The following is a 57671-nucleotide window of genomic DNA, read 5'->3' on the forward strand; positions in this document are numbered from 1 at the left end:
TATTGGCGCAGCACCTCAAGGGTCATAACCGCAACAGCTGCATTGGTCCGTTGATGCGCGCCGTTTAGCGTGATCGTTAACGGCTCGATGCTCCGGAATAAATTATCAAAGCGGAAGGTTTGCTCATTTTCGCGAACCGAAAGCGCCGTTTCATGGAATTGCTCCCCGAGCAGGTAAAGCGTGCTTTTCTTCTCCGCTGCGACACGCTTGATGACATCAACCGCCTCAGGCTGAGCTACCGCGCTAATGACCGGAATCCCGGCTTTGATGATGCCGGCCTTCTCGCTCGCCACAGCTTCGATGGTATCGCCGAGCCGGTCCATATGGTCATGTCCGATATTCGTAATCACCGTTACGACAGGCTGCACAATATTCGTCACGTCAAGACGTCCGCCAAGGCCAGTCTCCCATACGACATAATCGGGATAAGTAACCTTCGCGTAAAAAAGAATGGCAAGCGCGGTCGATACTTCAAACATCGTTGGTGAGCCAAGCTCCGTTTCGGCAAGCGCCTCAACATGTGGCTTCAGCTCATTCGCCAGCCTAAGCAGCGTTTCTTCTTCTATATCGATGCCGTTATATTGAAAACGGTTTGTGAACTTCGTAATATACGGCGATGTAAACGTTCCTACGTCATATCCGCCGCGCAGCAAAACGCTGGTCAGATACGCGCAAGTCGAGCCTTTGCCGTTCGTTCCTGCAATGTGAATAAATTTTAGTCTGCGATGCGGATTTTCTAACAGCTCCATCAGCTTTTCAATCCGTTCAAGCCCCGGACGAATACCGAATGGAATAAGCCCGTTGATCCAATCCACCGCTTCCCGGTAGGATTGCAGCGGCCCTTTTGGCCGCTGCTCTATCTGTTGATTCGTCATCTTAATCGTACCTTCTTCCGTTTTGCAGCGTTATCCGCGCAATTCCGCAATTCTAGCAAGTACCTTGTCGCGTTTGTCTGCATAATCGTTCATTTTGGCGCGCTCTTCGTCAATGACTTTAGCCGGTGCCTTCGCTACGAAGCCCTCATTGCCAAGCTTCTTCTCGACCCGCTCCACCTCAGCGTTTAAATGCTGGTGCTCCTTCTCAAGACGGGCGATTTCCTGCTCGATATCGATCAAGCCTGCAAGCGGCAAATAGAGCTCTGCTCCGGTTAGGATAGCCGTCATTGCTTTGTCCGGCGCGTTGACATGCAGGCCGGTCTCCAAGCTTGAAGTACCGCAGAAACGTTTAATGAACTCTTCATTGCGGGACATGATCGCCGCTTCCGCCTCGCTGGACGGCTTGATCAGCATTTCAATCTTTTTGCTCATCGGCACGTTCACTTCCGCACGGATGTTCCGTACCGCGCGGATCATTTCCATCAACAGCTCCATCTCTTTAACGGCATCCGGCGCCTCAAGCGCCTTGTCATATACCGGCCATTCAGCCAATGTGATCGTGTCGCCTTGATGAGGCAAATGCTGCCAAATCTCTTCGCTGATATACGGCATGAACGGGTGAATCAGACGCTGCGTGCGGTCAAGCACGTACGCGAGCACCGATTGCGTTGCTTTTTTGGCCGCTTCGTCCGTGCCATAAAGGCTAAGCTTAGCGAATTCAATGTACCAGTCGCAAAGATCATCCCATATGAAGTTGTACAGGATCCGTCCGGTTTCGCCAAATTCATAGCTCTCGATTAGACGGGTCACGTCACGAACGGTTTCATTCAAGCGATGCAAAATCCAACGGTCTGCCGTGCCTAGGTTAACCGTAATATCAATATCCCCGGCTTCAACGCCTTCTAGATTCATCAGCGCAAAGCGCGAGGCATTCCATATCTTGTTCGCAAAGTTGCGCGCTTGCTCAACCTTCTCCCAGCGGAAACGCAAATCCTGTCCCGGCGTGCTGCTTGTCGAAATCATATAGCGCATCGCATCCGCGCCGTATTTCTCAATAACCTCGAGCGGATCAACGCCGTTGCCCTTTGACTTCGACATCTTCTGACCTTCGGAGTCGCGAACGAGACCGTGAATCAGCACATCCTTGAACGGAGACTGCTCCGTAAACTCAAGCGCCGTAAAGATCATCCGCGCCACCCAGAAATAGATGATGTCATAGCCTGTTACAAGTACATCCGTCGGGTAAAAACGTTTCAGATCCTCTGTTTGATCCGGCCAGCCCAGCGTCGAGAACGGCCACAGCGCGGAGCTGAACCAAGTATCGAGCACGTCGTTGTCCTGGCTAAGATGATCTCCTGCCATGTCCTCTCGGGAAACATGCATCTCGCCGGTCGCTTCGTCATACCAAGCCGGAATTCGGTGGCCCCACCACAGCTGCCTGGAAATACACCAGTCGCGTACGTTTTCGATCCAATGCAAATAAATTTTCTCGAATCTCTCCGGTACGAAATTGACGCCCTTACCAGCCTTCTGGGCCGCGATTGCTGCTTCGGCAAGAGGCTTCATGGCTACGAACCATTGCGTGGAAAGGTACGGCTCTACTACTGCGCCGCTGCGCTCGCTGTGTCCAACCTGGTGCACATGATCTTCGATTTCGACGCATACTCCCTGCTCCTGCAAATCCTTGACAAGCTGCTTGCGGCATTCCGCGCGGTCAAGGCCCTGATACGGACCCGCTTCCGCATTCATCGTGCCCGTCTCGTCCATGACAATAATCTGCGGCAGTCCGTGGCGTTCGCCTACCTCAAAATCATTCGGATCATGGGCCGGCGTTATTTTCACCGCGCCTGAACCGAATTCTTTATCCACATACTCGTCGGCGATAATCGGAATCTCGCGCCCAACAACCGGAAGCACGATCATCTGGCCGATCAGATGCTTATAGCGGTCATCTTCGGGATGGACGGCAACCGCCGAGTCGCCGAGCATCGTTTCCGGACGTGTCGTTGCAACGGTAATAAAGCCTGATCCGTCTTTAAGCGGATATTTGAGATGATACAAATGCCCGTTAATCTCTTTATGCTCAACCTCGATATCGGACAGAGCCGTGCGAGCGGCAGGATCCCAGTTAATGATTTTTTTGCCGCGGTAAATCAAGCCCTTCTCGTAGAGACGGACAAACACCTCGCGGACAGCCTTCGAGAGACCTTCGTCAAGCGTAAACCGTTCTCTTGAATAGTCGAGGGAAAGGCCCATTTTCGCCCATTGGTCGCGAATCGTATTCGCATACTCATCCTTCCATTCCCACACCTTCTCGAGGAAGGCTTCACGGCCAAGATCGTAACGGGAGATCCCTTGCTCCCGCAGCTTTTGCTCCACTCTTGTTTGAGTCGCTATCCCTGCATGGTCTGTTCCCGGCAGCCAAAGCGCATCATACCCCTGCATCCGCTTTGTTCGGATCAAAATATCCTGCAGCGTAAAATCTAGCGCATGACCGATATGCAGCATTCCGGTAACGTTAGGCGGCGGTATAACAATCGTATAGGTTTCCGCATCCGGGCGTTTGCCTGCCTCGAAAAATTTTCCCTGCATCCAGTAATCGTACCATTTCTGCTCGGCTGCCTTCGGATCATAGGTTGTCGGCATTGCAGTTGTCATTTGATTTTCTGACATTCGTTCCATCCTCCATAAATCGATCTACAAAAACAAAAAAAACCTATCGCCCTTATCATAAAGGACGAAAGGTTTAGCTTCCGTGGTACCACCTTTGTTCCACGCGAACAAGATCCGCATGACACTCAAACAGATAACGGCTGCGGCCGGCCTGACTTCGGTAGAGCACAGGTTGCTCGTACTTGGCTCAGGCAACTCCGGGGCGACTCGTAGCAGTCACTTCCTGCGGAACCTCTCAGCGTAACGGTTCCACTCTCTGAAGGCTTTGCTGCATACTATTCCCCTTCAACGTCGTTATAACGCATATATATCTTTAATCATACCTTTGTTACACGGCTGAGTCAACCAAACACACGCAAGAAATGCCCCTATCGCTCAACTTTTTGAGCAATAAGGGCATTTTCGCCAATCTTAACCTTTATGGAATGTATAATAGCTGTCCTTCCGACACGCCAGAATCATCCAAACGGTTATAAATTTGAATTTCTCTCGGATTTAAGCTGTATCGCGAGGCGATGACTTCCAGTGTCTCATCCCGCTGAACGATACACATTCTGATTTTTCGGAATTCCGTATCCTCGGAGCGTTTGCCAAGAAATAAGTTTTTCCATTCAATCTCGTCACCCGATGCTTGAACCCGCGCTTGCTCATCAGCCCGCTGCTGAGCGATTACCTGCTCGGCAGCCTCGCGGACCGCCTGCTCGCGCCTGCTCGTTTGGAGCAGCGTGAGTATGCCGACATCGGCAGGCAAGCCTGTTCCGTCTTGAGGCTGCTTCCCTGAAAAAGCAATCCGCAGCTCTTGTTTTTCCGGTTCAGGCTCCGGCCTCTGAAGCGGCGATGCATCCGCAAAAGGCGATGGAGGAGGCTCGGTCGCTTCCAACTCAAGCTCCTGCCGCTCCTGCTCAAACGCTGCCTGCGATGCGGAGGCTTCGGTTTCGTCCTGCTCTTGCTCCGCATCCTGAGCGGCCTCCGCATCCTGAGCGGCCTCCGCAAACGTCGAGGACGTTGCAAGCCAGCCATCATGGCTGGTTTGCTGCGAGGCTAAAGTGATTTCCCGCTCGGCAGCTCGTTCAGCTTCCTCTTCTTCCGGCTGCTGCTCAGGGGCTGCGAACAACTGGGACGACGACCAGCCTGATTCGGATGCTATGGACGAAATCGTCACGGTGGCTTCCGGCTCATCCGACAGTTCCGGCTGCTGCTGGTATGGAATTTCCTCTTGCGCAGCAAATGGATTCTCTTCCGCTATGTACGGCTGTTCGTTAGCGGCATTCTGATTAAATATAAACTCCGATGGGCTCTCGTCAAATACTTCCCTCTGATGTACGACTGTGAACGGTTCTTCCCGCCATATTTCTTCCTGTTCTTGAACCGGCTGGGCAGAAATCCCGCGCAGGGATAAAACGCCCGTAATGTTCAAGGTGCGAGCGGACAATAGGTCGACGTCAAAATTATCGATTTCAATCGAAATATCGTCCAGTCGTGATATACGGTTCATCGGCAGCGTAATTTCGACCGGAATCCAATGCTCCAGCGTCAACGAGTTTTCGGAATCATTTTGACTCCTATATACTCCGCTCAGAAGAAGCTGCCCTCTAAGGACGGCATGATCCCCCTGGTCGATCACCTGAATACGGGGAACAAGCTCAATTTCCTCCAGCTCGTCAATTGCCGCAACATCATCGGGCAAATGGACGCGCTCATACACGTCAAAGCGTAATCCGTTCGTTTGATCCGACACGCCTCAGTCCTCCCCTCTCATACTGAATGCTTGGTCTAACGTTACATTCACTACTTATCTATATGGTAGGATGGGCAGGAGCATGACTATCATTTTGAACGATAATGTATCTTTTCTGAAAGCTCTGCCAGCCACTGCGGCCAAGGAGAAACAACTTCCTTATGCAAATCCGTCAAAGGATGCGGAAAAACCAGCTTCTCCCCATGCAGCGCCTGATGGTTCAGCAGCCGGGTATCGCCTCCGTACAAACCGTCACCGACCAGCGGATGGCCGATATGGCTGAGATGGACCCGTATTTGATGCGTGCGTCCGGTCTCCAGTTTTACTCGTATGAGCGACATCCGGGCATTTGAAGCAACTACCTCGTAATGGCTGATTGCTTGATCCCCGTTCTCGGAAACCCGCCGTCTTGCGCGATGGTGGCGATCCTTCCCAATCGGCGCATCAATCGTGCCTGCTGCCTTGGACAACTGCCCCTGCACCACGGCGATATAATGCCTATCGACAGCCTTTGCTCTCATCGCCTCGTCAAGCTTCCACTGGGCCAGGTCATTTTTGGCGTACAAAACAGGACCGGACGTATCATCGTCCAGCCGATGGATATGCCGTGCATTTTGCGGATCGCCTTGGCTGAGAAGATGCCTTGCAGCCGCCTCATCCAAGGTACCGCTTTGGCCCGGAGCCGATCCGTGCACGGCCATTCCGGCCGGCTTGTCGAGCACGATGCAGAAATCATCTTCATAAAGCACGGGCGGCATTTCCGCCTGCGCGTGCGGGCGAATATTTCGGTATGCAGCGTCTATGCGCGGATCGACCGATGGGAATGCGAGCAGCTGAAGCATGTCGCCGTTCCACTGAATGCCCCCGATCGAAAATAAACGATTAATCCACTTCTGCGGAAAAAAGGAACGGGCCAGCAGCCACTGCCGCACTAAATGCGGATGGCTGCCAGCCCGCGGCTGCGCAAGCTCCGGCAAAGCTGCCGGTTCCTTTTCCGAAATGGGATCCATGGCTGCAGAGGCGGAAATGGCCGGCAAAGCTGTCAAGTCAAGCTCCAGCCATTGTCCGTTCCTCTTCATATGACCATCAAGCATGTCATTTCCTCCCAAACGTAAATACTGCGGCGGATGCTCCGCTTCTATTACGAGCCTTATCCCTAACGGTTAACGCGGTTCGTCTTACAGACGGCCAAATGCGATATCATGCGCTTCGATCGTAGCATCAATATCTTCATCCGTGTGAACCGCGGAGACAAACATGCCTTCAAACTGGGAAGGAGCCACGCTTACACCCAAATCGAGCATCGAGGCAAAATAGGCCTTGAATCTCTCGAGGTCGGACGTTTTCGCCGATTCAAAGTTAATAACGGTCGAATCCGTGAAGAACGGGCATACCATTGAGCCGACGCGATTGATCGTGTTCGGGATGCCGTGTTTGCGCGCATTCGCTTCAAAACCAAGCTGCAGTCTCACCGCTTGACGTTCCAGCTGCTCATAAACTTTAGGCGTAAGCAGGCTCAGCGTCGCATAGCCGGCTGCCATCGCGAGCGGATTACCGGATAATGTACCCGCTTGATAAATAGGACCGCTAGGCGCGATCAGCTCCATCAGCTCACGCTTGCCGCCGTATGCGCCGACGGGCAATCCGCCGCCGATTACTTTGCCGAAGCAGGTGAGATCCGGCTTGATGTCATACAGTCCCTGCGCGCAGCTGTAGCCCACGCGGAAACCTGTCATGACTTCGTCAAAAATAAGAACGCTGCCGTACTTTGACGTTACATCCCGCAAGCCCTCCAGAAAACCAGGCAATGGCGGAACGACGCCCATATTGCCGGCAACCGGCTCAACGATAACGCAGGCAATTTCTTCGCCAAACTTCTCGAAGGCGAGCTTTACCGATTCAATATCGTTGTAAGGGACCGTAATCGTATGTGAAGCAACGTGTTCAGGGACACCCGGGCTGTCTGGCAGTCCAAGCGTCGCAACACCTGAGCCTGCTTTGATCAGCAAGCTGTCCGCATGACCGTGATAAGAGCCTTCGAATTTCAAAATTTTGCTGCGCTTCGTGTAACCGCGCGCGAGCCTTAACGCGCTCATGGTCGCTTCCGTTCCCGAGTTAACCATGCGGACAATATCCACCGAAGGTACGCGCTCGCAAACGAGCTCGGCCATTACCGTTTCCAGCTCGGTAGGGGCGCCGAAGCTTGTCCCTTTCTCGGCCGTCCGTTTAATGGCATCGACTACCTCCGGGTGGGCATGACCCATAATGAGCGGTCCCCATGAAGCCACATAGTCAATGTAGCTGTTGCCATCGATATCATAGATGCGGCTCCCTTGCCCCCGCTCCATGTAGACCGGGTTTAAACCAACCGATTTGAAAGCTCTGACGGGGCTGTTCACGCCGCCGGGAATCACCTTCTTCGCTCTTGCGAAAGCAGCAACCGACCGCTCGTCATTTCTAAGGTTCGACTTTTCACTCATTGCTTACACCTCTCCCTTTAACCAGCGTGCCGCATCCTTTGCATGATACGTGATGATGAGGTCGGCGCCGGCGCGTTTCATGCCGAGCAGGGTTTCCAAGACGATCGATTTCTCGTCAATCCAGCCATTTGCGGCCGCAGCCTTCACCATCGAATACTCAGCGCTAACGTTATAAGCGACAACCGGCAAATTGTATTTATCCTTCAGCAGTCTCAAAATATCCAAATAGGAAAGTGCGGGCTTTACCATAAGCATGTCTGCGCCCTCTGCGATATCCGTCTCCGCTTCACGGAGCGCCTCGCGTACGTTCGCCGGATCCATTTGATACGTTTTGCGGTCGCCGAATTGCGGCGCGGAATGGGCGGCGTCCCGGAAAGGACCATAGTAAGCCGATGCGAATTTTACCGAATATGACATGATCGGAACATCGCTGAAGCCTGCATCGTCAAGTCCTTGGCGAATCGCAAGCACGAAGCCGTCCATCATATTCGAAGGCGCGATAATATCCGCGCCGGCTTCCGCTTGCGACACTGCAGTCTGGACAAGCAAATCCAAGGAAGAGTCGTTATCCACCTCGGCTATCCCTGATTCCTCATGCAAATGAACGATGCCGCAGTGGCCGTGATCGGTAAATTGGCATAAGCAGGTATCCGCTACGACCACTAGCTCCGGCGCCCACGCTTTCACCGCGCGGATAGCCTGTTGTACAATGCCGTCCGAAGCATATGCCGAGGTGCCAAGAGCATCCTTGTGCTCGGGAAGGCCAAACAGCAGCACGGATTGGATGCCTGCCTCAACGACATCGCGGATCTCTTGCTCCAAAAGATCCATCGAAAGATGATAGACGCCCGGCATCGATGGAATTTCTTCTTTAATATTATGGCCATGCGTAACGAAAATCGGATAAATAAAATCATTTACGCTCAGCACCGTTTCCCTTACAAGGTTTCGAAGTGCGGCGGTTTTGCGCAGCCTGCGGTTTCTTACTGTCGGAAAACTCATCATTTATTATTCCTCCCTTACCGTCATGGCAAGTTGTTTTTGCTGATAATCCACGATCGCCTGAAGCAGGCCGTCCAGCGTCGCATCCTCAGGCTCAATGGTTACCTCTAGTCCTGCCGCGACTGCGGTCTTGGTCGTGATGGGACCCATGCTGGCAATCGGTATTCCCGCAAGAAACTCCACCGGATCCGTGATCCCTTTGCGTCTCAATACTTCAAGCAGATTGGTTACGGTGGAAGAGCTCGTGAATGTGATCATATGTATCTCTTTTTCAAGAATCCATTCGAGCGCGAGCTCATCCTGCTGCTCTGCAAGCACCGTTTCGTATACATCTATCTCGGTCGCAAGAAGGCCCATGGCGTTCAGCTCGCGCGGCAATACTTCGCGGGCAAGATCGCCTCGCGGCAGCAGTACCCGCTCTCCCGCTTTGAGCTGCGGACTAAGCTGCTCAAGCAATCCTTCCGCATGGAACTTCATCGGAAGCTCCTCGGCAATCAAGCCGCGGGCTGCCAGCGCTGCCGCTGTCTTAGGGCCTACCGCCGCAATTTTGACGCCAAAAAACCTTCTGATATCGATTTGGAATTTACGAAGCCAGCCAAAGAAATATTCTACGCCATTTACGCTGGTGAACATCAACCAGTGATATTGCTCTGCCAGCTCAAGTTTCTCGCGAAGGGCTTCAACCGCTTCCGGTGCCGAAGGCTCGATCGTCTCAATGACGGGAAACTCGCAGGGTTCTCCGCCCAGCGTTTCGATTTGGTCCGCGAGCTCGCTCGCCTGCGCTCTAGCTCTCGTCACAAGCAAGCGCAGGCCGAATAACGGCTTGTTCTCGTACCATTTCAGCTTCTCGCGTTGAAGTACAACCTCGCCCACGACAATGACGGCCGGAGGCTGAAAATTCGCCGCTTTAACGATTTCCTCGATCGTCTCTAGCGTTCCCACAATGGTACGCTGCTCAACCCGCGTACCCCAGCGCACAAGCGCAACAGGCGTTTGCGGCTGCTTGCCGTGCTTCATCAGCTGATCGGCAATATATCCTATTTTGGCAACGCCCATCAGGAAAATAAGCGTTCCCGTTGCATTCGTAACTTTATCCCAATGTATGGAACGATCAAGCTTGTCCGGGCTCTCATGCCCCGTAATAATAGACAACGATGAAGCAAAATCGCGGTGCGTGACCGGAATGCCCGCATAAGCAGGTACGGCAATCGCAGAGGTAATGCCGGGTACGATCTCAAACTCGATTCCGTTATCATAAAGCAGCTCAGCTTCTTCACCGACGCGTCCGAATATCGTTGGATCGCCGCCCTTGAGGCGCGTGACAATCTTGCCCTGCAGCGCCAGGTCCACAAGAAGCTGGTTGATATCCACCTGCTTCATCGTATGGCGGTCCGGCAGCTTTCCGACATAGATCCGCTCCGTCCCCGGCTTTACATAACGAAGCAATCTAGGGCTCGCTAACCGGTCATATACGACAACGTCGCATTCCTCCAGGCATTGCAGTCCTCGAACCGTGATCAGCTTTGGATCTCCCGGTCCAGCGCCAACCAAGTATACCTTCCCCTTGTCCAAGCTTGTCATCCCCCAATTTCAGCTAAAATACGGTCCGCGCCGCGTGCGACGAGTGCTGCTGCAACATCCTTGCCCAGCTGCTCAGGATCAGTCCCCTGCATGACTTCCTTCAACAGCGTTGCTCCGTCAGGCGAGCCGACCATTCCTGTCATCGTCAGATTGCGTTTGCCGTTTTGGCCTTCAACCTCTTCGCCCATGATGCAATATGCGCCAATCGGAACCTGGCAGCCGCCGTTCAGGGACCCTAAGAAGCTGCGTTCCGCGCGAACGGTAAGCTCGGTTTCCTTATCGTTGAATAAAGCAAGCAGCTCCCGGATCTGCTTGTCGTTCTCGCGGCATTCTATGCCAAGCGCGCCTTGCCCGACAGCGGGCAAACATACGTCTACGGGGATATTAGCGGATATCCTGTCCTGCCAGCCCATGCGCGTTAGACCCGCAGATGCAAGCACGACCGCATCGAAGCCTTCGGTTTCCAGCTTACGGATACGGGAATCGATGTTCCCGCGAATGGATTCCAACTGCAGATCCGGTCTCGCGTTTTTGAGCTGGCAGGAACGGCGAAGACTGCTCGTCCCGACTCTCGCGCCTTGAGGCAGATCATCGAGTCCGCCGCCATGGCGGGTAACCAGGCAGTCTCTCGGATCAACGCGCTTCGGAATCGCTCCGTTCATTAATCCTTCCGGCAGCTCGTAAGGCATGTCTTTCATGCTATGAACCGCCAAATCGATATCGCCGTCCATAAGCGCTTGTTCGATTTCCTTTACAAACAAGCCTTTCCCGCCAACCTTGGACAACGTGACATCCAGGATCCGGTCTCCTTTGGTTACGATCTTTTTCACTTCGAACGCGTAATCAAAGCCATGCTTCTCGCTAATCCTTTTCAGCTCGTCGATCACTTGCCCGGTCTGCGTCAATGCGAGCGCGCTTTGCCTTGTCCCTACAACGATGACGCGTTTTCCTTGATTATTATCCATTATGTAAGCCCCCTGTCTATCCGATGAAGCAGGCTCTGCAGCCACTCCTCGATGTCCATATTATACCGTTTATGCTGCATGCCTTCTTCAGCCGCGAGCTTCAGTACGGACTGACGCTGCCGCTCATCCAAGCCTCTGCTAAATACCGCTTCGCGCAAGCGGCGGAGCTGCGCGGTTATTTCTTCGTATTCCGGGCCATATTGCGCCGCAAGCTCCTTCTTAATCCGCTGGGATAAAGCCGGGCTTGCTCCTGAAGCGGTAACAGAAAGCAGCAAATCCCCTCTTCGCAAGGTCGAGGGGGAAATAAACGAGCCGTTGCCCGCCTCATCCGCCGTATTGACCAAAATGCCAAGCCGCTCCGCTGCGACAGCGATAACGGCGTTTACGCGTTTATCATTTGTTGCCGCAAAAACCAGCCGCGCTCCGCTTAGGTCGCCTTCCTCATACTCTCTCTGGCAGCTGTTAATCTTCCCCTCGGCCGCTAAGTCTGCCATTTTTGGGGTTAACAACGGGCTGATCACCCACACGTCATCTGCTCCGGCATCCAGCAGACCAAGCAGCTTCCGCTCTGCGATGGCGCCGCCGCCGATAACAACGCAGCGTCTGCCTCTAAGCTGCATAAACACCGGATAAAAACCATTCATCGGAGCATTGCCTCCCATGCTTCGTTCGATTGTCCGTTAATGGAATGAGGAAAAATAATTCGAAAATAAATTCAGGAGCAGCAATCCGAACGAGAATATGTACAGCCGCGCCAGCTGGAGTCCAGGCCGCTTCAGCATGGCTCTCTGATACACGTAGATGATATATACGATCAAAGTCCCAAAGGATGAAAGCACCTTCCAGTCCAGCAGCAGAGCGGGCCGTCCCTCGACGAGCAATGAGGTCACTGCGATAGCAAGCGACATGGCTAGCAAAGGAACACCGATTATGACAGCCCGGTCGCCGTAGCGTTCAATCATGTCCAAACTTGGCAGCCTGCGAACAAAGTTGGTCCATCGCTTTCGTTTCAACTGATTGTGCAAGAACAAATACATGCCAGCGAACAAGGCTCCGACCGTCAATGCTGCGTAAGCGCATAGCACTAGACTGATATGGATGTATAACAGCTCTCTTGTTGTCTTCCAAACCCCCAGTGACTCGCCGTTGCCGGGATTGCTGTAAAGATTCAGCGCCAACACGGCAAAACCGACGACATTAACGAAAAACACGATAAAATCAATTTTGATAAACCGGCTGATGACTAACGATATCGTAACTAAAAGCCATGAAAATCCTAACCAATATTCGAATGCCGTTACGGCGGTCATTTGCAAATGCGACACGATGCGGGAAACTAAATAACCAGTCTGTAATACCCAAACAAAAATAAGCAGCCCTGTACCCATCCGTTTCGCTCTCCGACTTGCATTCATAAAGTCGGAGAAGTAAAACAGCAGGCTCAGGGCGTAAATATAAAGTATCGCATCATATAAAAAGTTTTGCGTCACCATAGCTCCTCCACCTTGCAGCCCTCTATCTTGTAATAGGTGCTAATACCGCCGCAGCTGCATGGGGTTGAACATTTTTCTTTTTTGCTGCAGCGACAGTATCTGTTGCCGCTTCAAGCTCCGCTTGACGCGTTTTAGCAAGCTCATCCTCCAGTGCAAACAGCTTAACGAACATGTCCATCGCTTCGTCCGCCCGTTTCTCACCGGCCATTTCTTTGATACGCAAAATCGGGTCCTGCATCATTTGGTTCACAATGCTCTTCGTAAGCTTGCGGATGACCTTCAGCTCATGCTCGCCAAGATCAGGCAGCTTGTTCGTCAAGCTGTTCATCGTCTCCTCATGAATGCCGGCAGCTTTGGTTTGCAGCGAACGGATAAGCGGAACTACGCCTAACGTTTTGTACCACTGCTCAAACAATTCCATTTCCTCCGCAATCATAGCTTCGATCTTGGCAGCCTCCTGACGGCGATGCTCCAAGTTGCTCTCCACTATGCCTTCCAAATCGTCGATATCGTACAGGAAGACGTTCTCGACTGCTGCGATCGACGGATCCAGATCGCGCGGAACCGCGATATCGATCATAAAGAGCGGCTTCGCTTTTCTGCGCTGCATGGCAGACGCAACCTGTTGGCGCGTTAGCACGTAGCCATCCGAGCCTGTCGAACTGATAATAATATCCGCTTCATGCAGTTTCTCTCCCGCTTCTTCCATGGACCAGGCAACACCGTTAAACTTGTCAGCCAGCTGAGTCGCCCGTTCATACGTCCGGTTAACGACGACGACACGGTCCGCGCCGTTCGCGTACAAATGCTTTGCGGTAAGCTCGCCTGTCTCGCCAGCGCCGATAACCATGACGGTTTTTTTATTGAATTGTCCAAAAATCCGTTTGCCAAGCTCGACTGCGGCATAGCTGACGGAAACCGCCGATTCGCCGATCGACGTTTCGGAATGGGCACGCTTAGCTAACGTAACGGCTTGTTTAAACAGCATATTAAAAACAGTGCCAGTGGTCTTCTGCTGCTGCGCGAGCAGGAAGGCGTTTTTCACTTGGCCCAAAATTTGCGTTTCGCCAATGACCATCGAATCAAGCCCGCTGGTAACCCGGAACAAATGATCGATCGCCTTCTCGTCCTCATACATATATAAATGGTTAGTGAAATGCTCTCTTGGCAGCTTGAACCATTTTTCCATAAAGCTGCGAATGTAATGCCCGCATAGATGGTGCCTGTCTACTACCGCATAAAGCTCCGTACGATTGCAGGTCGCTACTATGACACATTCCATTATGCTTTGTGTCTGAATGAGCTGGATCAATGCCTCCGGCAAATCCCTTTCCGCGAACGCAAATTGTTCTCTTACTTCTACGGGAGCCGTTCGATAATTCAGTCCTACTGCGATAATGTGCATGCGCGGTCACCTGCCTCCTTCTCCTATGCTCATAAGCCATTGATGTTATCGATTATTATAGCATAGTTAGTTCTTCAGATAATGTTCATTTATGAATAATATTTGAAAAGTACAGACTCATTATTCCCTATTCATGCAAAGAAATAACCATGGATATCATCCATGGTTATTTCGCTATGAGTAATAAGTTTTAAAGCTCCTATACGAGCTCAGTTTGTTTCATCTTTGGTTCTTCCACTTGCAGTTCGCCCATACCGCGTACAAGCTTCTTCGCATAAGTTGCCTTTGGCTTCAATACAGCGAGCATGTAGTCGATCGCAAGCTGAGGATCTACAGTTTCACCGCAGGTATAACAGTCTAGCGCAGCAAAGCCTCTCTCTGGATACGTATGAATCGAGAGGTGACTCTCCGACAGCAGCACGAGCACAGTTGCGCCTTGAGGATCGAATTGTTTTGCTTGAACCGACAATACAGTAGCACCACATGCTTCAGCAGCCTCTACCATGTGTGATTGCAAAAATTCAGCGCTGTTCAGTAGATCAAAGTCTACACCCCAAGTATCAACAGCAACGTGTCTTCCGAAAGTTGAGTATTCCATCTTCCGGTTCCCCCTTCCTAGGAATAAAATGTTTGAAAAATTTCATCCGCTAGGACCTACGTCATTCACTTCTCGAGGGATTAATCTCTCGCAACATAACTATGTCCTGAGTGAATCCTGGTTCCTATTATTTTCATCAACAATGTTTTCAACGAGAATAAAAATAACATCTATCCGCGATAATTGCAATAGTTTTTTTTCAAAGACCGGAATTTACTTTTTCGCGCCAGCCCCGTTTTCAATGTATGACGCAATAGCTTATCCCGCAACGGGACCTTTGTTACCCTGCCATATTATTTTTCGCATCTTCAGGGCTATATACGGAAATATGGTCCACCTGTCCCGTCGACACGGGAATTGCGAATTTCAGCAGAAACCGTTCGTTGACCTCGTAAGAATAAATGGTATCCGAGCCGCTGACCGTCTGTTCATCAGCCGTGCCGAGGGCAATCTCCAGATCCTTCAACGTAATCGCATGAAGGCTGTCTGCATAAGACCTTACATCAAACACGACCATGCCTTTGTTGTAACCAAAAGTAATGCCTTTGTCCGCGTAAGTTGCGTACATCCCCTTACCGGCGGATTCATTGGTATCGGCTTTGCCCCATTTTTTCTCGATTTCATCATAAAGAGAAAAATGGGCGGCATATTCGCTCCCGGGAACCTTGCCTTCCTTCGCAAGGTCGTAAATCGATCCGAGCAGCACGCCGGTCTCAGACACGCCAGTCTCGTCTTTGCCATCATTGCTGTCCGAAGGCTCGACTGGCTTCCCGGACGGCTCAGCGCTCGGCTGAGACGTCGTATCCGGCTGCTCGCTCGGCATCTCCGTTGCCGGCAGCGGCGTTGGATCCACATTCGCATCCTCTCCGCTGCATGCCGTCAAGGATAATGCAATCGCAAAGGTTATGCCGATTGCAAACTGTTTAAAGCGTTTGGTTTGATTCATAATGGTCATCTCCTGTTTGAGGATCTAAGATAGTTTCGTTACCCTGCTACTAACTGCTAAAACATAAAAAAGGTTGCACCACGCCCAGTTGAAAAATAATAGAAATAAAAAAAGAAGCCGCGGCAGCGGCTTCTCTATTCGACTTATTCCTAATGCTTATGCTTCCAAAATGAAGAGTTTTCTCGTCAGATCGCTTAGACGAGCATCAATTTTACCGATTTCATCCGCTTCCTTCGTTTGGTTGCGGAGATCGAGCAGTTCATTGACCGCGCTGCTGATCAAACCGATTTCACGCTCGATCAAACGGCTGCGGAACACTCTCTCCAGCTGCCCCAGCGTGTCCTTGAATTCGAACACGACCCGGTCACCCGTTTTAGAGCTTTCGACAATTTGGTGAACGGAACCATTCTTATAATGATAGATCATCGTATAATGACTGTAGATTCGGTTGACGATCGCGTTGCCGCGGAAAGCCGAAAGCGCTTTTCGCATGGCATTGGTCAGCCTCGGTTGAACAAGACGGCAAGATAATACGCATACATAATAGTCTTGTTGACGTTCAAAGGTCAGTCGGACTTCTTCCCTCCCTGCTACATCTTCGAGAACGAGCTCCTGATTCCCATTGTCGAGCACCAACACCTGAAGGTGAATTTGCTGCTCTTCGAATAAACGGATAAATTCAGCCATCTCTTCATTCGTCAATTGCAGTTTGGCATTTACATACTCTGTGGCTAGCCGCTTAGCCATAAAAATCTCCTCAATTCTTTGAACTTGCACGCTTTGGTCTTGTAACACTGGTCTTGTTGCTTAAGTATATTATACGTGATCCGAACATTTTATTCCTGCCGTTCATCCCCGATATTCTCGCATATTCCACAGAATAACGGTAGAATTCACGAGGAAAGCCGACTTTTTCACTGTATCCTCTGCTTTATATAAGAACTTGCTGCACTTGCTACCTCATGTAGCAATCGCCTCGGTAATGATCTCCCAAAGCTGCTCTCTTCCAATACCCAATTCCGAAGAAAATAAAACAACCGAATCGCGTGGATCTGCTTCAAGCGTCTTTTTGATCATCTTGATATGCTTGTCCCATTTCGACTTCGGAATCTTATCTGCCTTCGTTGCGACGATACAGGTTGGAATCTCATAGTGCTTCAGCCACTTATACATTTGCTGGTCCTGCTGCGAAGGCTCATGACGTATGTCGATGACAAGCAGCTGCAGCTTAAGCGGCTCGCGGTCGCGAATGTACCGCTCGATCATTTCCCCGAATTGCACGCGCTGCGTCTTCGACACCTTGGCATAACCATAGCCCGGAAAGTCGACCAAATAAATCAGGTCATTTACCCGGTAATAATTTAGCTGCTGCGTTTTCCCCGGCTGCGAACTGGTTCTTGCTAAGTTTTTGCGTAAAATAAGCTTATTAATCAATGAAGATTTTCCTACATTCGAACGCCCTGCCAGAGCAATCTCTGGCAAGGCGTCCTCTGGGTATTGATGTGGTTTTACTGCGCTGATGACGAACTGGGCTTGTGTAATTTTCATAAAATCGTTGTACCTGCCTTCTCCTCCGTTTGAACCGGAAGCAACGCATGCTGCAGCACTTCATCCATATGACTGACAGGAAAAAATTGCATATCATGACGTACGCTATCGGGAATATCCCCTAAATCCCGTTCATTTTCTTTCGGCAACACAATCGTGCGAATGCCTGCACGATGCGCTGCGAGCGATTTTTCTTTCAAACCGCCGATCGGCAGCACCCGTCCTCTTAGCGTGATTTCGCCTGTCATCGCCACTTCCTTGTTTACAAAGCGGTTAGTAAGAGCCGAAATAAGCGCTGTCGCGATTGTAATGCCTGCCGATGGCCCATCCTTCGGAATGGCCCCTTCGGGAATATGAATATGAATATCGTTTTTCTCATGGAAGCTCGGATCAATGCCAAGCTCGACCGCTTTCGAGCGCGTATAGCTGAATGCCGCCTGAGCCGATTCCTTCATGACATCACCTAGTTTACCAGTTAACGTTAGCTTTCCGCTACCCGGCATGACGGTAACTTCAATAACAAGCGTGTCTCCGCCTACCTCGGTCCATGCCAGACCGGTTACCGCGCCGATCTGATTTTCACTTTCGGCAAGCCCATAGCGGAACTTCGAAGGCCCGAGCCACTCTTTCAGCAGCTCGCTTGTAAGCTCAAGCGGCTCGACGGCTTCCGCTTGTTCTTTGGATACGAAATACTTTGCCGCTTTGCGGCATACCGCGGCAATCTGCTGCTCCAAATTACGTACGCCGGACTCGCGGGTATATTCCCTAACCAGCTGCAGAAGCACCTGTTCGGTCACAAGGAGCTGCTCCTCTGTTAAGCCGTGCTCCTTCTTCTGCTTAGGCAGCAGGTAACGCGTGCCGATCTGCAGTTTCTCAAGCTCCGTATAGCCGGGAATATACAAGACCTCCATCCGGTCAAGAAGCGGACGGGGAATATTGTGCAGCGCATTGGCCGTCGTCACGAACATGACATTCGATAAATCGAAGGGCACTTCAACAAAATGGTCGCTGAACGTATTGTTTTGTTCCGGATCAAGCACCTCAAGCAGTGCCGAAGCCGGATCTCCGCGGAAATCCATCGCCATTTTGTCGATCTCATCGAGCAGAAACACCGGATTCGACGAGCCAGCCGTCTTCATCCCCTGGATGATCCTGCCCGGCATCGCGCCTACATAGGTGCGGCGGTGGCCGCGAATCTCGGCTTCGTCGCGCACGCCGCCAAGCGAGATCCGAACAAACTTGCGGCCCAGCGATTTAGCGATAGAGCGTGCCAACGAAGTTTTACCGACGCCCGGCGGCCCTACCAAGCAAAGAATCGGCCCTTTGAGCTGTTTGACCAGCTGTTGAACGGCTAAATATTCGAGCACCCGCTCCTTCGGCTTCTCCAGACCATAATGGTCATCGTTAAGAATCGCTTCTGCTTTGCTTAAGCTTAAATCATCATCCGTCGTCTTGTTCCACGGCAAGGAAAGAAGCCAATCAATATAATTGCGGATGACGCCGCCCTCAGCCGATGTCGAAGGCATCTTCTCGAGCCGGTCGATTTCCTTCTCGATTTTCTCCTTCACCAGCTCGGGAACGCCAGACTCGGCGAGCTGCGAACGCAGCTCCTCGACTTCGCCTGCACGGCCTTCCTTCTCGCCAAGCTCCTTTTGGATCGCCTTCATTTGCTCGCGCAAATAATATTCCTTCTGCGTTTTTTCCATTTGCTTCTTGACGCGTTGGTTAATTTTGCGTTCGAGCTCCAGCACCTCGCGCTCGTTGTTGAGAATATCGAGCAGCTTCTCCAGGCGCTCCCCGACATCAACCGTTTCAAGGATATCCTGCTTATCCTTGATTTTGAGCGACAAGTGGCTCGTAATCACATCCGCGAGCCTGCCCGGCTCATCGATGTCAGATACAGCCGCATACGTTTCGGGCGTAACCTTCTTCGACAATGAAATATAATGCTCGAATTGGTTTAAGACGGAGCGCATCAAGGCATCCACCTCAGGATCATCCGTCTCCTGCTCAGGCAATTCTTTTACGGATACCTCATAAAACTCGTCGTTCGGCAAATAATCCAAAATCTCCGCGCGGGAGACGCCCTCCACCAAAACGCGGATCGTGCCGTTAGGCAGCTTCAGCATTTGCCTTACTTTCGCAATCGTGCCGACTTTATATATATCTTCCTCCGTCGGCTCCTCAATGTTCACTTCAGACTGTGAACAAAGCAATATCATATGATCTTCGACCATCGAGCGTTCTAGAGCCCGAACCGATTTGTCCCTACCCACATCAAGGTGGAGCACCATGCTGGGATAAACGAGTAGCCCTCTTAGCGGAAGCAAGGGCAGCCGACGACCTTTCGATTTACTAGGTCCCACACCAGCACCTCCAATTGTTAACGTCTACCCTAGTTTATCATTCTACGGAATCAGCCTGCAAATACGGAACGGCAGAAGCGATAAAAAGATCGGTTCCAAACGGCGCTTCCACCCGCACGGAGGAACTCTCGGCGCCGGGAAACACGTATTTGAACACTTCCTCGACCTTTTCGACTGGAATAACCTTCAACCCTTCCAGGTCTGCAAAAATCGCCTGCCAGTTCTCTCTCGGAATAATAACCGTATTCGCGCCGGCTTGGAAAGCTGCCTCAACCTTAGCTAATACGCCGCCGACGGGCTTTACGTTTCCATGAATGCCAACTTCGCCGGTCATGGCCAGCTTGTTGTCGATCGGAATACCCTTAATCGCGGACGTAATCGCCGTTGCCATTGCGATGCCGGCAGACGGTCCGTCGATTGGCGTGCCTCCTGGGAAATTGATATGCAAATCAAAATCCTGCGGATTCAGCCCAATTCGCCTTAATACGGTCAGCACGTTTTCAACGGAGCCCTTTGCCATGCTTTTTCTTCTAAGCGTCCGCGAGCCGCCGCCGAGCTCTTCTTCGTCCACAACGCCCGTAATCGTAAATTGTCCCTTGCCGGCAGCCGAAGGTATCGCGCTCACTTCAATCTCGAGCAGCGTTCCCATGTTCGGTCCGTACACCGCAAGGCCGTTCACGAAGCCGACTTGCGGCGCTTCGGGCACCTTGCGGTCAGGACGCGGCGGTATTTGGCTGCTGTTCACGACCCACTCGATATCGCCGGCAGCGATGCTGTCCCTCTTCTCAGAGAGCGCTACGCCTGCTGCAAGCTGGATGACGTTTACTGCTTCGCGTCCGTTTGTCGCATAACGTTTGACGACATCGATTGCTTCCGGACATGGCGCGAAGCCGATTTTCTTCACCGCATTTTCCGCGACCAATCCGATTTCCTCAGCGAGGAGCGGACGGAAAAACACTTCCATGCAGCGGGAACGGATCGCCGGCGGGATCTCCTGCGGAGAACGCGTTGTCGCGCCCACGAGCCGGAAATCCGCCGGAAGACCGTTTTGGAAAATATCGTGAATATATACCGGAATGTTCGAATCCTCCGAATTATAATAGGCGCTCTCCAGGAACACCTTGCGGTCTTCCAGTACTTTTAACAACTTATTCATTTGAACCGGATGCAATTCACCTATTTCATCAATAAACAATATCCCGCCATGCGCTTTCGTAACCGCGCCCGGCTTTGGCTGCGGGATGCCTGCTACCCCCATCGCGCCGGCGCCTTGATAAATAGGGTCGTGAACCGAACCGATTAACGGATCGGCAATGCCTCGTTCATCAAAGCGGGCCGTAGTCGCATCGATCTCCGTAAACTTCGCTTCCGGCAAAAATGGCGACGAAGGATTCTTCTTCGCTTCTTCCAATACGACGCGCGCCGCTGCGGTCTTCCCGACGCCCGGCGGACCGTAGATGATAACATGCTGCGGGTTAGCGCTGCACAGCGCCGCCTTCAAGGCACGCAGGCCGTCACGCTGCCCTACGATGTCCTGCATAGCCTGCGGCCTTGTTTTCTCGGCAAGCGGCTTTGTAAGAGAGACGCTTCTCAGCTTACGAAGCTTGTCCATCTCCTTGCGCGATTCTCGGTCAACCGCAGAGCGGTTCGTCTTCTGATTGCGCAGCAAATTCCAGAAATACAAGCCGATAACGACTGCAAAAAACACTTGGATCAACATCAATACAACACTTAAACTCATTAGTAATCCGCTCCTTTCAAGCGTAAACGGCCTAATCCGTCATAAATAGTAAAAGCTCGTTGAGCTCAGAAATACAACCCTTCCGTATTAAACATGCGTAATTGATAGTATTGCCCCTGAGAAGTGGTAATAACCGTTATCGCTGTTATTTTTCGCAAGCCCTTTCGTCTAACCCATCCAACTCATGATGCTCAAAAAACGCTTGATCGGTGCAAGCACGAAGGTCAGCCCCGTAATGATTGTAAATGGCGGCCAATCGTAACGCTGGGAAGCAAATAAATAGACGGACCACAGCATCATGACTGCATAAAACGCAAAATCTCGGTATAGCCCCCGTTTTAAAAGCGGTTTGATACCTGCCCACAAAACGGCGATAATCGCCAGAGACATTATAATAGTGACAAAGGTTATGACACGCCCCCCTTTTTACTTTTTGCCCTCACGTAAATTATTGACATTTAGCGGCTGATTGCTTAGTCCCACATTGAGCAGCGTAACATCGGCAGCCACTTTGATTTCGATTCCGGAGAAAACGCTGTCCCAGTCCTTCTTCCATGTCCGCCACTGCTTTCGGTACTTGCGGTGCGCCATATCCGCGAAGCCCACGGCATCCGTCTTCAACCGTTGCGAGGCCTTCCAGCCGGCATCCGTATAACGAAGAATTTCCTGTTCTGCTGCATTCTCAAGCTCGGCTACAATTTCCGGTTTATATAAATCCATCGAGCTGCAGTCTGATTGCGTCAGAACCGCTTTGCCTTTTATGTCCACCTTCACATTCAATTTGCCATCCGTTAATGAAGGCTTCAGTTTCGTTTCTGATGTTCCCAATTGAATCGTTAAATGCTTATTTTTTTCCTCTGGGCATGCAAAAGTCAATAAAGTTTTTTTAATGTCGTTACGCAAAAAAGCTACGCCGAGCGCCTCTTTCCGGGACAACCAGCCAACCATCTTGTCCTTCTTGATCACTGCGGCTCTGCCCAGCTTGATTTTTGCCGGCAATGTCGTGCTTTCGAACACTTGGAGCGAAGATACATCCGACTTGCCTGACAAGAATACCTCTGGCAGCACAGCGCTCCCTGAATCGCTGGACAGATTCATGGCCAGCTGGAACAGCTTCACTTCCGGCAGAACGGAGGTGTACATGGATTCCAGGTGATTGATCTCCCGAATGCCATCGCCGGAAATTTTCTGAATTTGCATCATTTGCTCCAAAATTTTGCGGGCGCTGCCGGAAGTAACCAATACGTCGACCGTTTCCCGGGCATCGGTATTTCTCAAATAGACATCCAATATGGGATTTATGCCGCGACGCGCCGTCTCCTCGCTAATGACGATGACACGGTTATGCGCAAAATACAGCTTGCGGGGGCTCTCAAAAAAACTGCGCGAGTTCGCTTCCCTTATCGTTTTCCCAACTGTCGAATAAACGTTAACCGGAGCGCCGCCGCCGCCGCCCATAATCCCGATCCCGGAAGAGATGGCGGAAGGAATAAGCACTTGGAAGGAAACCAGCCATTCCTCGCCCTTCCTGTCGATTGAGGTAGCTGACGTAATGGCCAGCTCATTTAATTCAATCCTGCTCCAGCAGCCTGAGAGCATCAGCATGCACAGCGTTATCGTAAGCGGCAAACCAAACCTGCGCGCAATTCTCATACCCTTCCCTCGCTCGGCCTTGCCTTATGCCGCGTCCAACGGAGACCGCACCAGATCAGCAAGCAAATCGCATAATTGTTTAACAAGAAATAAATGGTCAGCGTCGTATAGCTGAATTCGGTTACGACGAGACTGTTAGGCCAGGCAAACAGCGCCGTTGCAAGTATACCTATGCCGCCGGCTGCGTAATGGCTGAAATGGGCCGTTAGCTTGAAGGTTTGAAAAGCCAGCTGGAAGAAGCCATACATAAAAATCGAAACCTGCGCGAACATGGAGGCCGTCCAAGCGGATACCAGCAATACGTCGATTCTTTCGATAAATTGCCCGATTTCAACCGTACCGATAGCCGCAAATGCAGGATAGGACATAGCGCTGATAATTTCGGTCCCAAAAACCGCTATCGTAACCGCCGTTACCAGGGTAAAGAACAAGCCGGATATCACGGTTCCCCAGACTGCAACCTTTACCGCGGATGCGGTATTCTCCAGAAACGGCAAAAACAACAAAAGCACGGCCGTTCCGGAAAGGCAGCCTAGGGGCATGAAGCCCGAGGCGATATACTGATTGGCCGAGCTCTCTATAATCGGAAGAAATTGCTGGAAATCAAACTGCCACCATATGAGAAATACATTTACTCCCAAAAAAAATATAAAAACCAAGAACACAACAAAAATCACGCGGGCCAGCGTTTCCTGCCCTTGCGACGCGGTAAATCCCGAAACAAGCACAATAATCGCCGCCAACATAAAAATAGGTGTAGTCTGCAATGTTTGTTCGGACATGAAATTGGAAAATTGTCTTACGACAACGGCCGCCGTAACGAAATAATAGCAGCATAAAACAAGCCCGATAACCGTTGCAATGACTTTTCCAAACCGGCTTTGAAGCCACTCCAGCAGCGGCCTTCTTTCACCTTCCCGGCATATATATCCAATCACGCACGACAGCAGAAGCGAGACCGCCATCGTGAGCAGCACGGATATCCAGCCATCCTGCTTAGAGATTTGAATGACAAAGCTGGGAACATAGAGCAAGGAGCTGGGGACGATCGCAAATACAACGATTGCGATGGCCTGTAAATTTGTTATCCGCTGCGTCATTGCCCCTCACCGCCTTTCTGGGATCGTTCACCCGCATGGTCTGATATGCTGCTTGGCGTTCCCTGCCGTACTGTTCCCGCTTTATTATCTAAGCTTGGGCGTTTCTTCATGGCCCACCATGGAACGCGTATGAAAACATCCTTTAAATTATTGGTCTTGAGCGGCGAGATCGGCGTCAAATAAGGAACCCCAAAGGAGCGAAGCGACGATAAATGGGTCAGAATCATCATCAGCCCTGCTAAAATTCCAAATACGCCGAAGGAGCCAGCAAGAATCATCAATAAAAAACGAATGAGCCGGGCAGCCGTGCCCATATTGATGGATGGGATAACGAAGCTGGCAATGGCAGTGAACGAAACGACGATAACCATCGCTGCGGAAATAAGTCCGGCCTGCACCGCGGATTGACCGAGCACGAGCGCGCCGACGATCGAAATGGCCGGACCGATGATCCGCGGCATCCGTACGCCGGCCTCGCGTAAAATTTCAAAAGTAATCTCCATGATCATCGCTTCGACTAAAGCGGGAAACGGTACGCCCTCCCGCTGCGCGGCGATGCTGATTAACAGCTGGGTCGGCAGCATTTCCTGATGGAAGGTCGTGATCGCAATATAAATCGATGGCAGAAGCATCGAGGCTAAAAAAGAAAAAAAACGAATGATTCTCAAAAAGGTTGAGATATCATAACGCTGGTAATAATCCTCGCTGGATTGAAAAAACTTAACAAACGTAACGGGAGCGAGCAGAACGAACGGCGTACCATCTACCACGATGGCAAACTGCCCCTCAAGCAAGCCGGCGGCAATCGCATCTGGCCGCTCGGAATTTTGAAGCAGCGGAAACGGGGTGAAGGTTTTGTCTTGAATAAATTCTTCAATATATCCGCTCTCTAAAATACTGTCCGTGTCGATTAAATCCAGTCTCCTGCGCACTTCCTCCAATACTTTTTCATCAGCGATTCCTTTCATGAAAACCAGGGCAATGGTCGTTCGGGTTTGATGCCCGATAATTCTGTACTCCATACGAAGATTAGTCGACTTTATTTTATTGCGAATAAGCGCCGTGTTGATGTGGAGCGTCTCCGTGAAGCCTTCCTTCGGTCCGCGAACAACGGTTTGCGTGCTTGGCTCTTCGACTGACCGTTTTTCCACGCCGCATGTAAAAGCAGCAATCGCTTCGTTAGAGCCATCAAGCAGCACAACCGTATTGCCTTCTAGCATAGCAAGCAATACTTCATCTAAACGATCGATCTTTCGGATACCGCCAATTGCGAGAGATCGGTATAGTAAGCTCTGAAAAGGAGATTCCTCCATTCCGTCGCCGTCGCCGCTTCCGAGCGGAGGCTCGGTAATCATGCTCATTACCAGCAAATTAACCGCGCTTGCATCCGTCATGCCTGCAATATATAAGAGCGCAGCTTTACTGCTTTTAAACATATGTAAATGTCTAATAATGATATCCGGCTCTGTGCCGAGCTCATCGGTTACCATTTTAATATTCATTTCCAAATCCGCGGACAAACGCTTCCGGTCTTTGTCATCGGTATCCATTCCCGTTTTTATTTCTTCATTCATTCTATTCGCACCTTTTCACTCCATCTCTTTTTGATCATTGCCAGCGCGAGCAGCAGCATGGGCACCAAAATCTGAAAGATCGGGAAATGGTATTTTACATTGTATTGAAAGCCGAACCACACCTGCTCCATGTAATTTCTAAACATAAACGATCCCCAAAAAATAATCGCCCCGACGAATACGATAATGTATTTGCTCTGCCGTTTCATGATTTGCGACAAAGCCAGCACCGCGCCAAAATAATAGGCGGTTAGCTTAAAAAACACTCCCGTAAAGAGAAGCAACGCGACCAGCGGATCTATTCGTTCCAAAAATCGGGCGAACTCCATATGATTCGTCATCTGCATCAAGGGAATCGTAACCGTCCCCGCAAGACTCCCTAAGCCTGCCAATATGAACATATTGGTGAAGGTAATGAACAAACCCGAAAATAAGAAACATTTTACGGTAAAGCTCACTATGCCGCCTGTAGGCTCCGAATATTTCCAAAACATTAAAAACAAAATAATCTCGCCGAAAGGGAAAGAAATCAGCTCCGGAAACGCTGCATCCCACACGGGCTTGAAGCCATTTTCGAGTATGGGCGTTAAATTCTCGAAATGCAGCAAACCCGAGCCTGTCAAAAGCAGAAAGAGAATAAGGTAAATAATTATTACGAGAGGCAGTATGGCCTCCGCCATTCGAAATAGAACATCAACGCCGTGAAAAACGGTATAGGCGGACAATAAGCAGACAAAGATAATCAGCACTGTCAAGGGAGTCTGCGGAAGCAAAAACATGATCATTAAATCGCCGAACTCTCTAACATTCCGAATCGATTTGTAGCAGAAATACAACACATAAGCGATAGATACGATATAGCCAAGGGGTCTTCCCAGCAATTCGAAAATAATCTCAATAAGATTCCTTTGCGGCATCAAGCGGTACAAAGCTAAATTCACCCCCCAAAGCAGGAGTAAACCGCATAGCATGCCCACAATAACGGCCAGCCAAGCATCCCTGGAAGCGTCGCTCGCCAGATAAAACAACGAGGAACTGCCGATTAAAAACAATACAATCAAGGATCCAAGCTGATTTAGACTGATACGCTCCAAATTCACCCCCGCCTCTGCTCCCGAATCGTGTAACCAATATTTTTCCTTATTTCCCGAAAATTATGCACCTTCTGGAAACATGGCCGCTAGCCCATCAAATTTGCAATAAAAAAAGGCTTATTCACGTCAATAACTGACGTAAATAAGCCTTTTTATCGGTTAAGCAGGCGTATGATGCTTCCGGCCCGGAATTTCTCCCGTCGCTTCAAACACGCGTACGATTTCATCTATTTCTTTCTTTAACTCATCCAGCAATTCAGCCTCAGGCACCTTACGAATGAGCTCTCCGTAACGGAAAAGCATTCCTTCGCCTCTGGCTCCAGCAATTCCGATATCGGCTTCCCGAGCCTCGCCGGGACCGTTAACCGCGCAGCCAAGGACAGATACCTTAATCGGCACCTTGATTTTTGAAATGTAATCCTCTACCTCGTTAGCGATGGAGAACAAATCGATGTCCAGACGGCCGCAGGTAGGACAGGATACGAGCGTTGCCGCATTCGTGATCAGTCCAAACGTTTTGAGCAGCTCGCGAGCTACTTTAACCTCTTCAACCGTATCGGCACTCAGGCTGATCCGCAGCGTGTTACCGATACCGAGTGCTAGCAATGCACCGATTCCCGCCGAGCTCTTGATCGTGCCCGTATGCAGCGTGCCAGCCTCCGTGATGCCTAGGTGAAGTGGATACTTGATAACCTTAGCCGCCATCGAGTAAGCCGCGATGGCCATCGGAACATCAGACGCTTTGAGCGAAACGATGATATCGTGGAAATCCAGCTCCTCCAATATCCCAATATGGAAAAGCGCGCTCTCAACCATTGCCTCCGGCGTTGGATAGCCGTATTTCTCAAGCAGATGATTTTCCAAAGAGCCTGCATTGACGCCGATACGAATAGGGATGCCTTTTTCCTTACAGGCCTTTACGACCGCTTCCACCCGTTCGCGGCGGCCGATATTGCCCGGATTAATCCGAACCTTATCTATGCCGTTCTCGATGGCAAGCAGCGCCAACCGGTAATCAAAATGGATATCTGCTACAAGTGGAATATGAATGCGTTTTTTAATCTCTTTGATGGCTTCGGCTGCTTCCTTGTTATTGACCGTAACCCGGACAAGCTGGCAGCCCGCTTCCTCTAGTCCTAAGATTTCTGCTACGGTCGCTTCCACGTCAGCTGTCTTTGTCGTACACATACTTTGAATAATGACTTCGTTACTGCCGCCAATCGTTAGATTACCGACTTTAACCGCCACTGTATCTTGACGCAAGTACATAAGCTTATCTCTCCCATGAACGTCAAAGTCCACCCTTTGACTGGCGGCAATACAGCCGCTCGGCTGGGTGGAGACAATGACGGTAGTCAAGCGTAAACGGCAAAGCCGTCATTGGCGACAAAAGCTCGTTACGCGGAAGGCTATAAGCTAAGCGTAACGCTTAGGCTCATAGCCTTTCTATTTTGAACGCTAGCTTACGCGCTCTCTTCTTTTTTCTTGCTCTTCTTAGCAGTCAGCTCAGGCATGATTTTCTCTTGAACCGTTTGCTCCGTAATCAGACAAGTACTTAGATCATCGCGTGATGGCACCTCGTACATGACTTCAAGCATAATGCTTTCGATGATCGCGCGTAAGCCGCGGGCGCCGGTGTTGCGCTTAATCGCTTCTTTCGCAATGGCATCGAGTGCAGCCGGTTCGAAATCAAGCTTCACGTTGTCCATTTCAAGCAGCTTTTGATACTGCTTCACAAGCGCGTTCTTCGGTTCGGACAAAATCCGAACAAGTGCCGGCTCATCAAGCGGCTCAAGCGTCGAGATAATAGGCAAACGTCCGACAAACTCCGGAATGAGTCCGAATTTCAGCAAATCCTCCGGCAATACCATCGTGAGGTATTCGCCAGCTTTCAGATCCTTCTGCAATTCGCCTGTGGAGCTAAAGCCGATGACCTTCTTACCGATACGACGTTTGATCAAAGACTCCAGCCCGTCGAACGCGCCGCCGCAAATGAACAAAATGTTCGTTGTATCGATTTGGATAAACTCTTGGTGAGGATGCTTGCGTCCGCCTTGCGGTGGAACGGAAGCCACAGTGCCCTCCAATATTTTCAGAAGCGCTTGTTGAACGCCCTCGCCTGATACATCGCGCGTAATAGACGGGTTTTCCGATTTGCGGGCTACTTTATCGATTTCATCGATATAGATAATGCCGCGCTCTGCTTTTTCCACATCGTAGTCAGCAGCTTGAATGAGCTTGAGCAAGATATTCTCAACGTCCTCACCGACATAACCTGCTTCTGTAAGCGAGGTTGCATCCGCAATTGCGAAAGGAACATTCAAAATCTTTGCCATCGTTTGCGCAAGCAGGGTTTTGCCTGATCCTGTAGGACCTAACAGCAAAATATTACTTTTTTGCAGTTCGACGTCTTCGATTTTGCTTCCGGAATTAATCCGTTTGTAATGGTTATATACCGCTACAGACAGCGATTTTTTCGCGAATTCTTGACCGATGACATAAGAATCCAGGATGGCCCGGATATCTTTCGGTTTCGGAATATCCTTAAGATCAAGCTCTTCCTCATTGCCGAGTTCTTCCTCAACAATTTCAGTGCACAGCTCAATACATTCATCGCATATATAGACGCCGGGACCGGCAACCAATTTACGTACTTGATCCTGCGATTTGCCGCAGAACGAACACTTTAACTGGCCTTTTTCGTCGTTGAATTTAAACATGTAATCACCCCTTCGATTAAATCGTCGATACCGGTGCTGTAATCACCTTGTCAATCAAACCGTAGGCAAGAGCCTCTTCCGCGCTCATGAAATTGTCACGGTCGGTATCGCGGTCGATTTTGTCATAAGGCTGTCCGGTGCGATCTACGTAAATTTGGTTTAGCTTTTGTTTCGTTTTCAAAATCCAATCCGCATGGATCTTGATATCGGATGCCTGGCCGCGTACGCCGCCGAGCGGTTGATGGATCATAACCTCTGCGTTAGGAAGCGCAAAACGCTTGCCCTTCGCGCCCGCTGTCAAGAGAAGCGAGCCCATGCTTGCTGCCATGCCCATGCAAATCGTGGACACCTCAGGCTTAATATATTGCATCGTATCAAAAATACCCATTCCCGCAGTCACGGAGCCGCCGGGAGAGTTAATGTACAGATGTATGTCTTTCTCTGGGTCGTCGGCCGCCAGAAACAGCAGCTGTGCAATGATGGAGTTTGCAACGTCATCATCGATTGCGCTCCCAAGGAAAATAATGCGGTCCTTCAGTAGACGGGAGTAGATATCGTAAGAACGCTCCCCGCGATTCGTTTGTTCGACTACGATAGGTACTAGATTCATGCGACCAACCTCTTTTCGTTTATGACTTTGGTTACTTACTTATTGTAACACGTCATCGTATTGATGTCATTTTTCCAATAATACATTATACGGCGACGGCCGTTCGATATGTACGGAGATTAGCCTCCAAAACAAGCACAATTTCATATGTAGGGTCAAAATAAGGCACGTACCAATGACGTGCCTTATCCTGGGTCTTGCTATTATTAAATTTTTTCTTATGTGGCTTATTAAACAGTTTTGCTGTTATCAAGCAAGAACTTAATTGTTTTACGAAGTGCAATATCTTCTTGCAGGCTGTTAAGGTTACCGTTTTTCGTGAAAATTTCACGAAGCTCCTCGGAAGGACGGTTGTACGATTTGGACAGCTTCTCAAGCTCTTCGTTCAGATCCTCGTCATTCGCGGCAATACCTTCAGCTTTTGCAATGGCATCAAGCACAAGGTTGTTAAGAACGCGTTTTTGAGCGTCTGTACGCATTTGCTCGCGAAGAACCGTTTCGTTTTGGCCGGAGAACTGGAAGTATAGATCCATGTTCATGCCTTGCATTTTTAGGCGGTTCTCAAAATCCTTGATCATGTAGTCCGTTTCGGAAACGATCATCGGCTCAGGAATTTCAACGTCTGCCGCTGCAGTAGCTTTGTCCACAACCGCGATTTCGCGAGCTTGCTCGCCCTCTTGGTTTTTGCGCTCTTGCAATTTGGCTACAAGATCCTGCTTGTACTCTTCAAGAGTATCGAATTCGCTAACGTCTTTTGCAAACTCATCATCAAGAGCTGGCAGGTTTTTGCGTTTGATTTCATGCAGCTTCACTTTGAATACAGCAGGTTTGCCTGCAAGGTGCTCAGCGTGGTAGCTCTCAGGGAACGTTACTTCGATGTCCTTGAAATCGCCGATTTGCATGCCGGCTACTTGCTCTTCAAAGCCTGGGATAAAGGAGTTGGAACCAAGCTCCAGCGAATAACGCTCGCTTGCTCCGCCTTCGAATGGTTCGCCGTCTACATAGCCGTCGAAATCGATAACAGTGATGTCGCCGTTTTGCGCAGCGCCTTCTTCAACTACGGAAAGCTCAGCATGACGCTGTTGCAAACGCTCAAGTTCAGCTGCGATTTCCTCTTCCGTAACTTCTGCTACAACGGATTCAACTTCCAAGCCTTTGTATTCGCCAAGCGTAACTTCCGGCTTAACGATAACTTTTGCTTTGAATTTGAATGTTTCGCCTTTTGAGAATTGCTCAACATCGATCTCAGGACGGTCAACCGGCTCAAGATTGTGCTCGTTAACAGCTTCGGTATAAGCGTCAGGCAGCAGAATGTCAATTGCATCCTGGTACAGGCTCTCGATACCAAAACGGGATTCGAAAATGCCGCGCGGCACTTTACCTTTACGGAATCCAGGTACGTTTACTTTTTGAACGACTTTCTTAAATGCTTGATCAAGAGCATCAGCGACTTTCTCCGCCCCTACCTCCACGTCGATCGACACGATGTTCTTGTCTATTTTTTCCCAAGTTGCTTTCATTTTATGCCTTCCCCTCCGAAAATGCTCATGCATCAGTAGTATTCACGTTTCATAAACCATTCTATTATAAACAAGCTGGGCCAGATTATCAAGACTCTGGATCGTCTTCTCTGGATTGCTGCAGGACAGCAACCTGCCTCAACGCCTTGCATGCTTGCTCATAACGGAATCTTAAACCTTCGGTAATGCCGTATGTATCACGAATATCGTCATCGTTCGCCGAGCCGTAAACGGTAAGAAGCAGCGTTAAATGTAGCGCAGCCGCAAAATAATCGACCGTATCTTCGTCTTCTCTCAGCATCCAATGATAAGCAGCCGTCCCATACAAAAACTGTAAACTTTCTTTCCATAACTCTCTTGCAAAATGCGGCAATGTTGGATCATCGACCTCCGCCACCTGCTCCGTTCGCTCTAAAATCCGAATAACCGGAGTCGGAAATTCATCCATGGATAGAGGCGTATCTTCCAGCTCGAGTTCAGCGGTTTCCCCTAACCTCTCCAGTGTAATCGTTCCGGAAGCGCCCCGTTTGCGCAGGCATTGCAGGGCCTTGAACTGCACGACTGGATGAACCTGCTGGGTAACCAGCCAATTCTTGATGGTCTCGTCCAAATCCGGAGATTGAATATAGGCGGCGCGTTCAAGAGCCAGTATTTGCTGGTCGATCATCGGATGGTTCTGCATGATGTAGAGCACTTGGTTCACGTAAGCCTCATCCTGGTCAGGAGGATTAAGAAGCTGCTCGCGCAAGGTCGCCTCGTCCTCTTCCTTATCCTGATTAGCCATGATGAATCCAGCGCCGTCACCGTTTCCATCCTCAGGGAAAGCCATGTCGAGCCATGTCAGAAGGCTGTCCCATTCTTCGTAATGGCGAGCATCCTCACCCTGGCATTGCAGCAAAAAGCGCAGCAACTCCTTGGCCTCCCCATATTGCTCCGCTTCTAGCATACGGGTTAACTGTACCTGATAATGGTCCAGCATGCTAGGGAACAAATAAACGTTGTCCTTGTTGTCGCCTTGTGTGTCATTGGGAGTTGTAATGATAACACCGCCTTATGGTCACGCCGTTTGTTCATACTTACAATCTTGCGTTCGATTATACCATGTACAGTCAAAAGAAAAAACTAATGTCGTTTACTGGCCGTTTTAAAATGTTTTTTTATTGTTTTTTATAGAAAAAGAAGATAATTTCGAAATTAGGCTTGCAATAAAATATTCGCATGTGCTATATTATTTCTTGTGTCCCGGTAGCTCAGCTGGATAGAGCAACGCCCTTCTAAGGCGTCGGTCGGGAGTTCGAATCTCTTCCGGGACGCCATTAAATCGAAACAAGCATTTTTTTACATAAACCCGCTAAGCCCTTGATTTAAAGGGATCTAGCGGGTTTTTCTCTTTAACCCGGTTATAATGCTTTTATCCGATGAATATTTCCATCTTTAGGAGCAAAAAGAGCCTATCCCGCGATAGGCTCTTTCTTCTTAATATTGATCATAAAAATCAACGACGTCTTCGGGACGATAGTGTGAAATATCGCCATGCTCCCCTGCTGCCTCTATAACCTCCACATGCCCGCCGATCTCATTTATTTTCTTTTGAAATGCTTCCGTATGGTACCGGTGCTCAATTACCGTATCCGCCGAAGCGGAGTAATTTATGTTGCAATTTCTTTGCTTCTTTGTATCACGGCATCATTCGGCGGACCGGAATCATTAAGGGTTTTTACGTCTTTGATTTCATTTGCCCGTAATACAAATGATTTTATGCCGGAATTGCTGTCGATTTCCGGTATGAAAATTCTCCCGTCAAAATAGCTCATGTAATAGGGTGTCCCCTTGAATCCGATGACGTCATAGATATTTTCTGCCTTATTAAAATCCGACAAGTCTTTTAATCTTACGATTTTCTTAGGATAAACGGTTATGTAATAAAAATCGCCCAGCTTCTTTATATCATTCATGGCGGCGTATTCATCCGGAACACGGTACTGCTTTATAACTTCGAAGCTGTCGTCTTTGTAATTCACGACTGAAACTTTTCCAGGACCGCTGACGAAGTACATCTCTCCGTTGATAATCGAAAATGAACGCGTATATGTATTTTCTTGGAAATCTAACTTCAACTTCCGCTCGACCGATATGACTCCCTTATCGTTTTTCAATACATACATTGTCTGGGAATTAGCAGACAACGTATAAAACTTCATATTGGACGGGTCATAGATTGTCCGATGCGGGCGAATTGCAATGCCGTCTATTATCTGCGTCTTTTTAAAACCTTTTGGCGTTAACGTATAAACAAACAGGCGATTTCTTCCCGTATCCTCGGCAATAAAAGTAGTTCCGTTACCGGCAATGGAATGCGGGCCCGCGATGTCGTCGTCTAACGTTTTCCATTTTGATATCGGTTCGTTCATATTACGGCTGTAGATGATTCTGTGGTTCCAGCAATCCACGATAAAATAAATGCCCGATATCTTTGTAATAAAAGTAGGCGTGTACAGCCTGCTTGAGTACTGGGCCTCCTCGGCATAAGCCTTGCTCGAGGACAGCAAAAACAATGCGGCGATTACAATGGTACCCAGCCGATAAATACTTTTTTTAATATACAGCAGCGATCTCACCTCTGGTAATGGTTAAAATGAATTATTTCATAGTCTCAATTACCTATATTAGCATGTTTTCGATCACAGGTATGCGATTTGGCCTAGTTTCTTTCAGTTTGCTTCACCGCCGCCCCTTTAGCTGCCAGCAGCCTGCGATAAACGTAGGCAGCGCCTGCAATGATTATGGCTCCAAGCAGGACAGGCGCAATTAGAAACGGCCAACCCGCTCCGCTCAGCATGACGACGAGCGGATCTGCGCCCGCCGGCGGATGAACGGTACGCGTCCACTGCATCAGCAGAATGGAAAAACCGACGGAAAGCGCGATTGACCAATGATGCGTCCCGAATAGTTCAAGCATGGCAAGCCCTACGCCCGCGCTTATCATATGTCCGCCAATGATGCTTCTAGGTTTTGCGAGCGGGCTCTCCGGCAGCACGAAAGCAATGACGCAGCTTGCTCCGAACGGGGCCATTAACAGCGATATCGATGCAGCGTCGCCTACCAGCAGCAAAAGTGCTATCGCCATTGTCCCGCCAATGGCTGCCGCAAGCGGCTTCAGATTCTTTATATTCCCCATAGACAATACCTCGTTTCCCTTAATGTGATCTCATGCTAACATAGAGGTATCCATTTGAATATTGAATGTTTGCAATGATATGTATTTCAATATCCGATACCAGAGAGGTGAAACTAGTTGCTGGAGTCTTGGGAAGGAAGATTTTTTATTACGTTTACCGCCGTGTTGGAAGAAAAGAGCTTCAGCCGGGCAGCGGACCGGTTAGGCTACGTTCAATCGACCGTAACCTCACATATCCGTCATCTAGAAACAACAAGCGGGAAAAAGCTGTTTCACCGGTTGCCGCGCGGCGTCGAACCCACGGAAGCAGGGATGCAGCTTGCCCCGTTTGCCTACCAATTCATCAGCCTCGGGCAATCGCTTCAGGATGCGCTGGCAGACACGGATTCGCCTTCGGGCATCGTAAGGATAGGAGCCTTAGAGTCGTTTGCCGTATCGCATCTTCCTCATTTCCTAAACGGCTTTCTCAAACGGTTCACAAAGGTCAAGCTCCACATGGCACCAGGGCTTCATAACGATATCACCGACCTGGTCGCGAATCACCGGGCTGATCTAGGAATCGTGCCGAAGCCGCCTGAGCGCGATGACCTTTTATTCAGCCCCTTAGTCGAAGAAAAGCTGGTGCTGGTCTGTGCTCCCGCCTTGAAAGAAGGTTTTGAGCAGCAGGGCTGGCGTTCATTAGACGATTCCGCGTTCATCAGCTTTGGCGATCAGTGCATTTACCATGTCAAAGGCCGCGATCTGCTGCGGAATATGGAGATTGGAATCGCCGAGCAGCTGTCCTTCCCAAGCACCGAGCTGATCAAGCAAACCGTAAGCTGCGGGATGGGCATCGCTTTTTTGCCCGAATCGAACGTCGAGTCGGAAGTAGCCGCAGGCAAGCTGCTGCCCCTGCCTCTTGCGCATGAGATGACGTTCATACACGGCATGATTACGCATAAATCACGTGAATTGAACACTGCTGCAAAAGCTTTCCGCCAACAGCTTACGGCCTATTTTGAATCCGTATAGCCGAAATCTTGCTCTGTTCCCGTTTGGAGCACAAAAAAGGGCTGCTCCTTGAGATGTGTCTGACACCTCTTGGAACAGCCCTCTTGCATGGCCATCTATATGATTGCCGGGTTACACCGGCATTGTCGCCTGCTTCTCTTGCACGAATTCGTATAATTGCTCCGACTTCTCTTCCGTAAGCTCACCGCTATTATCAAATATCAAAATCGAGGAGCCGGGAATGTCCCAGTTGATCTGAGGCACGAATTCAACGCGCTTCTCAAAATCGCCCCAGTTATCCAGCTTCCATTGATCGCGTTCCGTTTGACGGCCGACGATACGGTTTTTTTGAAGCTCGAAGTCCTGCAGCGTGACGACAACGACTTTGATGTCAACCGCATGCATCGACAAACCGGCTGCGCCGACAACCTCTTCAATCCACCGCTTATTTTTCAACTCTGCCGTGAATGGCGAAATCATAAACACGTTTTGTCCTGCTGCCAGATTTTCAATACATACGTCCTTCGCCGTATCGTACTCCAAATCACGCAAATGTTTTTTATAATATTCAGAATCCCGGTCTCTCTTGTCCAGCCCGTTCAGCTCCAAGATAGTCTCTACAAATCTGCCGCCAATCGTATCGCGGTCAAGAAATGCAGCGGGGATACGTTCTGATAGCTTCCTAGCTACGGTTGTTTTGCCTGTGCCTGCTACTCCGACGAAAAAAACTAACTTTTGCAAAAAAATGAACCTCCACTATTTTTTGTAGAAGTATATCATTTTTTTTTTCGATTTAATAGAAGAGAATAGGACTTATCCTATTCGCCGCTCCAACGCGTACAAGCAAAAGGGGCAAACTGCTATCAGGCGGCTGCTGCCCCTCTTCTATGTCTAAAGCAGCTGCATCGACTCGATATGCCGCTTTGTCGTGTCCGTGCCATACTCGTAAAGCTGTTTGTAGATTCGTTGGATGAGCTCGTCGTAGCCTGCATTCATTTCGGCGTTGCTCGCCGTTCCGTAAGGATGGTGGGTAAAATGAAACATTTCGGCCTCATCCATGCTGGACAGCTCGTCAAACATCTCCCTCAGCTTGATATGCTCCTGCTCATTCATGCTTATTTCAAGCTCATAGGCCGCAGCCTGCGGATCCTCTAATATTTGCCCTGCCTGGACGGATACGTAATATCGTTTGCGATCCTCCCCGCCAGCTTCCCTATCCACCATAAATCGCTTGCTCCTTCCTGGTCTTTAACTTTTTACAGACATCCCTAGCATCCCCCGTCGGACAGACATTTTATCCCTTTTTTCTGCATATAACGGTATTATCGCTACTTTGAGACCAGCAAAAGAGAGGAATGAGACCGATGTGTGGAATTACGGGCTGGATCGACTGGAACCGTGATCTGACTAAGCAAAGCGAAAGCTTAGAGAAGATGACTGACACCCTGGCACCGCGCGGTCCCGACGCTTCCGGTACGTGGATATCAGCGCATTGCGCTTTAGGCCATCGACGTTTATCCGTCATTGACCCTGAAAACGGAGCACAGCCGATGATACGCCATACCGGCGATGACAAATACGTTGTTGTCTATAACGGGGAATTGTATAACGCGCCGGAGCTCCGCAAGGAGCTGGAAAGCAAAGGCAGAGCTTTCACGACAAATTGCGACACGGAAGTGCTGCTGGTCGCTTTTATGGAATGGGGCAAGGCCTGCGTGGAGCGGTTTAACGGAATATTCGCGTTTGCGATATGGAACGTGGCCGAGCAGGAGCTGTTCCTTGCGCGTGACCGGCTTGGCGTGAAGCCATTATTTTATAGCGAGCAGGACGGCTTGTTTATTTTTGGATCGGAGCAAAAATGTATATTGGCGCATCCAGCCGTGAAGCCGGAGGTCGGCGCAGAAGGACTAGCGGAAATCTTCATTCTCGGTCCCGCGCGCACGCCAGGCCATGGCGTATACAAACAAATCAGCGAGCTTCGGCCCGGTCGCTGCATGACGGTCAACCACTCGGGCGTCAAGACCGTGACGTACTGGCAGCTGGAAAGCCGCCCGCATGGGCAAAACGTCGAAGAAACCGCTGAACATGTCCGCGAGCTGCTCAAGGATACCGTTGAACGCCAGCTTGTATCTGACGTTCCCGTATGCACCCTTTTGTCCGGGGGACTCGATTCCAGCGCGCTAACAACCCTTGCGGTCAACTATTACAATGAAAACGGGCAAGGAAACGTCCATACCTATTCCGTCGATTACATCGATAACGACAAGCATTTTCAAGCGCATGCCTTCCAGCCGAACAGCGATGCGCCATGGATCGAAAGAATGACCACGCACCTAGGTACCATTCATCATCCGATCCAGTTCGATACGCCTGAGCTTGCCGGCGCCTTGAAAGCAGCTACCTTCGCGCGCGATCTCCCCGGCATGGCCGATGTTGATGCCTCGCTGCTGCTGTTCTGCCATGAAATCAAGAAAGATGCCACGGTCGCAATTTCCGGCGAGGCTGCCGACGAAATCTTTGGCGGTTATCCATGGTTCCACCGCGAAGAGGCGCTAAGCGCAAATACATTCCCTTGGTCGCTGGCTTCGGCCATGCGCGCTGATCTGCTTGCCCCTGACGTGGCGGCTTGGATCAAGCCTCTTGATTACATCGGAGACCGTTACGCGCAGGCGGTTAACGAGGTGCCTCATCTGGACGGCGAAAGCGAGCAGCTCCGCAAAATGCGTCAAATGTCTTACTTGAATATTACCCGCTTCATGCCGACGCTGCTGGACCGTAAGGACCGCATGAGCATGGCAGCCGGTTTAGAGGTACGCGTTCCTTTCTGCGATCACCGGCTGGTCGAATACGTCTGGAATATCCCATGGGAAATCAAGACCTCAGGCGACAGGGAAAAAGGCATCTTGCGCAAAGCGCTGCGCGGCGTTCTCCCGGAAGACGTCCTAACCCGCAAAAAGAGTCCCTACCCTAAAACGCATAATCCGAATTATTTGGCCGCGGTCAAAGGACTGCTGCTGGACGTGCTGAACGATCCCAGCTCCCCTCTGCTTCCGTTAATCAACGTGAATAAGGTCAGGGAACTCGCAGAATCGGATTCCGCGAAATCCAATATTCCGTGGTTCGGCCAGCTTATGTCCGGCCCGCAGCTGTTCGCCTACTTATATCAAGTGAATTTGTGGCTGAAGCAGTATAAAGTCGTTATTGGCTAATATGAAATAAAATAAAGCAACCCCATCTGCATGAGGCCGATCGACCGGCAAAATGCGGATGGGGTTGCTTTATGCTTTCACCGGCTTACGCTTGCTCAAGCAGCGGAAGCAGCTTTCTAAGCGCTTCACCGCGATGGCTGATCTGCTGCTTCTCTTCCTTTGTCAGCTCGGCCATCCCCCGGTTCAAGCTTGGCAGCCAAAACAACGGGTCATAGCCGAACCCGCCGGTACCATGCGGATTTTCCGTAATAACGCCGTCCACCGAGCCTTCCGCCTCAACGAATAAGCCGGTTGCAGGATCATATAACGCCAACGCGCACACGAATTGCGCCTTGCTCAGCAGCAGCGAGCCGTCAGTCAGCCGGCCCAACTCCTCCAACTTCTGATTCTCATGCATGCGCTTAAGCTCGCGAATCAGTTTTGCATTATTTGCTTCGTCCGTCGCGTCCTCGCCTGCATAACGCGCGGAGTAGACGCCCGGCTCTCCGCCAAGCGCAGCAACGCGCAGCCCCGAATCATCGGCGAGTACGGGGACGCCAAGCGCGTCACCCGTCGTTTTTGCTTTAATGCGTGCATTTGCCGCAAAGGTCTCGCCATCCTCGACGATGTTTGGAATTTGCGGATAATCCAACAGACTCGCGGTTTCTTTGCCTAGCTTTTGGAGCGCATGCGCAAACTCCTTCACTTTGCCGGCATTTTTGGTAGCCACGACGATAATCTCATGAGAGAGCACGGAATGCTTTGTCACGGATGTTAACCTCCAATGCGGGCTGCCAAAGGCCCGAGCACATCGCGCTGCTTGCTGATCAGCTCCGAGATGCCCTCTTCTCCCAGCGCAAGCAGTTGATTAAGCTCATCCCGTGAAAACGGCGCATCCTCGCCCGTTCCCTGCACCTCGACGAACTTTCCGTTTCCGGTCATAACGACATTCATATCGACCTTTGCCTTCGAGTCCTCTTCGTAATTCAGATCCAGCAGCGCTTTCTCCTGAATGACGCCTACGCTTACCGAGGCTAGAAAATCAGTAATGGGGTATTTCGCGAAAGTGACCTTCTCCGAGATTTTGTTGATGGCAATGGAAAGCGCGATGAAAGCGCCCGTAATCGATGTCGTGCGCGTGCCTCCATCCGCTTGAATGACGTCGCAATCAAGCGTAATCGTCCGCTCGCCGAGCGCTTGCAGATCGACGACCGAGCGCAAAGCGCGCCCAATAAGCCGCTGTATTTCCATCGTCCGGCCGGTCAGCTTGCCCTTGGCCGCTTCGCGGATGTTGCGCGAATGCGTTGCCCGCGGAAGCATGGCATACTCAGCGGTGATCCAGCCTTTGCCCTGCCCCTTCATAAAGGGAGGAACTCTGTCTTCCACGCTAGCGGTGCAGATTACCTTCGTCTCCCCAACCTCGATCAGGACTGAACCCTCTGCGTATTTGTTGACACCTGTCGTTATGGTTACCGGCCGAAGCTGGTTCGGTTGCCGACCGTCGTTTCTCATGCTAATTTCCTCCTGAGCACTGCTTCATATTATTTAGAAAACAATTTGATCCATTCTACAATCTTTCCTATTTTAACAAAGTAGCCTGTGAATTGCATCCGCAGCGCCCGAAAAAGAAAACACTGCTGCTGCAGGCCGTTTAACTCACAGTCGCCCATACCCGCGCGAAGCACAAAAGAGGCTGTTCATCAGCATTCGCTTTTGAACAGCCTCTTTATTCGGGTTTATGTCATTTCATTAAGATTTGATGGCATTGACGTGATGCGGACGGCCAACCGGCTCGCTATAGGATTGGTTCGCCTCGTCGACTACATTCGCTTCCCCGTTCAATTTGATTTGAACGGTCGATGCGCCCGTATTTTCCGTCACGGACAAAACAAGCGCCTGCAGCATCTCAGTCGGAAGCTTCTGCCCTTCCTGATAAGCCTCGTCCTGCAAATCTACCGTCACAACATCGCCTTCCTGCACGATGTTCTTCACTTGCACATCCGGGAGAATAACGCTGGTCAGCTCTTTTTTGTTAAGCGGACCCGAGATAAGCTGTTCAAGCGCCGCTTGCGCTGGAGAGGACGAACGCTCGACAAGTCTTGTTACCGGTACGTAGTACTGCTCGTCATTTAACGTTTGTGCAGAGAAATAAAGAGTAACCGGCGTTGATTGCGCATAATTCACGCCTTCTGCTGCTTCGATATTAATGCCTACCGCGCGTGTCAGCGTTTCATCCAACGGATAACCGTCAACCGGCATTTCCGGCAGCTTGGCGCCTTCGTACCAGATTTCAACGCCTTCAATGCCGGTCATGGCTGTCAGCGTCCAAGTGATGGCCTCAACGATCGTACGCTCGTCCTGCACGTTGTAATCTTTAAACGGCTCCGAGAATTCGACCGTTGCAAGCTTTTGTTCCTTATCGATCTTATAGGATTTAATCTGCGTGCCCTGCGGTATGACCGCGCGGAAATCCTCGGGAAGCAGGTTGGCATACGCACCGTTTTCCACCATCATTTCGAGCGCCTTCTGCCCGGCTTGTTCATTGGCCCCCAGCACCGTTGGTATTGAGATCGGAGCCAAGTAACCGTTGCGGTCTTCAAGGTACACGGTCATTTGATTTTCTTCCCCGACTACGGCCTGTCCGGTTTCGGCTCCTTCTGCCCCATCCTTTACCTCGATCTGAGGCGGATCGATGGATTGGCTTGTCTCCTGCGAGAACAAACCGCATCCTGAAGTAAGAATCGGCAAAACGAGAACCCCTGAAAGAACTGCACCCCTAATCCATCTTTTTTGAATCATATTGACCTTTCCTCCCTAATCGAGTTTTGCCTGACGGCTTTGTACAACTCCTTATTTGTAGTACTATGTATACGAGCCCTTCCCTGTTTTAGACCAGTTTTGTCCATAAAATCCTAAGGGGGAACAAAAACATGTCCAATCCCGAAATTTACACCCTCAATAGCCGCAAAGTGGCTGAGGCTACAGATGAATGGCTCATCAAACGCGGAGTAACGAAAATGGCCATCGCCGAGCTCGTGCATTTTTTGCAAAAGGATTATTTTCCTGACTTGACGCCTGAGGATTGTATTGTTCATGTGAATGCCGTTCTGTCCAAGCGCGAGGTTCAAAATGCCGTTCTGACTGGCATTCAGCTTGATATTCTCGCCGAGGAAGGCAAGCTGATGCCCCCGCTGCAGGATATGATCAAGCATGACGAAAGTCTTTATGGCTGCGACGAAATTTTGGCTCTGTCGATTGTCAACGTCTACGGAAGCATCGGCTTTACGAATTTCGGATACATCGATAAGCTGAAGCCGGGAATTCTGGTGAAGCTGAACGATAAAAGCGACGGGGAAATCCATACGTTTCTGGATGATATCGTCGGGGCGATCGCGGCATCGGCCGCAAGCCGGATCGCTCACCGCAGACAAGCGGAACGGGAAGGCGTTACGCAGCCTCCGCTTGATTAAACGGGGCTTACGAAGCAGGATTTTGCATTCGCAAAACCTTTAAGCCTATCCTTACGAAGCAGGATTTTGCATTCGCAAAACCTTTAGGAGGTTCATTCATGAATTACGATATTTTTTATAAAGGCGCTTTTGCCATGCTGAAGGTGAAGCTGAATCCGGGGGAAAGCGTTAAAGCCGAAATGGGCGCCATGGTCTCCATGTCGCCGAGCATCGACCTGAAGGGCACAGCCGACGGCGGAATTATGCGCGGACTCGGAAGAATGCTGAGCGGAGAAACCTTCTTTTTTCAAGAGATGAAAGCGGTTCGGGGTCAAGGTGAGGTTCACCTTGCTCCCCCCTCTCTCGGGGATATCGAGGCTATAGAGCTGGACGGCTCGTACAAGCTTTACGTCCAAAAGGACGGTTTCTTGGCTGGCACAAGCGGCATAGAAGTCAATACCAAAATGCAAAACCTGGGCAGGGGACTCCTGTCCGGCGAAGGCTTCTTTATTGTGGAAATCAGCGGACGGGGCACCGTATTCCTCTCCTCCTATGGCGCGATTCATGCGCTGAACCTGAGCGCCGGCGAAGAAGTCATCATCGATAACGGACATTTGGTTGCATGGCCGGGCTATATGAATTATACGATCGAGAAAGCCTCGAAGGGCTGGCTGTCCAGCATCACAAGCGGTGAAGGTCTTGTCTGCCGCTTCCGCGGCGAAGGCGTTGTTCTGATCCAAAGCCGCAATCCGGCAAGCTTCGGCACTTGGCTGAAAAAGTTCATACCTGGCGGCAATTAGCCGTCTTCAGCCGGATACGATTCTTTTTTCACACCCTGAACTCATTCCATATACCAGCTTGTCTCCGTGACAGGCTGGTCTTTTTTCCATTCTACAGAAGCTTTTTACGCCCAGGCGCTTGCGCTGATGGCACAAGCGCTTCAGGAAACAGCCATGAAATTCACCGTGAAGTCACTGCAATAAAAGAAGGGCTGCCCCCAAACGGTCATTGCGACCTTTAGGAACAGCCCTGTTTCTTTAGTTACTGCCGTTTAGAAAAGACTTGTTCGGCAAATAGTGCAAAGCGCGCACGAAACGCACGGTTTTGGTCTTGGCCCGCATCACGATGGAATGCGTCTCTGCCCGCTGGTCCGGAAAATACTGCACCCCGCCCAAAAACTCGCCCGGCGTGACGCCGGTTGCCGCAAAGTAAACGTCGCCCGTGCCAATCATGTCCTCCATCGTAAGGACGCGGTAGGGATCTTCAATTCCCATTTGAACGCAGCGATTGTACTCGTTGCCGTCGGCCGGCATCAACCGCGCTTGCAGCTCGCCGCCCAGACATTTAAGCGCTGCTGCGGCAATTACGCCCTCCGGGGCGCCGCCTGAGCCTACGTACAAGTCGATTCCCGCTTCCGGGAAAGCCGGAGCCATCGCGCCGGCAACGTCGCCATCGGACAAAAACTTGATGCGTACGCCTACCTTGCGCAGCACTTTAACGATAGATTCATGACGCGTCCGGTCCAAAATCATAACCGTTAAATCCGATACTTTTTTATTTAGCCCATCCGCTGCTTTACGAAGCGTCACATCCATCGGATCCGTTATGGAAAGCTTGCCTACGAGAGCAGGTCCGAATGCCAGCTTCTCCATGTACATATCCGGCGCGTGGAGAAGCTGGCCTTTGCCGGCCACAGCAAGTACGGACATCGCATTATTTAGCCCCTTCGCAACGATTTCCGTGCCTTCAAGCGGATCAACAGCCACGTCGACCTCCGGCCCGTTCAAGCTGCCTACCTCCTCGCCTATGTAAAGCATAGGAGCTTCATCCATTTCCCCTTCGCCAATAACGACCGTTCCGCGAATCGATACGGAATCAAACATCGAACGCATGGCAGACGTTGCCGCTCCGTCAGCGCTATTCTTATCGCCTCTTCCCATCCACGGCGCGGATGCGAGTGCCGCTAATTCCGTAACCCTTACAAGCTCTAATGCCAATTCTCTCTCCATAATCCAGTCTCCCTCTGCTCTGTTATGACGGAATAGATCATTAGCACACATGTTGAAGTCATTTCCGTTATTTAATATGTATCATATATTTATATATGTCGCAATATATATTTGGAATCTTCATTAAATCATCATTATTAGAACAAAAACTTCATAATGAGCAATACCTATTCCTAAAGAATAACAAGAGAGCGTCTCACCTGCAGGAAATACTGCCGGGATACGCTCTCTTGTTTATTTATTGCTTTCCAAAACGATACAAAGAAACAGCAGCTATTCGTAAATCTCGATTTCATAAAGCGAAGGGCCGCTCCACTTCGGAAAAAATTTACGAAATAGCCGCCAAGGTCGGCTATTTGAAAACGAGCTATTTTATCAAAGTGTTCAAGGACCGCTACGGTATTACGCCGCAGGAATTCCGTGACCGTTAGCCTTTGACGGCGGAAAAATAACAGATGCCCGCATGATCAGACGATGCAATACGAGCCTTTCGTTCCAGATAAACCAAGTGCGCGAGCGTCTCCGACATCGCAAATCTTAACTGGTGGGCATTGCCGTTCAACCGGCTTCCGAATAGAGCCTCGCACATGCCATAGGCGGTGCGGGGCTCTTCTGCGAGCATCGCCGCCATTTTGTCGAGTCGGCGGGCATGATGCTGCTGAAGCTCCGCGATTCTTTCATTAAAGCCTGCAAAGGGATCGCGATGCCCCGGGAAGGCGAGCATAACCTCGAACTTATTGAGCGCATCCAGGCTATGGAGAAATTGCTCGAGCGGATCGCCGTCTTCACCGGGTACGATACTTACATTTGGCGTAATATGCGGCAGCACCTGATCACCGCAAAGCATCCATTTGCGTTCCGGCTGATAGAAGCACAGCTGTCCGGCGGCATGGCCGGGCGCATCGATTAAGAGCCAGCTTAATCCCCCCATCCGAAATGGCTCACCCGCTTCGAAATAGGTGACCGCCGGCTGAGGAGATACCATGTCCACAAACGTCTCCAAATTTTCCGCAATTGCCTTTCTTTCTTCGATCGGCATGCCATGCTTCTCATAAAGCGCCTGCAGCTGCCAAGAGAAATCGCTTCCGTCTCCCCAAAGCCTAACCGCATAAGCATGCGCCTTGCGGGTCATATAGACCGGTGCTCCGCTTTTCTCCTGCACATATCCCGCGAGCCCGTAATGATCAGGATGCTGGTGCGTCAGAACGATCCTTCTAATGTTACTCCACTGCAAGCCCTGCCGCTTCATGACGGCATCCCATACCTTGATTGCGTTGTCCGTTCTTAGTCCAGGATCAACTAGCGTATAGCCGTCAACTTCCGGAATTAGATAGCTGTTTACCCATTTCAATGAGAAAGGCACGGGGACCTTGACTTGAAGCCAGCCCTCCTGCAAGGCTGTGAGATACAAAGAAGCATCCACTTCTTTTTCCGGCAAATGTATTTCTTTCCTTTGATCAGCCATCTTTATACCGCCCTTCCCGCCATGATCATGCGTGGAGATTTTGCTGCCTCGTAGGGGGAAGCATCATAATTGCCATACAGCTGCTCCAAAGACAGCCCGCAGTCGGCAAGCCGCGATTCAAACCACTCCAGCTTGTACAATTTTACCCGTTCCAAATACTCCCTTGGCGCTTCTTTGCTCTGCGGATGGAAAACGGTAATTTCCTTCTGCACCCAGCCGTCTGCAATAGACCGAAGCTCTTGGATCACTAGCCCTGTATCTTCATCCCTTCGTTCCGATCGGGGCACTAGGGTTTGTTCCACATAAACGGGATTAAGGAAATCGATAAGAAACGAACCGTCCGGCCGCAATACTCTGCGTATATTCCGAAGTACTTTTACATTGTCGTCTTCATTCGAGAAATAGCCGAATGAGGTAAAAAAATTGACGGTCGCATCGAAGGCGCACGCATCAAAAGGCAGCTCGCGCATATCGCCGAGCTCCCATTTCACGGCACCCTGCAGGTCATGGCGGCGGGCTTCCTCCAGTAAGCTTGGCGATAAATCGATACCGGTTACCGAATAGCCGAAGCTTGAGAGCGCTAACGCATGACGCCCCATCCCGCACCCGATGTCGAGCACCCGCGCTTCTTCGGAGAGATGCAGCAAGGAGATCATTTGGTGAACCTCTTTCGCGGCGTTTTCCCAATCGCGATGTTTATAGACCAGCATATAGTCGGAGCCGAAGCTCTGTTCGTACCATGGTTTCATTTTCGTGCTCTCCTTCATTATGAACCTAAGCCAAAAAAATCAATTCGATTGCTTCATTGTACTTGAATTCCAATATACTCGCAAAACAGTTTCCACCAGGCATAATTTTTGGGTTTTGACACAAACTATGGAAGCTTATCCAATAAGTCCATTGTATGATTCACAAATGAATGAAAGGGGGAAAACGGAATGAATGAGCGTATTCGCTTGTTGTTTGCAGAAGCCGTCGATATTAAATTGGAAATCTTGCATAACAGCGAAATGACGATCGAAGTCGCTTATATCGCACCTCTATGCGAAGAAAACAAAATAAACGATTTCATTATCGTCCCGTTTACGAAAGATTTCTACCCCTTTGAGAGCCAGCTGAAAACGAATCCTGAATATCGCGTAGTCGATGATCCCGCCAAATGGCAGGAGCTCATGCTAAGAGGCAATGTGCTGATTGAATCAAATGAAATCATTTACTCCTTCGATGCCTCTCGCATCATAAGCATTGAGAATCCGCAAACGCAGGTAGAGAGCGCCATTCAGGGGCCTCAGCTTGCTTTAAGCGAAGATCTAAACATTTCTCTTAACCTGATTCGCAGCATGTATCCCTCTCCGGACCTATCCGTTGAAGAGCATACCATCGGTTCATTATCCAAAACGCCTGTTTTTGCTTTGTTTGACCAACGGCGCGTCGATCCTACCGTGCTCGATAACGTCCGTTCGAAATTAATGACGATCAATGTTGAAATGCTGCATGCCGCTGGCGAGCTCGAGAAGCTGTTAATCGGTAAACGCAAGCATTTGTTTCCGACTGTCTTGATTACAGAGCGGCCCGATCGAATAACCAAAGCGATCTCCCAAGGTAAAATTATCGTTCTCTTGAAAGGCAATATGTTTGCTATTATTTTGCCTGCTACCTTCTTCGATTTCATGCATGCGGTGGAGGATGATTATGAAGCGTATTGGATGACCCGTTTTCTTATCTTTCTGCGGTACACATCCATCGTGCTTACGATTACCCTGCCTGCTCTCTATATTTCAGTTGTTTCCTATAACCCAGAGCTGTTCCGCGTGCAGCTCGCCTTCTCGATCGCGGGAAGCCGCTCCGCTGTTCCTTACCCGTCGTTCATCGAAGTATTTATCATGCTCTTTATGATCGAGACGCTAATTGAAGCGAGCATTCGCTTGCCCCGTTACATAGGATCTACAGCAACAACCGTAGGGGGGCTTATCCTCGGACAAGCTGCCCAGCAAGCAGGGCTTGTAAGCAGCATTATGATCATCGTTACTTCCGTTGTGGCGATATCGAATTTTGTTATTCCTGTTAACTCGCTTTCCTTTGCGGTCCGTTTTTTGAAATATCCGCTTATCGGCATTTCGATTTTCTTCGGTATCTCCGGTGTCGCGGTTGGCTTGTTTATTTACATCACCTATCTTTGCAACCTTAGAAGCTTTGGTAAACCGTATATGCGGATTTTCGGAAAATTAAGGCCATTAGAAGGCGATGTAGGGCAGGTGAAAATCAAGTGAACCGCTATGTTTTCTATAATTTCATCCTCGTCAGCTTCATCAACCTAATGCTCTATGTTCCGCATATTTTAATCAAATTTCGATATAAAGGCGCTGTATCGTCCATGCTTATCGGCATTTTCATAGGCACGGTACTTGTGTACATGTATACTAGCGCAATGGCCCGTTTTCCCGGCAAGGGTTTGCCTGAAATTTTAAAGCTCTATTGTCCGAAATGGCTTGTATCGATCAACATGATCTTTTTTGGAATTATGTGGTGGTTCGCGACGACGATTGTTGTAGTTGCCTACGCCGTGCTCATCAATCGTTTCTTTAATCCCGATGCGAACTCGATCATCATCTTATTGATGCTTGTCCTCGCCTGCGGATACGCAGCCACACGCTCGACGTTGTCGGTCATGTTCGTCGTGGAGATTGGCCTGATCGTCAATGCGCCAATAATTTTGTTTGTATTGTTTAAGGCGGCTCGAAGCAAACAGCTCAATTGGGATGCCATTCATGTCGTGGCCAATTATGTAACCGCGATGCCTACGCTAACCTGCATTGCGGCAGCATCTTTTGTTTTCACAGGTTATATCAATCTCTCGTTATTCAATCGGCTGTTCCCGCCGAATTTTCGTTTCAAATTCCGTTTTATATACCCGCTTTTCGGAGCGATGATTATGCTGATTACGTTTTTTGTCCCCATCGGTTTACATGGAACAGAGGGCGTCAGTCAATATATATACGTATGGAGTTTAACCGCTGATTCCCTGCTCATGCAGTATGGGTTCATTGAACGCGTATTGTTTCTTTTTTTAATCGTTTATTTGAATTTAACCCTCGTCTATACGATGTCCGGATGGCATCAGGCGATGGAGTTTATCAAGAGCTGTTTTCCCAGCAGCAAGCCGGAAATCGACAGTCCGAAAACACCGCTATCCAACTATGTCATTGTCGGCATTTTCGCATTGCTGACGATAGCTTACCTCATTATGACAAATGAGAAAATGAACATGTACATTACTTCATATTGGCTTGTTGTTCGGTTGTTCGTTGAGTTTTATGTGGTCGTATGGGTATTTGTGTTAAGCAGGAGGAGGTCGAAAGCCGCATGAGACTCATCATCCGGATCTTTCTGACGATCACGGCCATCGGCATGCTGGGCGGCTGCGGCTTCAAGGATATCGATAAGCGATTCTTTGTCGTTGCATTAGGGATAGACTTGTCGGATAACGAGAAAAAACCTTATCGGCTTACGCTCCAGCTTGCCGTGCCTTCTCCAAAGATCGAGCCGGGCGCATCCAAAGTGCAAATTGAAACGATTGATACCGCAAGCGTTGCCGAAGGCGTCCGCATGCTGAAGGCCTATGTCGACAAAGAGCTTGATTTCGGGCATTGCAAGGTTTTTTTAATCGGAGAGAAGCTGGCGCGCCAAGACTATCAAAATTTACTGCAATGGATGTCAAGAAGAAGAGATATTCAAAGCGTAGCCGATATCGCGATTGGGAAGCCTGATGCCGAGACCCTGCTTCAGGTGATGCCCGTCTCCGAGCGTTACCCGGGCAACACGCTGTTTCTAAGCTTCGGAGCGGACGGAACCGAATCATCCTATACCTATGTGGAATCCTTATCCGACTTTGCAAGGAGAGCTTCAGAAAAAGGACTAGATCCTTTGATGCCCGTTATTCAGAAGGACAGCAAGGAGAGCTACATTATCAATCGTACGGCTCTGCTCAGTAAAAAACGAATGAAGCTCGTTTTATCCCCTTCGGAATCCCAGCTGTACAACCAGCTTGCCAAGGATTTCACCAAATCCTCCATGCATGGGATGTTCGAAGGAATGGATCTTGTCGTCGCGATTACCGAATTGCATTCTAAATTTCAAATTGGCAAGGTGGACGGAGAAGATACGGTTACGATGCATGTCAAGATGACGGTTGTTTTTGAGGAAGCGCCAAGAGGACTGTACGAGACAGACTGGGCTTCCATTGAACGAGCTTTAAATCAGGAATATGCTAAAACCTGCGTTGCCCTGCTAAAGAAAATTCAGAAGGCCAAAGTTGATCCAATCGGTTTTGGACTGCGTTACCGCGCTACCCATCCGGGAAACGGCGCTTGGAAGCAGTGGCAGTCCATGTATCCCGCAATTAAATTCAAAGTCCTTGCCGACATCAAAATTGAAGGTACCGGGCTTATCAAGTAAACCGCGCAGCAGAAAAAGGTGCATCAGAAGAGATATGGCTTCTGATACACCTCTTTTTTTGCTTTGCCTGCTCTTATTTAAGCAGCAGCCGATTCGTTTGTCTTAGTTCACTTACGGAGCCCGCTCCAATGCCGAACATCGCTGTGCGCAGCTCGAACTCAATCCGTTCGAATTGCTGCAGCAATTGCTCCTGCGATATGGCACTGTTCCCTCCCGCTGCCTGCGGAAGCAGAACACGCCCAAAGCCGGCCAGATTCGCGCCTAGCGCAATGGCTTTCGCTGCGTCAACGCCCGTACGCAAGCCGCCGCTCGCTATAATATTCGCTTGCGGAAGCCGCTCGCGAATTTCCACGACGCTCTCCGCAGTCGGTATTCCCCAATCGGCGAATGATTCGGCTGCCTGTCGCCGCATTTCGTCACTGGATCGGAATTTCTCTACCTGGCTCCATGAGGTACCGCCAGCGCCAGCCGCATCGATAAAGGACACGCCAACGCCGGCAAGCGCTGCTGCCGTATCCGCATCGATCCCCCAGCCAACCTCTTTTACGCCAACCGGTACGTTTAAGACCTTGCAAACTTGTTCGATCGCGGAAAGCAGATGACGGAAATCCGTATCTCCCTCCGGCTGGAACACTTCCTGCATGCTGTTCAAATGCAGCACGAGCGCATCCGCTTCCGCAATTTCTACCGCTCTGCGGCAGGATTCCGTCCCGAATCCGTAATTAAATTGCACCGCTCCGATATTAGCAATGACCGGAACGGTCGGTGCATCTCTGCGGATGGAGAAAGAGCCGGCAAGCTCTTCATTTTCTATGGCGGCCCGCATCGAGCCTAAACCTATCGCCCAACCCCGCTCTTCCGCAACCACGGCCAAGCGGCGGTTAATGGCGCCCGCCTCGTCCGTCCCGCCCGTCATGGAGCTCACCAGCAGCGGCGCGCCAAGCTTTTTGCCAAACCATTCGGTATCCAGTCTAACCTCGCTAAAAGAAAGCTCAGGCAGCGCATTATGCTTAAAGCGATAGCGCTCCAACCCCGTTTCGATGCCCACGCTGTTCACCTGCTCCTGCAGGCAAATCCGAATATGCTCCCCCTTGCGCTTCGCTGTTGCTGCTTGTTGATCCACTGACATGCTCGTACCTCCCAAGCCTAAACGGGCAGCGCCTTCCCTGGCGACGCAAGCCGCGTTTCGCACCTCTATCATGTTATATCTTATCCGGTTTGATATGCTCCTCAACTGCAAGCCGGCTTGTTCCCAGAAATCGATACCAAATCCGGCAAAATGACTATGTTCTAGCATAGCATAATTTTTTGTTTCTCGCTCCCGGCTTCATGACTTTGACAAATATCAAGCGTTAATAAACATAAAAAACACGGGTTGCCCCTTCTTCAGCAATATCATCTTCGATCAAGCCCGCTCCTCTAGCAAATGGTTCACCAGCATTTTTGCTCCCTGCATCACGAGCGGCACGCCGCTGCCCGGATGCATAGAAGCGCCTACGCTGTATAATCCTTTTATGTTATAAGGCGCATACTGCGGCCGAAACGCCCCCGACTGCGACCAAGTCGGCGCAATCCCGAAGCTCCCCCCTCTATACCAGCCTTCTCCCAAGCCATCTTGAGGCGTTCTTATCTTTTTCCATACGATAGCATCCCTTAAGCCGGGGAATAATTTCTCTTCTGCGTCCGCGAGCACCCGGTCTGCCAGCAGGCTGCTTTCCTTCTTCCAATCATAAGAAGAGTGAAGATCAACCGGTATCGGCGCCGGAATTAGAAAATAAAGCACCGTTTCCCCCGGAGGAGCAGCTTCATCGTCGATTTCACAAGGGTTAAACAGGTAATAAGCGGGCAATGGCTCCGATTCTCCAGGGAGCTTTTGCTTCGCCGCGATAACGCGGAGACTATCCTGCAAAGATTCCGGCATGACAAATTGATGCGTCGTCCTTCCAGCTCCTTTTTCCCAACGCTTATTCATGCCGGCATACACCAGCACGCAGCCGGAGGATGGAACAAATTCACGCTGTTTGATCGGTTCAGCTTCCCCTTGAAGCATTCCTGCCAAGTGCGGAAAATCCCCGTTATAAATGATGTTCTCATACGAATGCCTTGTACCGTCCGCCAGCAGCAAACCTTTTACTTCGCCATTTGCGGTTACGATTTGCCTTACCGCGCCCTGAGCGCCCATGTAAACCTTAATATTTTCGCGGTACAGCGCTCGCTCCAGCACAGCCGCAAAGCTTGCAAAGCCGCCTTTCATATACCAAATGCCGAAGGCATGCTCCGCATAGGGAATAAATGTATACAAGGAAGGAGAACCTGACGGTAATCCGCCGGCATACAGCGCCTGCAAGGAAAATGCGTCGATCACTCTCTTGTCTCCAAAATAACTTTCTGCCATTTGCCGCATGCTCAAATAAGAGCGCAGCTTCGCGAAAAGCTTCATATTCCGCCAAGAGAGGTACGTATGACGCTGCAGGAACGTTTTCTCTAGAAAATGCTCTTTCGCTTCTTGGAAGAGCGGATCCATATCCCGCATATAGCGGCGGAAAGCACTGCTGTCCTTGGCTGAGAGCGAGTTCAGCTCCTCCGACATGCGGTCCGTATCGGTCCATTTGGTTAAGCTCGATCCGTCGGAAAAATGAATCCGATACATCGGATCACAGCGAATAAGCTCATATTCATCATCGCCGATGCCTGCTTCCCTAGCTATGGAGCGAAGCATTTCCGGCAGTAGTACGATGGTTGGTCCGCGGTCGATCCGATAGCGCTGATCCTGCTCGAATGCCAGTCTTCCCCCCAAGCGTTCCTGCCGTTCAAATAAAGTGACCTTTGATCCTGCTCTTGCCAGCAAAAGCGCACTGACCATACCGCCGATGCCGCCGCCTATGATTGCTGCTTCCATGCCGCTGCCTCCTTGCGCTGTACTCGTTTTGCCGGCTCGCGGGCGGACAACGAACGTCCATCCAACTTAGGCAGCAGCTTATTCCTGTCCAAAGAGCTTCACCCCATGTATGCAAAATTGTACATAATTTACTGTTCGCTATTCTGTGAAGTGGAAGTCGAGCCCATCCATAAAATGATCTTATCTTTTATCCTATTAGCGATGGAGCAAGAATTTGTCCAATGTCAAAATGATTTTTACAATCAATTAATTGATTTTTACAATCATTTTATATTGTTATTCCGTCGAAACTCATATAAACTAAAGCTAACGAATCCATCAAGGAGGCCTACACATGGAAATGCTCATGTTTGACACGCAGCAAGAACTGGACGCTTATGCCGCACAGCTATTTATAAATACGGTCAAAGAAAAACCAAACGCGGTGCTTGGCCTTGCCACGGGATCGACACCCATTGGAATTTATGACAAAATAGTAGAGTCGTACAAGGAAAATAAAGTTAGCTTTAAAGAGGTTACGACGTTTAATTTGGATGAGTATGTCGGCATCACGCCTGAAAATGACCAAAGCTATGCTTATTATATGAACAAGCATTTGTTTTCACATATCGATATCCCTGCTGCGCAAACACATCTGCCTAACGGAATGGCTCCCGACATGGAAGGAGAATCCGCCCGGTACAATGCCATGCTGGAATCACAGCCCGTCGATATCCAGCTGCTTGGTCTCGGCCACAACGGCCATATCGGCTTTAATGAGCCGGATGTCAATTTATCCGGCGGCACTCACGCGGTAAAGCTAAAAAAAGAAACGCGCGAGGCGAATGCACGGTTTTTCGCTTCGATGGATGAAGTGCCAGAATACGCCATTACGATGGGCGTCGGGTCGATTTTGAAAGCAAACACCATCGTATTGGTCGTCCGCGGCTCTGACAAGGCGGAGATTGTAAAGGAAGCTTTGACGGGTCCGATTACCACAAGCGTGCCTGCTTCGCTGCTTCAAACACATGCTCGCGTTATCGTTCTGCTTGATCGCGAGGCTGGAAGGATGTTAGTTTAAATGACTGCAAACTCTGCAAACTGGATTATTCGAAATATCAATATTGTACTGGAAGACCGGGTCGCAACCGGCAGCGTTATCGTCCAGAACGGTAAAATAGCACAGATTATTTCTGGCGAGGCTAACGGCTCCGCTGCTGCTGCAGAGGAGCTTCCCCTCATTGACGGTCAAGGCGGCTTTCTGTTTCCCGGCTTTATTGATGTTCATGTGCACGGCGGCTACGGATCTGATTTTATGGATGCCTCCCAAGAAAGCTATCATACGATTACGAAATTCCATGCCTCGCAGGGCACGACGGGAATGCTGGCTACCACGATGACGGCCTCTAAGGAAGAGATAGAAGCCGTGCTTCATGCCGTCTCCGAGTACCGAAGCAATGATATGCCGTATGCTGCTTTGCTCGGCGTGCATTTGGAAGGTCCTTTCATCAGCGAGAAATGGCCCGGCGCCCAAAATCCGGCTTATATCAAAACGCCTCAGCTGGAATGGATGCAGGAGTGGCATTCGAAATGGCCAGAGCTTATTCGCCAGCTTACGCTTGCACCCGAGAAAAGCGGCTCAATCGAGACGATAGCTTGGCTGGCGGAGCGAGGCATCAACACCGCATGCGGACATACCGATGCGGTTTACGAGGAAGTCATTGCCGCTGCCGATGCGGGTTTAACGCAGGCGGTTCATACGTATAACGCGATGCGGGGGCTGCATCACCGCGAGCCGGGTACGCTCGGCGCGGTGCTGACCGATGACCGTATTGCCGCGGAGCTTATTGCCGACGGCATCCATGTTCATCCCGCCGCGATCCGGCTGGTGCTTGCCGCGAAGCCCTTGGACAAAGTCATTCTGATCACAGACGCAATGGCTGCTGCCGGCATGCCCGATGGCGAGTACAGCCTAGGCGGCTTAGCCGTTATCGTAAACGAAGGCGAAGCACGCTTGCGCGAAGGAAATGCCTTGGCGGGCAGTTGTTTAACGATGATCGGCGCGATTCGCTACATGCATGAGCACACAAACTTGCCCCTTGAGCAGCTCAGCCGGTTAGCAAGCGGCAACGCAGCGAAGCAGCTTGGCATTAGCGACCGAACAGGGTCCATCGCATGCGGCAAGCAAGCCGATCTGGTATGGACCGATGCGCAGCTCCAAGTCAAACAAACTTGGGTTCAAGGCCGTTCTGTTTTTGAAGCCAGCCTATAGGAAATAATCCATAATAGAAAGCACGGGAAGCAAATCTAAGCTCCCGTGCTTTCTTTTTATTATCCAGATAGAAGGTCACGCAACATATTATTTTCGTAAATGGCGATACGAATGATACTGTAGGCTCGATTAATAAAATGTAATGACCCGCATGGGCAGGCGTAAGCACTGGCTTTGATATAGAAAAAAAGACGGCATCTCCCGACTCGGGAAATACCGTCTTTTTTAGCAAAAGCAAGGAAGTGATCAGCCCGTTACATATACCGAAATCCCCTGCTGCTTCATCACTTCCGCCAGCTCCTCGGTAAGCGGGAGATCTGTAATAACACCGCGCAGCTCGGCAAGGGAAGCAATGGAGAACAACGAAGCGCGATCTGTTTTGGTATGATCGAAAACGGCGTAGGCCGCTTGCGAACGCTTAATTAGTGCTTTAGCAATTTGCGCTTCTTGCTCCGAATAAGTCGTAATGCCGCTTGCGGCAGAAATACCGTCAACGCCGATAAACATTTTGCCGATATGCAAATGGGCTACCATGCCCTCGCCAAGCGGGCCGCACAGCTCGAAGCTGTTGTGGCGCATAATGCCACCGGTTACGACGACTTGAATATCGCTTCCCGCGAGCTCCATGGCGATATTAACCGCATTCGTTACGACCGTTATGCCCTTCCGGGACTTTAATGTCTTGGCGATGAGAAAATTGGTCGTGCCTCCCGACAAGCCGATCACGTCGCCTTCCACGATCAAAGAAGCTGCAAGCTCGGCTACACGTTCCTTCTCCAGAATCGATAAGCCTTCCTTCTCCGCAAACGGCAAATCCCTCACCGAATTCATGCCATCGTACATCGCTCCGCCGATCGTGCGGATAACGGGATATTCGGCTTCCATCTGTTCCAAATCCCGGCGGGCCGTTGCTTCCGAACAGCCAAAGCGTTCAACCATTTCAGGAATCGTAACTCTTCCCTGCTGTTTTAATAGCTGCAGAACAGCCTCGCGGCGGCGCTGCCCCTTGTTTCCTATTGCATCAGCCATTTTTAGCGCTCCACCCAGGCTTTGGCGGACATCCGCTGCTCAACGACGCTCCACTCCGGCAAAGCTTCCCAGTCACCGCGCATCTGCACGACTAATGAACCGTTAATGCTGGCAAGGCGTACCGCCTCCACGGGAGATAAGCCTTTCATGATGCCTGCCAAAAAGCCCGCGCAAAAGCCGTCTCCCGCACCGACCGTATCCACGACCTGTTCGGCTGGGTAAAACGGCAAGCTCTCCTCTTGCCCGTTGTTCAGTACGACCGTTGTATCGCCTCTGCCTTTAATAATAGACACAGCTTTCAGCTGCGTCAGCTGACCTTTGATATGTTCATAGTCATCCGTATCATACAAGAGCTTAAGCTCGTCCCAGCCAGGCAAAAAGTAATCCGCGTCTGCGGCAAACGGCAAAAGAATCTCCCTCGCCTGCTCAATCGGCCACAGCTTTAGACGCAGGTTGGGATCAAAGCTGACGAGAACGCCTGCTTCCTTCGCGATATCAACCGCGCGGCGCAGTGTCTTCCGGCAATCCTCGCTTAGCGCAGCCGTGATACCGGTTACATGAAGCAGCTTAGCGCCTCGAATATAATTCTCGTCCAAGTCCTCAGGCAGCATCCGACTTGCCGCCGAATGCTTTCTGAAATAATGGACAGCCAATCTGCCCGCCACATGCTCACGGAACATCATGCCTGTCGGCGCTTCTGTGCTGAGCTGCGCGCGCGATACGTCAACGCCTTCACCGCGCAGCGTCTTCAAAATAATCTTGCCGAACGGGTCATCGCCCAGCGCGCCGAACCAGCCCACGGAGGTACCTAGACGTGCAAGTCCAATTGCGACATTGCTTTCCGCTCCGCCGAAGCTTTGTTCAAGCGTCGCGGCACGTTCAATCGACTTATGCTCCTGCGGCATAAATAGAGCCATGGATTCGCCAAACGTTACAATTTGCGGTGATGATTCATGCACGTTAAAATCCCCCTACAACGTTTTATAATCAAAAAACGAATTAAACTTCAGCCATTGGAAACATCATGAAGTAAATGATCGCAATATACAGTACCAACACGATGATGCTCAAGACAC

At 50.3% G+C, this 57671-nt stretch carries 51 protein-coding genes, 1 tRNA gene and 1 other annotated feature (2 of these 53 cut by a window edge); of the genes, 11 read left to right on the forward strand and 41 right to left on the reverse strand.

The window, feature by feature from the left end:
- The 26 genes from MRBLPE1_RS07015 to MRBLPE1_RS07140 form a co-directional block, all read right to left on the reverse strand.
- Positions 1-875, reverse strand: partial view of a bifunctional folylpolyglutamate synthase/dihydrofolate synthase gene (locus MRBLPE1_RS07015; protein WP_364143282.1) — the 5' portion only. Its footprint begins 511 nt before the window's first position; only the first 875 of its 1386 coding nucleotides appear in the window; the start codon lies at positions 873-875; its stop codon lies beyond the left edge, outside the window.
- 30 nt (positions 876-905) lie between these two features.
- The gene (locus MRBLPE1_RS07020) at positions 906-3548 is read right to left on the reverse strand and encodes a valine--tRNA ligase (protein WP_364143285.1); all 2643 of its coding nucleotides are present in this window, start codon (positions 3546-3548) and stop codon (positions 906-908) included.
- Between the two features lie 57 nt (positions 3549-3605).
- Positions 3606-3846 (reverse strand) — a binding site (T-box leader).
- 120 nt (positions 3847-3966) lie between these two features.
- Entirely contained in the window at positions 3967-5286 is a 1320-nt protein-coding gene (locus tag MRBLPE1_RS07025) for a LysM peptidoglycan-binding domain-containing protein (RefSeq protein WP_364143288.1), read from the reverse strand.
- 89 nt (positions 5287-5375) lie between these two features.
- Positions 5376-6380, reverse strand: a complete 1005-nt coding sequence (locus tag MRBLPE1_RS07030; protein WP_364143291.1) for an RluA family pseudouridine synthase — start codon at positions 6378-6380, stop codon at positions 5376-5378.
- 84 nt (positions 6381-6464) lie between these two features.
- Entirely contained in the window at positions 6465-7766 is a 1302-nt protein-coding gene (gene hemL, locus MRBLPE1_RS07035; protein WP_364143294.1) for a glutamate-1-semialdehyde 2,1-aminomutase, read from the reverse strand.
- 3 nt (positions 7767-7769) lie between these two features.
- Positions 7770-8768, reverse strand: coding sequence for a porphobilinogen synthase (gene hemB / locus MRBLPE1_RS07040; protein ID WP_364144542.1), 999 nt, complete (start codon positions 8766-8768; stop codon positions 7770-7772).
- Between the two features lie 6 nt (positions 8769-8774).
- Complete coding sequence (cobA, locus tag MRBLPE1_RS07045; protein ID WP_364143296.1) at positions 8775-10340, reverse strand: uroporphyrinogen-III C-methyltransferase; 1566 nt, start codon at positions 10338-10340, stop codon at positions 8775-8777.
- 5 nt (positions 10341-10345) lie between these two features.
- On the reverse strand, positions 10346-11314 hold the full coding sequence (gene hemC, locus MRBLPE1_RS07050; protein WP_364143298.1) for a hydroxymethylbilane synthase: 969 nt from the start codon (positions 11312-11314) through the stop codon (positions 10346-10348).
- Positions 11314-11958: a precorrin-2 dehydrogenase/sirohydrochlorin ferrochelatase family protein gene (locus tag MRBLPE1_RS07055; RefSeq protein WP_364143301.1), complete on the reverse strand. Its 645-nt coding sequence runs from the start codon at positions 11956-11958 to the stop codon at positions 11314-11316. The genes hemC and MRBLPE1_RS07055 overlap by 1 nt, the downstream gene beginning before the upstream one ends.
- 36 nt (positions 11959-11994) lie before the next feature.
- On the reverse strand, positions 11995-12807 hold the full coding sequence (locus MRBLPE1_RS07060) for a cytochrome C assembly family protein (RefSeq protein WP_364143304.1): 813 nt from the start codon (positions 12805-12807) through the stop codon (positions 11995-11997).
- A gap of 22 nt (positions 12808-12829) precedes the next feature.
- A complete protein-coding gene (hemA, locus tag MRBLPE1_RS07065) occupies positions 12830-14212 on the reverse strand; it encodes a glutamyl-tRNA reductase (RefSeq protein ID WP_364143306.1) in 1383 nt (460 codons plus the stop codon).
- Between the two features lie 199 nt (positions 14213-14411).
- Positions 14412-14810, reverse strand: coding sequence for an adenosylmethionine decarboxylase (speD, locus tag MRBLPE1_RS07070; protein ID WP_054027216.1), 399 nt, complete (start codon positions 14808-14810; stop codon positions 14412-14414).
- 280 nt (positions 14811-15090) lie between these two features.
- Positions 15091-15756 carry a YjgB family protein gene (locus MRBLPE1_RS07075; RefSeq protein ID WP_364143310.1) on the reverse strand — a complete coding sequence of 222 codons (666 nt, stop codon included), beginning with the start codon at positions 15754-15756 and terminating at the stop codon, positions 15091-15093.
- A 156-nt stretch (positions 15757-15912) separates the two neighbouring features.
- Positions 15913-16503 (reverse strand): non-ribosomal peptide synthetase module, encoded by a 591-nt coding sequence (locus tag MRBLPE1_RS07080; RefSeq protein ID WP_364143313.1) that lies wholly within the window; start codon positions 16501-16503, stop codon positions 15913-15915.
- 213 nt (positions 16504-16716) lie between these two features.
- On the reverse strand, positions 16717-17304 hold the full coding sequence (gene yihA, locus MRBLPE1_RS07085; protein WP_364143316.1) for a ribosome biogenesis GTP-binding protein YihA/YsxC: 588 nt from the start codon (positions 17302-17304) through the stop codon (positions 16717-16719).
- Positions 17301-19670: an endopeptidase La gene (lon, locus tag MRBLPE1_RS07090; RefSeq protein ID WP_364143319.1), complete on the reverse strand. Its 2370-nt coding sequence runs from the start codon at positions 19668-19670 to the stop codon at positions 17301-17303. Before lon ends, yihA begins: the two co-directional genes overlap by 4 nt.
- A 37-nt stretch (positions 19671-19707) precedes the next feature.
- Positions 19708-21411 carry an ATP-dependent protease LonB gene (lonB, locus tag MRBLPE1_RS07095; protein WP_364143321.1) on the reverse strand — a complete coding sequence of 568 codons (1704 nt, stop codon included), beginning with the start codon at positions 21409-21411 and terminating at the stop codon, positions 19708-19710.
- 426 nt (positions 21412-21837) lie between these two features.
- Positions 21838-23064, reverse strand: a complete 1227-nt coding sequence (locus MRBLPE1_RS07100; RefSeq protein WP_364143324.1) for a Ger(x)C family spore germination protein — start codon at positions 23062-23064, stop codon at positions 21838-21840.
- The gene (locus tag MRBLPE1_RS07105; RefSeq protein ID WP_364143327.1) at positions 23061-24164 is read right to left on the reverse strand and encodes a GerAB/ArcD/ProY family transporter; all 1104 of its coding nucleotides are present in this window, start codon (positions 24162-24164) and stop codon (positions 23061-23063) included. The genes MRBLPE1_RS07100 and MRBLPE1_RS07105 overlap by 4 nt, the downstream gene beginning before the upstream one ends.
- Positions 24161-25738, reverse strand: a complete 1578-nt coding sequence (locus tag MRBLPE1_RS07110; RefSeq protein ID WP_364143330.1) for a spore germination protein — start codon at positions 25736-25738, stop codon at positions 24161-24163. The genes MRBLPE1_RS07105 and MRBLPE1_RS07110 overlap by 4 nt, the downstream gene beginning before the upstream one ends.
- Complete coding sequence (locus tag MRBLPE1_RS07115) at positions 25735-26838, reverse strand: GerAB/ArcD/ProY family transporter (protein WP_364143333.1); 1104 nt, start codon at positions 26836-26838, stop codon at positions 25735-25737. The genes MRBLPE1_RS07110 and MRBLPE1_RS07115 overlap by 4 nt, the downstream gene beginning before the upstream one ends.
- Before the next feature lie 153 nt (positions 26839-26991).
- Positions 26992-28101 carry a flavodoxin-dependent (E)-4-hydroxy-3-methylbut-2-enyl-diphosphate synthase gene (gene ispG, locus MRBLPE1_RS07120; protein ID WP_309000404.1) on the reverse strand — a complete coding sequence of 370 codons (1110 nt, stop codon included), beginning with the start codon at positions 28099-28101 and terminating at the stop codon, positions 26992-26994.
- A 194-nt stretch (positions 28102-28295) separates the two neighbouring features.
- On the reverse strand, positions 28296-29552 hold the full coding sequence (gene clpX, locus MRBLPE1_RS07125; protein ID WP_076271649.1) for an ATP-dependent protease ATP-binding subunit ClpX: 1257 nt from the start codon (positions 29550-29552) through the stop codon (positions 28296-28298).
- Between the two features lie 16 nt (positions 29553-29568).
- Positions 29569-30162: an ATP-dependent Clp endopeptidase proteolytic subunit ClpP gene (gene clpP, locus MRBLPE1_RS07130; protein WP_139991008.1), complete on the reverse strand. Its 594-nt coding sequence runs from the start codon at positions 30160-30162 to the stop codon at positions 29569-29571.
- Positions 30163-30392: 230 nt separating this feature from the next.
- Positions 30393-31682 carry a trigger factor gene (gene tig / locus MRBLPE1_RS07135; protein ID WP_364143338.1) on the reverse strand — a complete coding sequence of 430 codons (1290 nt, stop codon included), beginning with the start codon at positions 31680-31682 and terminating at the stop codon, positions 30393-30395.
- Positions 31683-31770: 88 nt separating this feature from the next.
- The gene (locus MRBLPE1_RS07140; RefSeq protein ID WP_364143340.1) at positions 31771-32592 is read right to left on the reverse strand and encodes a hypothetical protein; all 822 of its coding nucleotides are present in this window, start codon (positions 32590-32592) and stop codon (positions 31771-31773) included.
- A gap of 329 nt (positions 32593-32921) precedes the next feature.
- Between MRBLPE1_RS07140 and MRBLPE1_RS07145 the strand changes: the two genes are divergently transcribed.
- Positions 32922-32998 (forward strand) — tRNA-Arg (locus MRBLPE1_RS07145).
- 333 nt (positions 32999-33331) lie between these two features.
- Here the strand turns inward: MRBLPE1_RS07145 and MRBLPE1_RS07150 are convergent.
- Both MRBLPE1_RS07150 and MRBLPE1_RS07155 read right to left on the reverse strand, forming a co-directional pair.
- Entirely contained in the window at positions 33332-34300 is a 969-nt protein-coding gene (locus MRBLPE1_RS07150) for a hypothetical protein (protein ID WP_364143343.1), read from the reverse strand.
- 83 nt (positions 34301-34383) lie between these two features.
- Positions 34384-34860 carry an HPP family protein gene (locus MRBLPE1_RS07155; protein ID WP_364143346.1) on the reverse strand — a complete coding sequence of 159 codons (477 nt, stop codon included), beginning with the start codon at positions 34858-34860 and terminating at the stop codon, positions 34384-34386.
- Between the two features lie 117 nt (positions 34861-34977).
- On the opposite strand from MRBLPE1_RS07155, the gene MRBLPE1_RS07160 reads away from it, so the two are divergent.
- A complete protein-coding gene (locus MRBLPE1_RS07160) occupies positions 34978-35871 on the forward strand; it encodes a LysR family transcriptional regulator (protein WP_364143348.1) in 894 nt (297 codons plus the stop codon).
- Positions 35872-35982: 111 nt separating this feature from the next.
- On the opposite strand, the gene MRBLPE1_RS07165 is transcribed toward MRBLPE1_RS07160, so the two are convergent.
- Together MRBLPE1_RS07165 and MRBLPE1_RS07170 are read right to left on the reverse strand one after the other, a co-directional pair.
- Entirely contained in the window at positions 35983-36591 is a 609-nt protein-coding gene (locus tag MRBLPE1_RS07165) for an AAA family ATPase (RefSeq protein ID WP_364143350.1), read from the reverse strand.
- A 150-nt stretch (positions 36592-36741) separates the two neighbouring features.
- The gene (locus MRBLPE1_RS07170; RefSeq protein ID WP_364143352.1) at positions 36742-37074 is read right to left on the reverse strand and encodes a hypothetical protein; all 333 of its coding nucleotides are present in this window, start codon (positions 37072-37074) and stop codon (positions 36742-36744) included.
- Positions 37075-37214: 140 nt separating this feature from the next.
- Here MRBLPE1_RS07170 and asnB point away from each other — a divergent pair, with 140 nt between their 5' ends.
- Positions 37215-39059, forward strand: coding sequence for an asparagine synthase (glutamine-hydrolyzing) (gene asnB / locus MRBLPE1_RS07175; RefSeq protein ID WP_364143355.1), 1845 nt, complete (start codon positions 37215-37217; stop codon positions 39057-39059).
- 85 nt (positions 39060-39144) lie between these two features.
- On the opposite strand, the gene rdgB is transcribed toward asnB, so the two are convergent.
- The 3 genes from rdgB to MRBLPE1_RS07190 form a co-directional block, all read right to left on the reverse strand.
- On the reverse strand, positions 39145-39807 hold the full coding sequence (gene rdgB / locus MRBLPE1_RS07180) for an RdgB/HAM1 family non-canonical purine NTP pyrophosphatase (RefSeq protein ID WP_364143357.1): 663 nt from the start codon (positions 39805-39807) through the stop codon (positions 39145-39147).
- A 5-nt stretch (positions 39808-39812) separates the two neighbouring features.
- Positions 39813-40550 (reverse strand): ribonuclease PH, encoded by a 738-nt coding sequence (rph, locus tag MRBLPE1_RS07185; RefSeq protein ID WP_364143360.1) that lies wholly within the window; start codon positions 40548-40550, stop codon positions 39813-39815.
- Positions 40551-40787: 237 nt separating this feature from the next.
- Positions 40788-41837: a GerMN domain-containing protein gene (locus MRBLPE1_RS07190; RefSeq protein WP_364143363.1), complete on the reverse strand. Its 1050-nt coding sequence runs from the start codon at positions 41835-41837 to the stop codon at positions 40788-40790.
- A 131-nt stretch (positions 41838-41968) separates the two neighbouring features.
- On the opposite strand from MRBLPE1_RS07190, the gene MRBLPE1_RS07195 reads away from it, so the two are divergent.
- Together MRBLPE1_RS07195 and MRBLPE1_RS07200 are read left to right on the forward strand one after the other, a co-directional pair.
- Positions 41969-42508 (forward strand): phosphatidylglycerophosphatase A family protein, encoded by a 540-nt coding sequence (locus MRBLPE1_RS07195; protein WP_364143366.1) that lies wholly within the window; start codon positions 41969-41971, stop codon positions 42506-42508.
- Between the two features lie 98 nt (positions 42509-42606).
- A complete protein-coding gene (locus MRBLPE1_RS07200; RefSeq protein ID WP_308999644.1) occupies positions 42607-43287 on the forward strand; it encodes a TIGR00266 family protein in 681 nt (226 codons plus the stop codon).
- A gap of 237 nt (positions 43288-43524) precedes the next feature.
- Here the strand turns inward: MRBLPE1_RS07200 and glpX are convergent, their stop codons facing one another.
- Complete coding sequence (glpX, locus tag MRBLPE1_RS07205) at positions 43525-44496, reverse strand: class II fructose-bisphosphatase (protein ID WP_364143368.1); 972 nt, start codon at positions 44494-44496, stop codon at positions 43525-43527.
- A 230-nt stretch (positions 44497-44726) separates the two neighbouring features.
- Between glpX and MRBLPE1_RS07210 the strand changes: the two genes are divergently transcribed.
- Positions 44727-44927, forward strand: coding sequence for a helix-turn-helix domain-containing protein (locus MRBLPE1_RS07210; RefSeq protein WP_364143371.1), 201 nt, complete (start codon positions 44727-44729; stop codon positions 44925-44927).
- Here the strand turns inward: MRBLPE1_RS07210 and MRBLPE1_RS07215 are convergent.
- Positions 44924-45961, reverse strand: coding sequence for an MBL fold metallo-hydrolase (locus MRBLPE1_RS07215; RefSeq protein ID WP_364143374.1), 1038 nt, complete (start codon positions 45959-45961; stop codon positions 44924-44926). The genes MRBLPE1_RS07210 and MRBLPE1_RS07215 overlap by 4 nt on opposite strands.
- A 2-nt stretch (positions 45962-45963) precedes the next feature.
- Positions 45964-46710, reverse strand: coding sequence for a class I SAM-dependent methyltransferase (locus MRBLPE1_RS07220; protein ID WP_364143377.1), 747 nt, complete (start codon positions 46708-46710; stop codon positions 45964-45966).
- A 189-nt stretch (positions 46711-46899) separates the two neighbouring features.
- Between MRBLPE1_RS07220 and MRBLPE1_RS07225 the strand changes: the two genes are divergently transcribed.
- Genes MRBLPE1_RS07225 through MRBLPE1_RS07235 form a run of 3 tightly spaced genes read left to right on the forward strand, consistent with a single transcriptional unit; the run spans position 46900 to position 50416 of the window.
- On the forward strand, positions 46900-48231 hold the full coding sequence (locus MRBLPE1_RS07225) for a spore germination protein (protein ID WP_364143380.1): 1332 nt from the start codon (positions 46900-46902) through the stop codon (positions 48229-48231).
- On the forward strand, positions 48228-49328 hold the full coding sequence (locus tag MRBLPE1_RS07230) for a GerAB/ArcD/ProY family transporter (RefSeq protein WP_364143383.1): 1101 nt from the start codon (positions 48228-48230) through the stop codon (positions 49326-49328). Before MRBLPE1_RS07225 ends, MRBLPE1_RS07230 begins: the two co-directional genes overlap by 4 nt.
- Positions 49325-50416 carry a Ger(x)C family spore germination protein gene (locus MRBLPE1_RS07235; protein WP_364143385.1) on the forward strand — a complete coding sequence of 364 codons (1092 nt, stop codon included), beginning with the start codon at positions 49325-49327 and terminating at the stop codon, positions 50414-50416. Before MRBLPE1_RS07230 ends, MRBLPE1_RS07235 begins: the two co-directional genes overlap by 4 nt.
- Positions 50417-50489: 73 nt before the next feature.
- Here MRBLPE1_RS07235 and fni read toward each other — a convergent pair whose 3' ends face one another.
- Both fni and MRBLPE1_RS07245 read right to left on the reverse strand, forming a co-directional pair.
- Positions 50490-51545 carry a type 2 isopentenyl-diphosphate Delta-isomerase gene (gene fni / locus MRBLPE1_RS07240; protein WP_364143388.1) on the reverse strand — a complete coding sequence of 352 codons (1056 nt, stop codon included), beginning with the start codon at positions 51543-51545 and terminating at the stop codon, positions 50490-50492.
- Positions 51546-51821: 276 nt separating this feature from the next.
- Entirely contained in the window at positions 51822-53315 is a 1494-nt protein-coding gene (locus MRBLPE1_RS07245; protein WP_364143390.1) for a phytoene desaturase family protein, read from the reverse strand.
- A 334-nt stretch (positions 53316-53649) separates the two neighbouring features.
- Here MRBLPE1_RS07245 and nagB point away from each other — a divergent pair, with 334 nt between their 5' ends.
- Positions 53650-54375 carry a glucosamine-6-phosphate deaminase gene (nagB, locus tag MRBLPE1_RS07250; protein ID WP_364143392.1) on the forward strand — a complete coding sequence of 242 codons (726 nt, stop codon included), beginning with the start codon at positions 53650-53652 and terminating at the stop codon, positions 54373-54375.
- The gene (gene nagA / locus MRBLPE1_RS07255; protein ID WP_364143394.1) at positions 54376-55566 is read left to right on the forward strand and encodes an N-acetylglucosamine-6-phosphate deacetylase; all 1191 of its coding nucleotides are present in this window, start codon (positions 54376-54378) and stop codon (positions 55564-55566) included.
- 246 nt (positions 55567-55812) lie between these two features.
- On the opposite strand, the gene MRBLPE1_RS07260 is transcribed toward nagA, so the two are convergent.
- The 3 genes in view from MRBLPE1_RS07260 to MRBLPE1_RS07270 are tightly spaced (at most 40 nt apart) and all read right to left on the reverse strand, a layout consistent with a single transcriptional unit that may run on beyond the window.
- Complete coding sequence (locus tag MRBLPE1_RS07260; RefSeq protein ID WP_364143397.1) at positions 55813-56595, reverse strand: DeoR/GlpR family DNA-binding transcription regulator; 783 nt, start codon at positions 56593-56595, stop codon at positions 55813-55815.
- 2 nt (positions 56596-56597) lie between these two features.
- Positions 56598-57554: a sugar kinase gene (locus MRBLPE1_RS07265; protein WP_364143400.1), complete on the reverse strand. Its 957-nt coding sequence runs from the start codon at positions 57552-57554 to the stop codon at positions 56598-56600.
- Between the two features lie 40 nt (positions 57555-57594).
- On the reverse strand, positions 57595-57671 hold the 3' end of the coding sequence (locus MRBLPE1_RS07270) for a hypothetical protein (RefSeq protein WP_364143403.1). The gene runs 352 nt beyond the window's last position; 77 of the gene's 429 nt are visible here — the last part of the coding sequence; its start codon lies off the right edge, out of view; its stop codon occupies positions 57595-57597.

This window comes from Paenibacillus sp. LPE1-1-1.1 (assembly GCF_040676435.1).
Lineage (GTDB): Bacteria > Bacillota > Bacilli > Paenibacillales > Paenibacillaceae > Pristimantibacillus.

What these genes read in the sequence shown, in the direction of transcription:
- hemA (WP_364143306.1), bottom strand. Translation starts at nt 14,212, where the DNA reads ATGCACATTATCGCAGTAGGACTGAATTATCGAACGGCTCCCGTAGAA.
- MRBLPE1_RS07155 (WP_364143346.1), bottom strand. Translation starts at nt 34,860, where the DNA reads ATGGGGAATATAAAGAATCTGAAGCCGCTTGCGGCAGCCATTGGCGGG.
- MRBLPE1_RS07030 (WP_364143291.1), bottom strand. Translation starts at nt 6,380, where the DNA reads ATGCTTGATGGTCATATGAAGAGGAACGGACAATGGCTGGAGCTTGAC.
- MRBLPE1_RS07080 (WP_364143313.1), bottom strand. Translation starts at nt 16,503, where the DNA reads ATGGCTAAGCGGCTAGCCACAGAGTATGTAAATGCCAAACTGCAATTG.
- hemL (WP_364143294.1), bottom strand. Translation starts at nt 7,766, where the DNA reads ATGAGTGAAAAGTCGAACCTTAGAAATGACGAGCGGTCGGTTGCTGCT.
- MRBLPE1_RS07195 (WP_364143366.1), top strand. Translation starts at nt 41,969, where the DNA reads ATGTCCAATCCCGAAATTTACACCCTCAATAGCCGCAAAGTGGCTGAG.
- MRBLPE1_RS07245 (WP_364143390.1), bottom strand. Translation starts at nt 53,315, where the DNA reads ATGGAAGCAGCAATCATAGGCGGCGGCATCGGCGGTATGGTCAGTGCG.
- nagB (WP_364143392.1), top strand. Translation starts at nt 53,650, where the DNA reads ATGGAAATGCTCATGTTTGACACGCAGCAAGAACTGGACGCTTATGCC.
- yihA (WP_364143316.1), bottom strand. Translation starts at nt 17,304, where the DNA reads ATGAAAATTACACAAGCCCAGTTCGTCATCAGCGCAGTAAAACCACAT.
- nagA (WP_364143394.1), top strand. Translation starts at nt 54,376, where the DNA reads ATGACTGCAAACTCTGCAAACTGGATTATTCGAAATATCAATATTGTA.
- asnB (WP_364143355.1), top strand. Translation starts at nt 37,215, where the DNA reads ATGTGTGGAATTACGGGCTGGATCGACTGGAACCGTGATCTGACTAAG.
- MRBLPE1_RS07215 (WP_364143374.1), bottom strand. Translation starts at nt 45,961, where the DNA reads ATGGCTGATCAAAGGAAAGAAATACATTTGCCGGAAAAAGAAGTGGAT.
- hemB (WP_364144542.1), bottom strand. Translation starts at nt 8,768, where the DNA reads ATGAGTTTTCCGACAGTAAGAAACCGCAGGCTGCGCAAAACCGCCGCA.
- fni (WP_364143388.1), bottom strand. Translation starts at nt 51,545, where the DNA reads ATGTCAGTGGATCAACAAGCAGCAACAGCGAAGCGCAAGGGGGAGCAT.
- MRBLPE1_RS07190 (WP_364143363.1), bottom strand. Translation starts at nt 41,837, where the DNA reads ATGATTCAAAAAAGATGGATTAGGGGTGCAGTTCTTTCAGGGGTTCTC.
- rph (WP_364143360.1), bottom strand. Translation starts at nt 40,550, where the DNA reads ATGAGAAACGACGGTCGGCAACCGAACCAGCTTCGGCCGGTAACCATA.
- clpP (WP_139991008.1), bottom strand. Translation starts at nt 30,162, where the DNA reads ATGAATCTAGTACCTATCGTAGTCGAACAAACGAATCGCGGGGAGCGT.
- lonB (WP_364143321.1), bottom strand. Translation starts at nt 21,411, where the DNA reads ATGAGTTTAAGTGTTGTATTGATGTTGATCCAAGTGTTTTTTGCAGTC.
- MRBLPE1_RS07105 (WP_364143327.1), bottom strand. Translation starts at nt 24,164, where the DNA reads ATGACGCAGCGGATAACAAATTTACAGGCCATCGCAATCGTTGTATTT.
- MRBLPE1_RS07220 (WP_364143377.1), bottom strand. Translation starts at nt 46,710, where the DNA reads ATGAAACCATGGTACGAACAGAGCTTCGGCTCCGACTATATGCTGGTC.
- MRBLPE1_RS07060 (WP_364143304.1), bottom strand. Translation starts at nt 12,807, where the DNA reads ATGGTGACGCAAAACTTTTTATATGATGCGATACTTTATATTTACGCC.
- MRBLPE1_RS07020 (WP_364143285.1), bottom strand. Translation starts at nt 3,548, where the DNA reads ATGTCAGAAAATCAAATGACAACTGCAATGCCGACAACCTATGATCCG.
- glpX (WP_364143368.1), bottom strand. Translation starts at nt 44,496, where the DNA reads ATGGAGAGAGAATTGGCATTAGAGCTTGTAAGGGTTACGGAATTAGCG.
- MRBLPE1_RS07170 (WP_364143352.1), bottom strand. Translation starts at nt 37,074, where the DNA reads ATGGTGGATAGGGAAGCTGGCGGGGAGGATCGCAAACGATATTACGTA.
- MRBLPE1_RS07260 (WP_364143397.1), bottom strand. Translation starts at nt 56,595, where the DNA reads ATGGCTGATGCAATAGGAAACAAGGGGCAGCGCCGCCGCGAGGCTGTT.
- MRBLPE1_RS07110 (WP_364143330.1), bottom strand. Translation starts at nt 25,738, where the DNA reads ATGAATGAAGAAATAAAAACGGGAATGGATACCGATGACAAAGACCGG.
- MRBLPE1_RS07075 (WP_364143310.1), bottom strand. Translation starts at nt 15,756, where the DNA reads ATGAATCAAACCAAACGCTTTAAACAGTTTGCAATCGGCATAACCTTT.
- clpX (WP_076271649.1), bottom strand. Translation starts at nt 29,552, where the DNA reads ATGTTTAAATTCAACGACGAAAAAGGCCAGTTAAAGTGTTCGTTCTGC.
- speD (WP_054027216.1), bottom strand. Translation starts at nt 14,810, where the DNA reads ATGGAATACTCAACTTTCGGAAGACACGTTGCTGTTGATACTTGGGGT.
- tig (WP_364143338.1), bottom strand. Translation starts at nt 31,682, where the DNA reads ATGAAAGCAACTTGGGAAAAAATAGACAAGAACATCGTGTCGATCGAC.
- hemC (WP_364143298.1), bottom strand. Translation starts at nt 11,314, where the DNA reads ATGGATAATAATCAAGGAAAACGCGTCATCGTTGTAGGGACAAGGCAA.
- ispG (WP_309000404.1), bottom strand. Translation starts at nt 28,101, where the DNA reads ATGTACTTGCGTCAAGATACAGTGGCGGTTAAAGTCGGTAATCTAACG.
- MRBLPE1_RS07055 (WP_364143301.1), bottom strand. Translation starts at nt 11,958, where the DNA reads ATGAATGGTTTTTATCCGGTGTTTATGCAGCTTAGAGGCAGACGCTGC.
- MRBLPE1_RS07200 (WP_308999644.1), top strand. Translation starts at nt 42,607, where the DNA reads ATGAATTACGATATTTTTTATAAAGGCGCTTTTGCCATGCTGAAGGTG.
- MRBLPE1_RS07235 (WP_364143385.1), top strand. Translation starts at nt 49,325, where the DNA reads ATGAGACTCATCATCCGGATCTTTCTGACGATCACGGCCATCGGCATG.
- MRBLPE1_RS07100 (WP_364143324.1), bottom strand. Translation starts at nt 23,064, where the DNA reads ATGAGAATTGCGCGCAGGTTTGGTTTGCCGCTTACGATAACGCTGTGC.
- MRBLPE1_RS07225 (WP_364143380.1), top strand. Translation starts at nt 46,900, where the DNA reads ATGAATGAGCGTATTCGCTTGTTGTTTGCAGAAGCCGTCGATATTAAA.